Genomic DNA, 45,674 nt, shown 5'->3' on the forward strand with positions numbered 1-45,674 from the left:
CTGCGCGGGCGGGCAGTGCAGGCGGGCGGCTCCTGCGGCGCGGCAGTGCCGGCCGGCACGGCCCGGGAGGCCGCGTCCGGGCCGGTGCCCAGCGCAGCGCGGGCGCGGCCTGGCGCGGATGCGGCACCGTGCGGAAGGGTAGGAGCCGGGCGGCGGAGGTGCCGCCGGGAGCAGCGACCGCGGCGGCGCAGCCGCCGGACGAGAGCGAGGGACCATGGCCTGGACGTGGCGCTACGAGAGCGAGAGCGGCGAGGTCCTCAGCGTCGACACGCCTTCGGCCGAAGAGTTTCCGTCCCGCGGCGACGCCGAGAGCTGGCTCGGTGAGGAATGGCGGGCCCTGGCCGAGGCCGGGGTGGAGCGCGCCGCCCTCCTCGAGGACGGCCAGACCCAGTACACGATGCGCCTCGCCGAGGACGGCTGAGGGCCGGGCGGTGCACTGGCCGCTGCCGGCCCTGACCGAAAGGACGGCGCGCGGCACCGGGTGTCCGGTGCCGCGCGCCGTCTTCGTGCGGATTCGTGCGGATTCGGGTGGGGGAGGCGTGTCCCGACCGGTGCGGTGTGCGGCGGCCGAGCGGCCGCACACCGGGGGATCAGGCCGGCGGCGGGACGGGCTGGCCCGGCTTGAGCCGCGGCTTGGGCAGGCGCAGGCGGCGGATCTGCAGCTGCCGGGTCGCCGCGTACATCCCGATGCCGCGCAGGCGGTCGTCGTTCGGGAAGTGCTCGCGGGTGTACTTCTTCACCCGGCGCGCGACCAGGACGCCCTCGATGATGATGGTCGCCATCATCACCGGCCACCCGATGTAGGTGATGGCGGCCTGGACCTGCAGCGGCGCGGCGATCAGCAGCACGATGATGAGCAGCGAGAAGTACAGGAAGAACTCGCTGAGGCTGCGCCGGGAGTCGACCATGTCGCGCGCATAGGCGCGCGCGGGCCCGTAGTCCTGGGGGCGGAAGTAGCGCTCCTGGCCCTTCGGAGCGCCGGACTTGGACGCCGCGCGCTTCTGGTCGCGGTCGCGGCGCTCGCGGAACTCCCGGTAGGCCTCCTTGCGGCTCTGCGGCGCGTTCAGCGGCCGCCGCAGGTCGGCCTGGCTCTGGCTGCGCTTCGGGGTCGGAACGCCCTTCTTGGGGGTATATCCCTTGTCCTGAGGGGCTTCAGTATCGTTGCCGGCAGGGGCGGCTGCGGCCGTCCCTTCTGATGCGGATGCGGAGCGACGTCGGAACACATCCTTCAGACTAGCCGTTCTCCGCTTCATAGCGACCGCTCGCCAGAGCGCGTAGGGTTGGTTGACAGCGCCCGCCGGGAACAGCCGATGTACGGACCGAGAAGGGGACGGCCACGCCGATGAGCGTGTTTCAGCGACTTTCCATGTTGTTCAAATCCAAGGCGAACCGCGCCTTGGACTCGGTCGAGGATCCGCGCGAAACCCTCGACTACTCGTACCAGAAGCAGCTGGAGCTGCTGCAGAAAGTGCGGCGGGGCGTGGCCGACGTAGCCACCTCGCGCAAGCGGGTCGAACTGCAGATCCAGCAGCTCGAGCAGCAGTCCGGAAAGCTCGAGACGCAGAGCCGTGCGGCGCTGCAGCAGAACCGCGAGGACCTTGCGCGCGAGGCGCTGACCCGCCGGTCCGGCCTGCAGTCCCAGATCGACGGCCTCAAGCAGCAGCACGAGCAGCTCCAGGGCGAGGAGCAGAAGCTCACCCTCGCCGCGCAGCGGCTCCAGGCCAAGGTCGACTCCTTCCGCACGCGCAAGGAGACCATCAAGGCCACCTACACCGCCGCCCAGGCGCAGACGCAGATCAGCGAGGCGTTCTCCGGAATCTCCGAGGAGATGGGCGACGTCGGCATGGCCGTGCAGCGTGCCGAGGACAAGACCGCCGAGATGCAGGCGCGCGCCGGCGCGGTGGACGAGCTGCTCGCGTCCGGAGCCCTGGACGACGTCTCCGGCAGCTCCAAGGACGACATCCAGTCCGAGCTGGACCGGATGGCCTCCACCAGCGGTGTCGAGCTCGAACTGGAGCAGATGAAGCAGGAGCTCGGCCAGGGCTCCGGCAACTCCGCCCCGCAGATCGAAGGCGGGGCGCAGCCCCGCCCGCAGGGGGAGGGAGCATGATCGTGCGGATCATGGGCGAGGGGCAGATCGACCTGAGCGACGCCGACCTCGAACTGCTCAACTCCGCCGACCGCACGCTGGAGGAGGCCCTCGCCTCCGGCAGCGAGGACACGTTCCGCACGGCGCTGCACGAGCTGCTCGCCGCGGTCCGCGAGCACGGCCGGGCGCTCCCACTCGACTCGCTGGAGCCGTCGCAGTTCATCCTGCCGCACGAGGACGCCACGATGGAGGAGGTCCGGGCGATGCTCGGCGACGAGGGGCTGATCCCCGACGTCACCTGAGACTCCGCCCACCGCGCCGTTCCCGGTGGCGCGCCGGCCGCACGGCCGGCACCGGTGAGGCCGACCGCCCCCCGCAGCAGCGGGGGGCGGTCGACGCTTTTCCGGGGGTGCTGCGGCGGGTCCGCCGGAACGCCGGCGGGTGGCGCACCGTCCGACCACCGGTTTCGGTCCCTAGACTGGGGCCTGCGGGGAGCAAGCGGACAATTCCGCCTCCCCTGGCGGCGCCGGCCGCTCGGCCGCGCCAAGGCAGGACCTACCGACGCGAAGGCGGGGCGCTGTGGCTGGCTCGAAGTTCATCCCGGACCGCGGACTGACGCGGCGCATGGTGGTGACCATGGCGCTGCTGGCGCTCGTCTACGTGGTCTTCATCGCGGCCCTGATCGTGGTCGGCCTGCCCTGGCCGCTGGTCGTGCTGATCGTCGTGGGCTTCGCCCTCTTCCAGTGGTTCACCTCCGACAAGCTCGCCATGTACGCGATGGGCGCGCGCGAGGTCACCCCGGAGCAGGCCCCCGAGCTGCACGCGGTCGTCGACCGGCTGTGCGCCATGGCCGACATGCCCAAGCCGAAGGTGGCCATCGCCCAGACCGACGTGCCCAACGCCTTCGCCACCGGCCACAACGAGAAGAACGCCGTCGTGTGCGCCACCACCGGCATCCTCCGCCGGCTCTCCCCGGCCGAGCTGGAGGCGGTGCTCGCGCACGAGCTGTCGCACGTGGCCCACCGCGACGTCATGGTGATGACCATCGCCGGCTTCCTCGGCATCGTGGCCGGCTTCCTCACCCAGATGGGCCTGCGCTTCGCCGCGTTCGGCGGAGGCGGCAACCGCAACGGCAACGGCCCCTCGCCGGCCGTCGTCGCACTGCTCGTCGTCCTGGTCAGCGCCATCGTGTGGGCGCTGAGCTTCCTGCTGACCCGGGCCCTGTCGCGCTACCGCGAGCTGGCCGCCGACCGCGCCGCGGCCTACCTCACCGGCCGCCCCTCCGAGCTCAGCAGCGCGCTCACCAAGATCACCGGCGACATGGCCCGCATCCCCAGCCGCGACCTGCGCCAGGCCGAGCCGTTCAACGCCTTCTTCTTCACCCCGGCCTTCTCCAAGAGCGGCTTCAACATGGGCCAGCTGATCGCCACCCACCCTCCCGTCGAGCGCCGCCTGGAGCAGCTCTCCGACATCTCCCGCCAGCTCGGCAGCGGGGCGTGACCGCCGCCCGCCGGGGACTGCGCCCGCGGGGCGCCGGGAGAGCACCGACCGCCCCGCTTCCAGTGAAGGAGCCGCCCGCATGAGTTTCCTCCGCGCCCTGCTCGGCCGGTCCAAGCCGGTCCAGCCCGACCTCGACGCGCTGTTCGGCCTGCCCTCGGCCGCCGTCACGCTGGAGGCCACCGCCGGGTTCCGCCCGACCGGCACCGGCTCGGTGGCGTTCCGCGCCGCGGAGGGCCGCGCCTTCGCCGACCTGCAGCGGGAGACCACCGAGCTGCTCGACGCCGACGGTGGCCCCGCCACCGAGGCGGTCGCCGACGACTACGGCTACACCTGGCTGGTGGTGCGTGCGCCGGTGGCCGGCGGCCTCGGCGACCTGGTGACCGACATCCACGCCGTCAACTCCTCGCTGGAGAACGCCGGCTTCGGCCCGTCGCTGCTGTGCTCCCTGGCGGCGTTCACCGACGCCCCCGCCGGAGCGGAGGGCGGGGGCGGCGCCGGCGGCCGCACGGTGGCGCTGGTCTACCTGTACAAGCGCGGCACCTTCTACCCGTTCGCGCCGCTGGGCGGGCAGCGCCGGGACAACGCCCTGGAGCTGCAGCTGGCCGCGGCGGTCGGCAAGGACCTGCCGATCGAGCAGGACAAGGGCCGCTGGTTCCCCGTCTACGGGGCGCCGGGCCTGTGAGGGCGCGGCCGGTGCGCCCGCCGGGACCGGTGCGGCGCCGGACGATGGCGATAGTGCCGCGGGGGGCCTAACCTGGACGGAGCACCACGGCGTACCCCGCGCGTGGCGGGAGGGTGGGAATAGCCGTCCCGAGCCGGGGTGTTGTCCAACGCTGAGGAGCGTCAAGGCCGCCCGAGCGGCCGCGTTTGGAGGAGCGAGCAGATGACGGTTCAGACCGAAGAGACCACGGCGCAGGGCATCGTCCTCACTGAGGGGGCGTCGGGCAAGGTCAGGAACCTCCTTGACCAGGAGGGCCGCGACGACCTGCGGCTGCGCGTGGCGGTCCAGCCGGGCGGCTGCTCCGGCCTGCGGTACCAGCTGTTCTTCGACGAGCGCGAGCTCGACGGCGACCAGGTCACCGAGTTCAGCGGCGTCGAGGTTGTGACCGACCGGATGAGCGCGCCCTACCTCATGGGCGCCACGATCGACTTCGTCGACACCATCGAGAAGCAGGGCTTCACGATCGACAACCCCAACGCCACCGGCTCCTGCGCCTGCGGCGACTCGTTCAACTAGCGGACCCGGCGGGGCCCGCCGGCACGGCCGGGACCCGCTGCCCGCTCCCGCGGCCCGCGCGCTCCGGCGCGCGGGCCGCAGCCGTTCGCGGCGGACCGCATCGCGCACCGCCGCGCGCCCTGTGCAACGGTTCACTGCGGCGCCCGGTTTCGACCGATTCAGCGCGCATCCGCACCCGGGGCCCGGGAAGCCCGCGCCCACCTGCACCGACGATCAGTGCAGCGCAGGGGCCTGCCTGGGGGCGTCCGGCCTTATGTAGGGTTGGGCACCGTTCCGATCTCCCCGACCCAAGGAGCACTCCGAGTGCGCATCGCGGTATCCGGTTCGATCGCCACCGACCATCTGATGACCTTCCCCGGGAAGTTCGCCGAGCAGCTGATCGCGGAACAGCTCCAGCAGGTGTCCCTGTCGTTCCTGGTGGAGGAGCTGGACGTGCGGCGCGGTGGTGTCGCGGCCAACATCACCTACGGCATGGGCCGCCTCGGCCTCGCGCCGCTCCTCGTCGGCTCGGTCGGCGCGGACTTCGACGAGTACCGGACCTGGCTGGAGCGGCACGGGGTGGACACCTCCGGCGTCCGCACCTCCCAGCGCAAGCACACCGCCCGCTTCGTGTGCACCACCGACAGCGAGCAGAACCAGATCGCGTCCTTCTACGCCGGCGCCATGGGCGAGGCCCGCGAGATCGACCTCGGCGCGCTCGCCCGCGAGCGCGGCGTCGACCTGGCCCTCATCGGCGCCGACGACCCGCAGGCGATGCTCCGGCACAGCGACGCCTGCCGGGACAGCGGCCTGCCGTTCGCCGCAGACCCCTCCCAGCAGCTGGCGCTGATGGGCGGCGAGGACGTCCGCCGGCTCATCGACGGCGCCGCCTACCTGTTCACCAACGAGTACGAGAAGGCGCTCGCCGAGCAGAAGTCCGGCTGGTCCGACGAGGAGGTCCTGGACCGCGTCGGCATCCGGGTCACCACCCTCGGCGGCAAGGGCGTGCGCATCGACCGCAAGGGCGAGCCGCCGGTCACCGTCGGCGCCGCCGAGGTGACCGAGAAGGTCGATCCGACCGGTGTCGGCGACGCCTTCCGGGCCGGCTTCCTGGCCGCCGTCTCCTGGGAGCTGCCGCTGGAGCGGGCCGCCCAGGTCGGCAACGCCCTGGCCGTGCACAGCCTTGAGGTCAACGGCCCGCAGGAGTACGAGCTCACCCCGGCCGGCCTGCTGGCGCGCATCACCGCCAGCTACGGCGAGGCCGCGGCCGCCGACGTCCGCCCGCACCTGTAGGCGTCCGCCTCCGCTGTCCCGAGGGCCGCCCGGCCGCACCGCCGGGCGGCCCTCGCCGCGCCCCCTCCGGCCGCTGCGCTGCTCATCCGGCGCCCCCTGCGGGCCCGGGCACTGCGCGCACTGCCGTAGAGTGGATCCTCGACCCACGTGTGCGGAGCCGGCCCCGGCCGGAGTCCGCGCGTGTCATCGGCGAGGCCGCGCGCTGAAATGCGCGCCGGCCGCCAGTCGACGCCACCACCGCCGCGGCTGGGTCGGCCGCTGCGGTGCGGGAACGGAGCCGCCCCCCGGCAGGGCGGGCAGGGCGCAGTCTGCGCCTCCCAGAACTAGGCTGGCCTTACCTGGGATTCCCTCCACAAGCAATCCACTACGGAGGAACAATGCGCTACACCGGACCTAAGGTGCGGTTGTCCCGGCGCGCGGGTACCCCGCTGACCCGTAAGGCGGTCAGCTACTTCGAGAAGCGGCCCTACCCCCCGGGTGAGCACGGCCGCCGCGTCCGCCGCTCCACGAGCGACTACGCCGTCCGCCAGGCGGAGAAGCAGAAGCTCCGCTGGTACTACGACCTCTCCGAGAAGCAGCTGGCGCGCGTCTACGAGAACGCCAAGAAGCGCTCCGGCCGCACCGGCGAGGAGATGATCGCCGAGCTCGAGCTGCGCCTCGTCACCGTGGTGCTGCGCTCCGGCCTGGCCCCGTCGATCTACGCGGCGCGCCAGTTCGTCAACCACGGCCACATCACCGTGGACGGCAAGAAGGTCGACATCCCGTCGTACAAGCTCAAGCCGGGCCAGATCGTCAGCGTGCGGGAGAAGTCCCGCCAGATGGTCCCGTTCGTCGAGGCGTCCGAGGGCATCCACGCCGACGACCGCATCGCCGGCTTCCTGGCTGCCAGCCACAAGGACCTGCGCGTCGCGGTCGTCGACCGCCCCAAGCGCGACCAGGTCCCGGTGCCCTTCGACGAGCAGCTCGTCGTCGAGTACTACGCCCGCTGACACCGGGCCGGGCGCCCGCCGAGGCGCCGTGCGAGGGCCGCGTTCCGCATGCTGCGGGGCGCGGCCCTTCCGCGTCTCCGGTGCCGCGCCGCCGGGCGCCGACCGCCGCCCGGCGGCGCCCGGAGGACCGGAGCGCCCGGGCAGGAGGAACGTCACCATGGTCACGGATCGGTGACGCCGGCCGGCCGCCGCGCGCCCCGTCCGGACGCGGGCGGAGGCTGCCGCGGCGCCCGCTCAGTACATCCGGCGGATGTGGAAGGCGCTCCCGCGGTCCAGCGGAACCTCCGCGACGAACTCCTGCATCTTCATCCGGCACCACGCCGGGATGTCGGACGACGCAGCGGGATCGTCTGCGGTGACGGCGATCAGCGCGCCGATCGGCACGTCCCGCATCCGCTGGGCAAGCATGATCACCGGGATCGGGCACTTGCGGCCCACCGCTTCAACCGTGAGCTCCGGGCACTCGCTGCCGCCCGGCCTCCTGTGCCTTCCCGCCATCGCCTCCCGCGCCTCCCTCGTGCGGCACCGTATCCCAATCTTTACCCCCGCCCGCGGCAAAGGGGCACCCGGTTAAGGGTGCGGTAAATCCAGCGATACTCTCGCCTTAGTCCACGCCCTGCACGGCCGAGCAGGCCCGACCGGGCGGGACGGGGAGCGCAGTCGCAGCCGCGCCCGGCCCTCGGGGAGGTCCGACGGCGGCCGGAGGCAACACGCTGGACCGGTCTGTCCGTGACCGGTGGGACGGGCGGTGCGCGATAAAGTTCCCCCCGACACGCTTTGGATCAACGACCGTCCGCGCGCGAGCGCGCGGGCTTCACCGCTGGGAAGGCATTCCGTGAGTCCGACCCGCCATAGGAATCGGCGCGCCGCACTGCGCCGATGGGCACCACGTGGCGCCGCGCTCGCCGCGCTGGGACTGGCCGCGACCGGGTGCGCGTCGAACGAGTTCACTCGTTTGGGTGTGCCCGAGCCGATCACCGAGCAGGGGCAGCGCGTCCTCGCGCTGTGGCAGGGCTCGTGGGTGGCGGCGTTCGCGGTCGGCATCCTCGTGTGGGGGCTGATCATCTGGTCGATCATCTTCCACCGCAAGCGCTCTGAGCAGCTGCCGCCGCAGGTGCGGTACAACATGCCCATCGAGGCGCTCTACACCGCACTCCCGATCGTCGTGATCGCGGTGCTCTTCTACTTCACCGCGCGCGACCAGACCTACCTGCTGGAGACCGACGAGCCGGCCGATACCAATATCGAGGTCGTCGCCTTCCAGTGGAGCTGGGAGTTCAACTACCTCGACCAGTCCAAGGCCGAAGCGGCCGAGGCTGCGGGCGCCGATGAGCCCGCCCCCTACACCACGACCCCGGACGACGCTGCGCCCGAGACGGTCTTCTCCGAGGTCGGCACGCCCGACGAGATGCCCACGCTGGTTCTGCGCGAGGGCGACGTCGTGCACTTCGACCTGCACAGCCCGGACGTGATCCACTCCTTCTGGATCCCGGCCTTCGCGTTCAAGATGGACGTCGTCCCCGGGCACGACAACCAGTTCCAGGTCAAGGTCAACGAAGGCACCGCCGGCACCTACGCCGGCCGCTGCGCCGAGCTCTGCGGCGTCGACCACACGCGCATGCTGTTCGAGGTCGAGGTCATGGAGCCCGACGAGTACGACGCGTGGTACGCCGAGCGCCAGCAGCAGGCCGAGGCGGAGGACGCCGAGCAGGAGCAGCAGGCCCAGCAGGACGAGCAGGCCGGCGCCGGCGCGGCCGGTGCCGAGGGCACCGCCGAAGACGGTGCCGCTGCCGATGCGGACGCCGAGACTCAAGCGGATGAGGAGGCGGGCCGCTGATGGCTACCACCGAGGCTTCGAGCACGCAGGCCGGCGCCCCGCAGGCGCCGACCCGCAAGGGGTCGATCATCGTCAGCTGGCTGACGTCGACCGACCACAAGATCATCGGGTACATGTACCTGATCACCTCGTTCGGCTTCTTCATCTTCGGCGGCATCCTCGCGCTGCTGATGCGCGCCGAGCTCTTCTCGCCCGGCATGCAGATGATGTCGAACGAGTCGTTCAACCAGATGTTCACGATGCACGGCACGATCATGCTGCTCATGTTCGCGACGCCGCTGTTCATCGGCTTCTCGAACATCATCATGCCGCTGCAGATCGGCGCGCCCGACGTGGCGTTCCCGCGCATCAACCTGTTCGGCTACTACCTGTACCTGTTCGGCTCGCTCATCGCGGTCGGCGGGTTCCTCACCCCGGGCGGCGCCGCCAGCTTCGGCTGGTTCGCCTACACCCCGCTCTCCGACGCGGTCCGCTCGCCGGGCCTCGGCGGCGACCTGTGGATCCTCGGCCTGGCTGTCAGCGGCCTGGGCACGATCCTCGGTGCGGTCAACTTCATCACCACCGGCCTGTGCATGCGCGCGCCCGGTATGACGATGTTCCGCATGCCGATCTTCTGCTGGAACGCGATGCTCACCAGCGTGCTGGTCCTGATCGCCTTCCCGGTGCTGACGGCCGCGCTGATCGCGCTGGGGGCCGACCGCATCGTCGGCACCCACGTCTACGATCCGGCGCACGGCGGCGCCATCCTCTGGCAGCACCTCTTCTGGTTCTTCGGCCATCCCGAGGTGTACATCATCGCGCTGCCGTTCTTCGGTATCGCGACCGAGATCCTCCCGGTGTTCAGCCGCAAGCCGATCTTCGGCTACAAGAGCCTCGTCGGCGCCACCATCGCCATCGCGGGCCTGTCGGTCACCGTGTGGGCGCACCACATGTTCCCGACCGGAGCGGTCCTCCTACCGTTCTTCTCCTTCATGACGTTCCTGATCGCCGTACCCACCGGCGTGAAGTTCTTCAACTGGATCGGGACGATGTGGCGCGGCCAGATCGTCATGGCCAGCCCGATGCTGTTCACCGTCGGGTTCATGGTGACGTTCCTGTTCGGCGGCCTCACCGGCGTGCTGCTCGCCTCGCCCCCGATCGACTTCCACGTGACCGACTCCTACTTCGTGGTGGCCCACTTCCACTACGTCGTCTTCGGCACCGTGGTGTTCGCGATGTTCGCCGGCTTCTACTTCTGGTGGCCGAAGTTCACCGGCAAGATGCTCGACGAGAAGCTCGCCGTGGTCCACTTCTGGCTGCTGTTCCTCGGCTTCCACGCCACGTTCCTGGTGCAGCACTGGCTCGGCGCCGCGGGCTTCCCGCGCCGCTACGCCGACTACCTGCCCAGCGACGGCTTCACCGCGCTCAACCAGGTGTCCTCCATCGGCGCCTTCGTGCTCGGTGCGTCCACCCTGGTGTTCTTCTGGAACATGTGGATCACCCACCGCAAGGACGAGAAGGTCGAGGTGGACGACCCGTGGGGCTACGGCTGCTCGCTCGAGTGGGCGACGTCCTGCCCGCCGCCGCGGCACAACTTCACGTCGCTGCCGCGGATCCGCTCCGAGCGGCCGGCGTTCGACCTGAACCACCCGCACGCGGCGGCTCCGGGCGCGGTCCCGGCCGGCGCCGGAACCGAGAAGTAGGGGGGGCCGCAGTGAAGACGCAGGCTTACCTGTTCATGGGCGTCTCCAGCTTCTTCGGCGTCGTCGCGGCCGTCTACGCCTACTGGGCGTGGCTGGCCGAGGGGCACATCGAGTGGACGGGCTTCGTCGCCCTGGTCGTCTCGATCGGCTTCGGCTGGATGGTCGGCTTCTGGCTCTGGCAGGCGGCCCGCCGCAGCGAGCGCCACCACGGCCTGCCCGCTGAAGAGCGACTCGACGGCGACATCCAGGAGAACGCCGGCGAGTACGGGTTCTTCAGCCCGCACAGCTGGTGGCCGCTGTTCGTGGCGATGGCCGTGGCCTTCACCGCGGTCGGAGTCGCCATCGGCTGGTGGATGGTGCTGGTCGGCGGCTTCGCGATCATCCTGACCGCCATCGGCTGGGTGTTCGAGTACTACCGCAAGGAGTTCCAGCACTAGGCGCGCCGGGACTCTCGACAGACGCCCGTCCGCACCGGAACCGCGCGCACCCCCTCCCGGGGTGCAGCACGGACCGGCGCGGGCGGGCGTCTGCGTGCTGTGCGGAGGGGCCGGTGCGGACGGGCGGCCCGCCCCGCCGCCGGGCAGCGCCGGGACGGGGCCGGTGCCGGATCGCCCGCCCGCGGCACCGGCCAAAACCGAAGACTCGGGCGGTTGCCGACAAGAGGGTCGACACGCCCGAAAACGCCGTACCGGCCGGGGCCGCAACCCCCGTGCCGCAGGGGTACCGGTCAACCGCGGTATCCTTTTCGGGCGGTCGGTACGAGGGGTCTGCACACCCGGCCGCATCGGTGACCATCGCCCCGGCGCGAGCGTCCCGCCCCGGTGCGGGGCGGTGCTCCCGGGCCGCGGCGCAAGGCTGGAGGGCATGACCTGTGAAGCTCACTGCGAACCCGTCCGCGCTGGCCGCGGGTGCCGCCGGCGCGGTGCTGCTGCTGGCCACGGCGTGCTCCGGAGCGGACGGGGCCGACCCGGCGGCGGGCGGCGACGGCGCCGAGGTGAAGATCGCCATCAGCCCGGAGGACGGTTCCTCCGGCATCCGGCCGGATGTGCCGCTGACCGTTGACGCCGAAGGCGGCACCGTCACCGACGTCGCCGTCGAGCAGGCGGTCACCGAGCCGGCCGAGGACCAGGACAGCGAGCTCACCGAGGCCGACGAGATGACCGGCAGCCTCAACGAGGACGAGACCTCCTGGACCAGCGACTGGACCCTGCTGCCGGGCGCCGACGTCACCGTCACCGCGGTCGCCGCCGCCGAGGACGGCGCGGAGACCGAGGTCAGCGCCCAGTTCAGCACCGCGCCCGCCGAGGAGGGCGAGCGGCTCCAGCTGGAGTCGAACTTCCCCACCAGCGGCGACACCGTCGGTGTGGGCATGCCGGTCATCGTGGCCTTCGACCACCCGGTGGAGAACAAGACCCGGGTGGAGAACGCCATGGAGGTCGTCTCGGAGAAGCCCAACGAGGGCTCCTGGACCTGGATGGACGACAAGAACGCCGTCTTCCGGCCGAAGGAGTACTGGGAGCCCGGGCAGAAGGTGCGCGTCAACATGCGCCTGGCCGGCGTGGACGCCGGCGGCGGCGTGCACGGCGTGGAGAACCACCAGCTCAACTTCGAGGTGGGCCGCGAGCAGATCACCACGATCGACGCCCAGGACCACCGGATGACGGTGGAGCGCGACGGCGAGGAGATCAAGGACTTCCCGGTCAGCGTCGGCCGCGGCGACACCCGCGCCTACACCACCACCAGCGGCACCCACCTGACCATGGAGAAGTACGCCGAGCTGGTGATGGACTCCTCCACGGTGGGCGTTCCGGTGGACAGCGCCGAAGGCTACAAGCTCGACGTCGACTACGCGGTCCGCTTCTCCAACTCGGGCGAGTTCACCCATGCGGCGCCGTGGAACGGCTCGCTCGGCGAGGCCAACCTCTCGCACGGCTGCCCGAACATGTCCACCGCCGACGCCAAGTGGTTCTACGAGAACTCCTACATGGGCGACCCGCTCGTCGTGGAGGGCACCGACCGCCAGGTCGAGTGGGACAACGGCTGGAGCTTCTGGGAGCTGTCCTGGGAGGACTGGCTGGAGAAGAGCGAGACCGGCGAGCCGGACGCCACCGACGACACCGGCACCCCGGGCGAGGTGCACGGCGAGCCGCAGAAGCAGGAGTAGCCGGCGGGGCGCCGCGGGCCCGGCCCGGCGGGCGCCGCTGCCGCCCGGGCCGCACCGGCCCCGCCAGCGGCTGCTGAGCCGCTCCGGCTGCCGGCCCGGCATTCCTGTCCGGCAGCCGCCTGAGAGCGCCGCAGAGGCCCTCCCACCCCCGGGTGGGAGGGCCTCTCGCATGCCCGGCGGGATGCGGCCGCGCGGCCCGAGCGCCCGCAGCGGCGTCGGGAGGCTCCCGCCGCTCCATCCCCCGGCCCGGCGGCGACGTGCGCCGCACAGCGGCTCTCAGGGCGCCCGGGAGCGGCGCCCGTGCCCTCCGTGCGGCACAGGCGGGGCTGCGGAGCGGGCAGGGAGCCCCGGAAACAGGGAGAGGCCCTGCCCCGTGCGGGGCAGGGCCTCTCGGCACTGCGCGGACTCCGGACACCCGGAGGGCGGTCAGCGCTCCCGGACCGCGCCTGCGTGGTCCTCGGCGCCGTGGGCGCCGTGGTGCAGGTGGTGGCCGGTGTGCGCCTCCACGCCGGAGAAGGAGACGTTGTCCTTCGTGTACCAGCGGGCGAGCGCGGTCCGCATGCGGCCGAGCTTCTTGCGCTTGGCGGGCGCCTCCACACCGTTGCCGTCGGCCGGCTCTTCGACCGAGGCGATGATGTCGGCGTTGATCCGCTCCACCTGCTCCTTGCTCTCCAGCACGTGCACGGTGCCCTCCGAGGACTCCTTGTGGACCTCGATGAACTCACCGCTGGGCAGCTGCTGGATGGTGCCGGACTCGTAGCCGTGCTCGAGCGTCTCCAGGTCCCGGCGCTGCAGGCCGAGGCAGATGCGCTTGGCGATGATGAAGCCGATGACCGGCCCCACGATGACCGCCACCCGGAAGAAGTACGTCGTCCAGTACAGGCTGATGGAGAAGGTGTGCGACAGGATGTCGTTCGACCCCGCCAGCCAGAGCAGGCCGTAGAACACGATGCCGGCGACGCCGAGGCCCGTGCGGACCGGGGCGTTGCGCGGGCGGTCGGCGACGTTGTGCGCGCGCTTGTCGCCGGTGATCCACTGCTCGATGAACGGGTACACGATGATGCCCATGAAGACGAGCCCCATCACCCCCAGGCCCGGGATCAGCACCGCCGTCGGGACGGCGTAGCCGGCGATCTGGAAGTCGAACCAGTCCGGGAAGATGCGCAGCGCGCCTTCGAGGAAGCCCATGTACCAGTCGGGCTGCAGGCCCGCCGTGATGGACGTGGGCTTGAACGGCCCGAACAGGTGGATCGGGTTGATCTGCACGAAGGCGCTCAGCCCCACGATCACCGCGAAGACGAAGAAGAAGAACCCGCCCGCCTTGACGGCGAATCCGGGGAACATCGGCGTGCCGACGACCTTCTTCTCCGAGCGCCCGGTGCCCGGGTACTGGGTGTGCTTCTGGTGCCACAGGATCATGAAGTGCGCCACGATGAGCGCCAGCAGGATGCCCGGGATCAGCAGGATGTGCAGCATGTACAGGCGCGGAATGATCTCCTCGCCCGGGAACTCCCCGCCGAACAGGAACATCGCGACGTAGGTGCCCACGATGGGCAGCGACATCATCACGCCCTGCAGGATCCGCACGCCCATGCCCGAGGGCAGGTCGTCCGGGAGCGAGTAGCCGAAGAGGCCCTCGATCACGGCGAGCATGAAGATCGTGCCGCCGATGACCCAGTTGATCTCGCGCGGCTTGCGGAACGCGCCGGTGAAGAACACCCGCAGCATGTGGATGACCATCGAGGCGACGAAGATCAGCGCCGCCCAGTGGTGGATCTGGCGGACCAGCAGCCCGCCGCGCACGTCGAAGGTGATGTGCAGGGTCGAGGCGTAGGCCTCGCTCATCCACACGCCCTGCAGGCGCTCGTACGACCCGTCGTACTGGATCTCGGTCATGCTCGGGTTGAACCACAGGGTCAGGAAGACGCCCGTGAGGAGCAGGATGATGAACGAGTACAGCGCGATCTCGCCCAGCATGAACGACCAGTGGTTCGGGAAGACCTTGCGCAGGTTCTTCTCACCGGTCTTCGCCAGGTGGAAGCGGTCGTCGATGTAGTTGCCGACGTTGCGCAGGCCCTTCGGCGACTGCGTCTGCGTACTCATCGGCTAGGCCCCTTTCTCCGCGTCCCAGAACGTCGGACCGACCGCACTGGAGAAGTCGCCCTTCGCGATGAGGTAGCCCTCGCCGTCGACGCCGACCGGCAGCTGCGGCAGCGGCCGGTGGGCCGGGCCGAAGACCACCTTGGCGCCGTCGGCGGCGTCGAACGTCGACTGGTGGCACGGGCACAGGATGCGGTGCGACTCCCGCTCGTACAGCGCCGCGGGGCAGCCCACGTGCGTGCAGATCTTGGAGTAGGCCACGATCCCGTCGTGCGTCCAGTTGAGCTGCTCCTTGCTCATCCCGGGCTTGTAGTCGCCCTCGGGGATCTTGATGAGCAGCACGACGGTCTTCGCCTGGTCGTTCAGGCTCAGGTGCGGGTGCGCCGGGTCGTCGCTGTGGTACTCGGGGAAGGCCGAGATCATCGACCCCTCCTCGGCGAGGTCCTCGGCCTTGATCAGCTGGCCGGTGCCCTCGACGACCATGCGGGTGCCGTCCTCCCACATCGTCTTGTGCAGGCGGTCGCCGGGCAGGGGCCCGGTGTCGCGCAGCAGGACGACGGGGGCCAGCCCCAGCGGGACCATGGAGAGCAGCAGCGTGCGCCGCAGCAGCGGGCGCTTGGTGAAGCCGCTCTCGTCGGCGCTCTTCATGAAGAACTCGTTGAACGAGCCCTTCTCCTGGGGGGCCGACGGCAGGTCGTCATAGGGCGAGGAGACCTCGTAGTGCGGCATGATGCGCCGCGCCCACACGGTCATGCCCGCCCCGATGCCGAACAGGGCCAGGGCGAGCGTTCCGCCCAGCGCCATGTTGGAGTACTGGGCGATCTGCGGGTTGCCGATGCCGCCGTCCGCGCCGGGCTTCCACACGAAGTAGGCGACGAAGAACGCCACTCCGGCCAGGAACGCGATGACGAACCAGACCGCCGCGGCCTTCTCGGCGCGGCGCTGGTCCTCCTCGCTGTGGGTGTGGGTCTCCTCGGCGGGATAGGGGCCGCTGTGGCCGCGCGGGTCGGCGCCGCCGCCGGTGACCACGGTGTCGCCCTGCCCGGAGGCCGGCGTACCGATGACCCGGTCGGGCCCGGCGCCCGCCCCGCTGTCGTTGGTGTCGTTGTTATCAGTCATGGGCTCGCTGCTTCGCGGTGATCCAGATGGCGCAGGCCAAGATCAGGCTGATGCCGACCGTCCATCCGATGAAGCCCTCGGCCACCTGGCCGACGCGGTTGAGCGCGAACACGCCCCCGGCGTTGGGCTCGGCCTGCAGGTCCTTCACGTAGGCGATGAGTTCCTGCTTCTGCTCCGGGATGACGGTCGCGTCGTTGAACACGGGCATCTCGCCGGGGCCGGTCACCATGGCCTCGTAGATCTGGCGCGGGGTCGCGTCGTGGATCTCCGGGGCGTAGTGGCCGTCGGTGAGTGCGCCGCCGGCGCCGGACCAGGAGTGGCAGTGGGCGCAGTTGGCGAGGTACAGCGTCATGCCGGCCTCGACGTCGGCGGCCTCGCCGGTGTAGCTCTGCAGCGCCTTGTCGTACTCGGCCTGGGCCTCTTCGTAGGCCTCTTCGCTGTCGTAGTCCCCGCGGGCCGGCGCGTCGCCGGGCACGCCCTCGGGGACCGCCGGGCCGCCCTGCCCGATCTCCTGCTCGTAGTAGGCGATCAGGTTGTCGGTCTCGGAGCGGTCGAACGCAGCGTCCTTGCGGGGCATCTGCGTGTCGGGGTCGGTGGAGGGCATGCGCCCGGTGCTCACCTGGAAATCGACCGAGGCACCGCCGGCGCCGGTGATGTCCGGCGCCATGCCGGACCCGCCGCCGGTGAGACCGTGGCAGCTCGCGCAGCTGCGGTTCCAGATCTCCCGGCCTTCCGAGATGTCGACCTTGTCGTCAGCCGTGTCCTGGGCGGCCATCACGTCGGCCTGGGCCCGGTCGGCATCGGGCGCCACGGCGGCGTAGCCCACGCCGAACACGGCGAGCGCGAGTAGGACGACGACATACCCCGCAAGGGGATGCCGTCGCCGCGCGGTAATCCATTTCACGGTTTCCCCGTTTCGGGTTACTGGATGAAGTAGATGGTTGCGAACAAAGCGATCCAGACCACGTCGACGAAGTGCCAGTAGTAAGACACAACGATTGCGCTCGTGGCCTGCTGGTGGGTGAAGCGCTTCGCGGCGTACGTGCGTCCCAGCATGATGAGGAACGCGATCAGACCACCGATCACGTGGAGGCCGTGGAAGCCCGTGGTCAGGTAGAACATCGATCCGTAGGCGCTGGACTGCAGCGTCAGGCCCTCGTGGACGATGAGCTCGTAGTACTCATACGCCTGGCCGAGAACGAAGACCAGGCCCATGAAGAACGAGGTGAAGAACCAGAACCGGAGCTTCCGGACGTCGCCGCGCTCGGCGGCCCAGACGCCTGCCTGCGCGGTGAAGCTGGAGGCCACCAGGATGATGGTGATGCCAAGGGCCCACGGCACGTTGAGGTGCGCGGCCGGCCACTCCCCGAGGTCGGGGTTGCCGATGGTCACCGATCGGATGGTGTAGTACATCGCGAACAGCGCTGCGAAGAACATGAGTTCGTTGGCCAACCACACGATGGTGCCAACACTCACCAGGTCAGGACGCTTAGCCGCACCATGGTCTGGTGTCGGTGCTGTTTCTGGGTTCGCGGTTGCTGTCGCCACGCCTGCATTATTGCGGCATCTGGCGGGGGTTGGTGCACGACCCCCCGTAACGCGCCGCTTCGGCGCCGGGACTGCCCTCGGACGGGGCCTGCGGCTCGCCCGCACGCGTGACCTCCCTGTGACCTGCGGGGGTGCGCTGACGGCCCGGAAAGCCCGGCGTGGGCGCCAACGCCCTTATGCGGATCACATCTGAGCATCGGCGGTGCAGCTGCGGGACCTCCGGGCGTGGCCCGGCCCCCGTCGAGGGTGGCATCCTGTCGTGTCGAAGGTCTCAGAGCGACACGCGATTGAGGGGCGGTTCGACATGGGCGACACGGCGGGCGGGGCCTCCGGGGCACCCGCGATGCGGGTCATGGTCTACAGCGACAAGGCCGCAGCGCGGGACGGCGTGCGCGCCGCGGTCGGCCGCCGGCCGGCGGCCGATGTGCCCGAGGTCCTCTTCGAGGAGTTCGCGACGTCGGCGGCTGCGCTGCGCCGGCTCGACGACGGCGGCATCGACGTGTGCATCTTCGACGGCGAAGCCGCGCCCGTCGGCGGCATGGGCCTGTGCCGCCAGGCCAAGGACGAGATCTACCAGTGCCCGCCGGTACTGCTGCTGATCGGCCGCCCCGACGACGCCTGGCTGGGCAGCTGGTCGCGGGCCGACTCGGTGGTCAGCCACCCGCTGGACCCCGTTGCGCTGGCCGAGGCCCTGGCCGGGCTGATGCGCAGCCGCAGCGCTGAGCTGGCCGCCGGTTAGCGCTGCGGATAGGCTCGCGAGGGGGCGGCTACTCCGGCCGGCCCCTCCGTCCGCTCCCCGCCGCCTCCGCGGCCGGGCGCGGCCGCTGGCACCGGATGACCGAGAAAGACCGATGCACCGACCCGATCCGCTTCTGCTCCGTGCTCCTGCCCCCGCCGCGCCGCTGGGCAGCGGCTGCCGCTGCCCCGCCCGATGGCGATGGCGCACCGGCACTGGGCGCTGACCGCGCCGCACGGCACACCGCCCGCACCCGCCCGCCGCCCGGCGCGGCCGGGCCGCCGCGGGGGATCCAGCAGCAGAAGGACGACAGGGAGCGCATCGTGAGCACGCAGCCGACCACGTGGCCGTCGCTGATCGACCGCCTTTTGAACGGCGTGTCGCTGGCCGAGGAGCAGACCTCCTGGGCCATGAACGAGATCATGCAGGGTGCCGCCACCGACGCCCAGATCGCCGGCTTCGCCATCGCCCTGCGCGCCAAGGGCGCCTCGGTGGCCGAGGTCACCGGCCTGGCCGAGGGCATGCTGGACAACGCGGTGCGCATCGAGGTGCCGGGCCGCACCGTCGACATCGTCGGGACCGGCGGCGACCAGGCGCACACCGTGAACGTGTCGACGATGGCCGCCATCGTCACCGCCGCGGCCGGCGCCACCGTCGTCAAGCACGGCAACCGCGCGGCCTCCTCGTCCTGCGGCACGGCCGACGTGCTGGAGCGGCTCGGCGTCGTCATCGACCTGGCGCCCTCCGCCGGCGCCGCGGTCGCCGCCGAGGCCGGGATCACCTTCTGCTTCGCGCCGCGGTTCCACCCGGCGCTGCGGCACACCGCCAAGACCCGCCGCGAGCTGGGCGTGCCCACGGTCTTCAACTTCCTGGGCCCGCTCACCAACCCGGCCTCGCCCCAGGCCGGCGCGGTCGGCGTCTTCGACGCGGGGATGTGCGCCACGGTCGCCGGGGTCTTCGCCCGGCGCGGCGCCTCGGCGCTGGTGTTCCGCGGCGACGACGGGCTGGACGAGCTGACCACCACCACCACGTCCCGGCTCTGGATCGCGCGCGGCGGCGGTGTCACCGAGCACGTCCTCGACCCGGCCGACCTGGGGATCGCTCGGGCCCGGCCGGAGGACCTGCGCGGCGGCGGCGTGGACGAGAACGCCGCCGTGGTGCACGAGCTCGTCGACGGCAGGCGCGGCCCGGTCCGCGACGCCGTCCTGCTCAACGCGGGTGCGGCCATCGCCGCGGTGGAGGAGCTGCCCGGCGCGCCGGAGGAGATGCTGGCCGCCGGCATGGAGCGTGCGGCGGCGGCGGTGGACTCCGGCGCCGCTCGGGACACCCTGGACCGCTGGATCGCGGCGGGCAAGGCGCACGCGGAGGCCGCCCGCAGCTGAGCGGCTCGGCGGGGCCGGCCCCGGGCAGAGCAGGCAGCAGAGCGGTGCGCGCCGCCGGGCCGCAGGAGGCACTGCACCGGGGGCGCGCACCGCTCCCGCTGTGTTCGCGGCCGGGTTTCGCGGCCGGGCGGGCTGCTGCCGGCGCCCCCGGGCCGGGCAGCCGTGTTCAGACGCCGATGGAGAAGGCCGTCTCCAGGTCGTGCTGGGAGTAGGCGTTGAACGCGATGTGCGTGTCGGACGTCTGCACCCCGTCGATCTTGTTGATCCGGCCGGGGATGACGTCGGCCAGTTCGTCGTGGCGGCGGACCCGCACCAGCGCGATGAGGTCCACTCCGCCGGTGACCGAGTAGACCTCGCTGACCCCCTCGACCGCGGCGATGGCCTCGGCGACTTCCGGGATCCGGTCGACGTCGGTCTTGATCATGACGATCGCGGTGATCACTTCTGGGCCCTCCTGGTCAGGTGTGCGGCCGGCCGGCGGCGCCGCACTCGGGTGTGCGGCGGGGCAGCGCCGGCGGTTGCGGTGCTCCGGCGGCGGTGCTGCGCCGGCTGCGCGGCGGTCAGTGGACGTCCGACAGGCGCGCGCCGGCGCGCCAGCGGATGCGGTGCATCAGCAGGCCGCCGATGACACCGGCGATGAACCCGTAGACGTGCGCGGCGTAGGCGACGCTCGCCTGGCCCGCGGGGTCCAGCGACATCGTCAGGTACAGAACATACTGGAGGACGAAGTAGGTGCCGATGACGGCCCAGCCCGGCAGCCGTACCGGGAACACCAGCAGCAGCGTGATCACGCGGCTGCGGCGCTGCACTACGAGGTAGGCGCCGAGCACCCCGGCGATCGCGCCGGAGGCGCCGACCAGCGGCACCGCCGATGCGGGATCGCTCAGTGCGTGCGCGAACGTGGCGGCCAACCCGGTGACCAGGTAGAGCGCCAGGTAGCGGAGCCGGCCGAGGCGGTCTTCCACCACCGGGCCGAAGACGAACAGGTAGACCATGTTGCCCAGCAGGTGGAACGCGTCGCCGTGCAGGAACATCGCGGTCAGCGCGGTCAGCCACGGTGCGGTGCCGGCCCCGGCATCCGGGCAGGGGCCGCGGTAGTCGGCGGGCACGCCGGAGAGCAGCTCGGACGGAACGGCGCCCCAGCGGAAGGCGTAGTGCTCGACGGCGCAGAGCCGCTCGCCGGGGTCGGCGCCGTACCAGACCGCCATCAGCGACATCGGCGACGCCAGGTAGACGGCGACGTTCGCCGCGATCAGCAGGTACGTCACGGCGGGGATGCGCCGCACCGGGTAGTCATCGCTGAGCGGGATGGTCGCCATCTGCTGCCGGTGCCCTTCTGGTCGCGCCGCGGTCGCCGCCCAGTCTGTCAGCCCCCGGCGGCGGGCAGCCCCGGCCGTGTCCGGGGGCGGCGTGTCGCCGCCGCGCGGCCGCCCGCCGCGCGCCCGGGCATACGGAGGCGGATCGCGCCCGGTCAGCCGGCCGCGTGCTCGGTGAGGCCCCGGTGGCGCTCGGCGCCGTCGGCCGGGCAGGTCCACGGATGCTCGGCCTCGATCAGCCGCACCCCCGGAAGGTCGAGCCAGCGCAGTACGCACTCCGACTCCGCCGGCACCGCCCGCGGCGCCGGCCCGGGGCCCGGCGGCACCGTCTCGGCCGTTGCGGTGAGCGCGTCGACGAACCCCTGCGGATCGCTGCCGGGCCGCATCAGCCCGGACCCCGCGAGGCGCCCGTGCCGCACCACGTGCACCTCCCACGCGCCGGGCCGCCCCTCGGCCGGGCGGGCCGCCACCAGCTGCCCCACCTCCGCCAGCGCGCGCAGCCGCTGGGCCCGGGCCGCGGCGCGCAGGAACGCGGCGAGCCGGTCGCGGCGGACCGCCGCCTCCTCGTAGCGCTGGTCGGCGGCGAGCGCCGCGATGTCGGCCCGCACCGCGTCGATCACCGCGCCGGGGTCGCCCTCCATCGCCCGCCGCGCACCCGCGGCGAGCGCGCCGTACTCCTCGCGCGACTGGCGCCCCTCGCAGGGTGCGCCGCAGCGGCCCATCTGCGCCAGCACGCAGGCCGCGCCCTGCTGCGGCGCGGTGATGCGCGGGGTGCAGGTGCGCAGCGGCACCGCGTCGAGCACCGCCTGGCGGGCCAGCTCGGCGGTGCGGGCCGAGCGGAACGGGCCGATGTAGGGGGCTCCGTCGTCGCGCACCGTGCTGACCTTCGACAGCCGCGGGAACGCGTCGGCGGTCAGCTTCAGCCAGGTGGACCGCTCGGCGTTGCGGGAGCGCCGGTTGTAGGGCGGCTTGCGCTCGGAGATCAGCCGGATCTCGCGCACCTCGGCCTCCAGGCCGGTCTGGCACACGATCGGGGTGACGCCCTCGACCAGCCCGATCATCTCGCGGACCCGGCCGCGGGTCTCCGCCGCGGTGAAGTAGGAGCGCACCCGGCGCCGCAGGTCGCCGCTCTTGCCGACATAGAGCGTGTCGCCGCGGGCGTCGGTGAACACGTAGACGCCCGGCGCGGACGGGACCCCGTCGGCGAGGGAGCGCTTGCGGCGCTGCACCGCGGTGGGCGCGGTCCGGAACGACAGCAGTTCCTGGACGGTGTCCACACCCATCGGGCCGAGCCGCTCGAACAGGCCGTGCAGCAGCCCGGCGGTGGCGCGCGCGTCGTCCAGCGCCCGGTGGGTGGGCGCGTCGGGCACGCCGAAGTGGGCGGCCAGAGTGGCGAGCTTGTGGTTGCGCACCTCGTCCCGCGGCACCAGCCGCCGGGCGAGGACGAGGGTGTCCAGGACCCGCGGGTTGGGCCAGGGCCGGTCCTGCTCGGCGCAGGCGGCTTTGAGGAAGCCCACGTCGAAGGGGGCGTTGTGGGCCACCAGCACGGTGTCGCGGGCGCCGCGCTCCAGGCCGGCGAACTCGAGGAAGGCGGGCAGCGCCGCGTCGATGGCGGGTGCGGTCGCGACCATCGCCTGGGTGATGCCGGTGAGCAGTGTCACGAACGGGGGGATCGGCACGAACGGGTTGACCAGCGAGGAGAACTCGCCGGTGATCTCGCCGCCGCGCACCTTGACCGCGCCGATCTCGGTGATCCCGCCGTCGGCGGCCCGGCCGCCGGTGGTTTCCAGGTCGACGATGACGAACGTGCCCTCCGCGAGCGGCGTGCCGAGGTCGTCGAAGGCGATCTGCCCGGGGGAGGGATCGGTCGTGCTCACCCGGACAGCCTACGACCCGCACCGACGTGCGCGGCGGTCGGGGAGGGGGCGGGCGGCGCGGTCCCCGCGCCCGCGGACGTGGAAAGATGTCCCGGATCGGCACTCGCGGGTCCCGGCGCCGGCGGCCCCCGTGTCGGCGGGACCGGCGCCCGCAGAGTGCTTAGGGTCGAGGGAGAAGGAGGACGTGTGGAGACGATCGAGGTACCGGCCGGCGACAGCAGGTGGCGCTGCGCCCAGTGCGGCAACCTGACGCGCTTCGACGTGGTGCGCACCGTGCGCACGCGCGACTACCTGCACTTCGACCTCTCCGGCGAGAGCCGGGTCGAGGAGCGCGAAGTGCTGGAGGAGTCCGTCGAGCAGGTGCGCTGCCGCTGGTGCGACGCGACCGGCTCGGTCGAGGCGGTGGACCGGCCCGACGCGCCGGAGGCGTGATGGAGGCCGGGGCGGCGGAGGTGGCGCCACTCCCGGAGGCGGTGCGCACCCGGGTGGTCGAGTACGGCGCCGACGTGCTCGGCGGGATGCCCGCGGACCAGATCCCCGCATCGCTGCGCCGCGTGGCCAAGTTCGAGCCGCGCCGCCGCGCCCGGCTGGCCGGGCCGCAGATCGCTGCCCGGCTGGAGAGCGATTCCGAGTTCCGCGCCCGCGTCGGCGAGCGCGTCGAGCGGGCCTGGCCCGAGCTCGCCGACGGGCTGCGCCGGGGCCTGCTGCCGCCGGCTGCCGACCCGGTGGCCGTCGGCGCCGCCGCCTACCTGCTGCGCCCCGAGGGGTGGGTGGAGATCGTCGAGCGCGTCAGCGGCGAGCTGGAGCGCACCGAGGCCGTCCGGGAGGCCGACGACGCCGCGGACGCCGCCGAGGAGGCGCGCGTCCGGCTGGACGAGGAGCGCGCCGCCCACCGCAGCGAGGCCGCCCGGCTCCGCTCCGAGCTGAAGGAGCACCGCAGTACCGTCGCGGACCTGCGCCGCGCCCTGCACGCCGAGCGCAAGCGGGCGCGCGACGCCGAGGAGCGGGCTGGCGAGTCCGCCGCCCGGGCCGACCGCGAGGCCGCCGGACACGCCGGCCGTGCCGCGGCGGCCGAGGCGGAGAACCGGCGGCTGCGCAGCCGGCTCGCCGCCGCAGAGGCCCAGGTGGAAGGGGCCCGCCGGGCGGCGCGCGCCGGGCGCAGCGCCGATGAGGCGCGGCTGGCGGTGCTGCTCGACGTGCTGGTCGACTCCGCGCACGGGCTCCGCCGCGAACTGGCGCTGCCCAGCGCCATCGAGACCCCGGCCGACCTGGTCGCCCGCGAGCGGGACGGCGGCGGCCAGCGCAGCGCCGTCTACGACCTGGGACTGGCCGCCGACGACCCCGCGCTGGTCGACCGGGTGCTCGCGCTGCCGCGGGTGCACGTCCTCATCGACGGCTACAACGTCACCAAGACCGGCTACCCGTCGCTGCCGCTGGCCGACCAGCGCACCCGGCTCGTCGGATCGCTGGACGGCCTGGCCGGGCCTGCGCGCGCCGAGGTCACCTGCGTGTTCGACGGCGCCGACGTCGACGCGCCGAGCGTGCACGGGCGCCACGTCCGGGTGGTGTTCAGCGCACCGGGGGAGACCGCCGACGAGCTGATCGTCCGCATGGTCCGCGCCGAGCCGCCGGGCCGCCCGCTCTGCGTGGTGACCGAGGACAAGGAGATCGTTTCGGCGGTGCGCGCGGCGGGCGCGCGGCCGCTGCCCTCGCGGCTGCTGCTGGAGCGCATCGCCCGCTCCGGCTGACGGCGGCGGTGCCGCGCGGTGCCGGGCCCGCGGTCCCGGCACCGGCAGAAAAGGCAACGCAGGGTGATGTTCCGGGTGTGCAGGGTGGCGCCCGGGGCGGCGTGTCCGCTGTGTGGCTGATCTGTAATGGTGCCGCCCCTGTGCCGGAATCGCCTGGTTGGTGCGGGCGTGCGGCGCCGCGGCGGCTGTGCGCGCCGTTATTCGTTCGTTGCTGTGGTTGAGGCGGGTTGGCCGGTCCGCTAGTTTTTCCCAGGAGCTAGATTGCCCCGCGCGCACGGGCGCCGCGGCCGTGCCGCGGCCGGCCCCGTGCGGGGCTCCCGACACCAGGCGGGATCGGGCGGTCGTGCTGCCGCGTCGACCGGACCCCGCGCGACGCACCAGGGCCGCGGTCCCCGCTCCCCGGCTGGTGCGCGCCGCGGTCCCGGCGCCGTCCCCTGTCCCCCGTAGCAGCCCGACCAGGGCTCGACCAGCAAGGAGCGTGGACCGCCATGGCGAACAACGGTGGTCGGCGCACGGCCCGCCGGGTTGCGACCGGCCTCGGGGCCGTAGCCGCCGGCAGCCTTATCGCAGCAACCGCCCCCGGGGTTGCCGCCGCCGATCCGGAGCCGACCCGCGAGGACGTCGAGGCGGAGCTCGACGAGCTGAACGAGAAGGCCGGCAAGGTCGTCGACGACTACAACGCCGCCAATGAGGACTACAAGGCGGCCAAGGCCAAGGCCGACGAGCTCGAGGACGAGGTCGGCGGCGAACAGGAGCGCTACGACGGGCTCCGGGAGAAGGTGTCCGGCTTCGCCAGCGCTGCTTACCAGGGCAACGACCTGGACGCGACCTCGGTGGTGCTGAGCGTCGACGACCCGTCCGACGTCATGCAGCACTCCACGGACGTGGACAAGCTGTCCGACGACCAGAAGATCCAGCTGGACGAGTTCAGCGACTCCTCCGAGCGCCTCTTCAAGCTCAAGGACGAGGCCGACGAGTCCCTGGACGAGGCCAAGGAGAAGAAGGACGAGGCCGAGGAGAAGAAGGACGAGGTCGAGGAGAAGATCGCCGAGCAGGAGGACCTGCTGGCGGAGTTCCCCGACGCCGACGGCTCCCCGGCCGGCTCCTCGGGCGGATCGGCCGAAGGCGCCTCCGGCAACGCCCGCGTCGCGCTCGACTTCGCCCTCGGCGAGGTCGGCAAGCCCTACGTGTACGGCGCCGCCGGCCCGGACGGCTACGACTGCTCCGGCCTGGTCATGCGCGCCTGGGGTGCGGCCGGCGTGAGCCTGCCGCGCACCACCTACGGCCAGGCCGAGGCCGGCGCCCAGGTGGGCCGCGGCGAGCTGCAGCCCGGCGACATCCTGTTCTTCAGCGGCCTGGGCCACGACGGCCTCTACCTCGGCGACGGCCAGATGGTGCACGCGCCGCGCACCGGCAAGAACATCGAGGTCGTCCCGCTGGCCGGCTACTGGGACGGGCAGTTCATGTACGGCGTCCGCGTCTGACCCGCAGGGCGGGTGACCGGGATCACCGGACGCCCGCTCAACCGCGCTGCGCCGCCCCGCCGGACCGTGTCCGGCGGGGCGGCGCAGCCGTTTCCGTGGTTTCGGGCCTGGCACAATCCGGGCGCTTAGGTAACGAAACGGTTGAGAGAGGGTCGGGAATGGGCTAATGTTCCGGCGAGCCGGATCGTTGACGCGCCGCCAGCAGGCGGCGGCGATCCGCCGCCGCCGAACTCCGCCGCGCAGGCCCCCGCCGCGGCAGGGAGACCGGACGGCCGCGCGCACGGGCACCCCCCGCCCGCGGGCCCTGCGGGGTCCGCATGCGCCGGCCTCCCCGCGCAACCGGCCGGGAGCACCCGCGCCGGCGGCCGCTGGATGACCGCGGGCCGCTGCGCCCCCTCCGGTAGGCGGTACACGCGAGAAAGGTGGGCCACCACCGTGGACCAACGACGCGAGAACGGCGCCCCCCGCCGCCGCATCGCGGTCGCCGGAGCCCTGGCCGCCGGCACGCTGCTGGCCTCGACCACGGCCACGGGTACCGCGTTCGCCGACCCCACGGCCGATGAGGTCCGGGACAAGATCGAGAAGCTCCAAGAGGAGTACTCCGACCTGGCGGACGCCTACAACCAGGCGAAGCAGGACTACGACGCGGCCCAGAGCAAGCTCGAGGACATCGAGGACGACCAGGCCGGCGTCGAGGAGCAGCTGGAGGAGATGAAGTCGGGCGTGCGCGAGCTCGCCACCGCCGCCTACTCCGGCGCCGACTACACCTCGGTGCCCTACCTGATCAGCGACTCCGGCCCCGAGGACGCGCTGCAGCAGGCGTCCGACCTCGGCTACCTCTCGCAGAACCAGCAGGACCGCCTCGGCAACTATGTCGAGGAGAAGGACAAGCTCGACAAGCTGGTCGCCGAGGCCGACGACACCGCGACCGACGCCGAGGACAAGCTGGCCGAGTCCAAGGAGGCCAAGGAGGACGCCGAGGACAAGATCGCCGAGCAGGAGGAGATCCTGGACGGCCTCACCGAGGACGAGGCCGCCGCGGCCAACTCCGGCGTGGACGGCGGCGGTTCGGGCGGCGGCTCCTACAGCGGCTCCGCCACCGGCGACGCCCGCACCGCGATCGACTTCGCCTACGCCCAGATCGGCGACTCCTACAGCCTGGGCGCCAACGGCCCCGACGTGTGGGACTGCTCCAGCCTGGTCCAGGCGGCCTGGCGGGAGGCCGGCGTGAGCCTGCCGCGCACCACCTACGACCAGATCAACGCGGGCACCCCGGTCTCCTACGACGCCCTGCAGCCCGGTGACCTGGTGTTCTTCTACGACGGCCCGTCCCACGTCGGCCTCTACGTGGGCGGCGGCAAGATGGTGCACGCCTCCAACCCGTCCAAGCCGGTCATGGAGGTGAACATGGCGGACTACTGGTCCGCGGAGTTCAGCGGCGCCATCCGTCCCTAGGGCGTTCGGGGGCGGCCTCCGCAGCGAGAGTGCCGCCGGGTACCCCCGTCGCACGTCCGGCGGAGGAGCCGGGGCGGGGCTCTTCCTTCTCGGGTGAGGAGAACGCGGCGAGGGGCGTGCCAGGGCGCCGCGCAGCAGGGTAGTTGTCCACCCGGTACGCCCGGGGCGTGTTGGGTGGGTGGCGTTCGTCGCGAGCGGTGTCCTGGTGCACCCGTCGCAAGGCCGACGAATGAGTCAGGGCGGGTTTTCCCTGTCGATTGAGGAGAACGCCGCGAGGGGCGTGCCAGGGCGCCGCGCAGCAGGGCAGGTGTCCACCCAATACGCCCTAACTCCTCCTGCCATCACCGGTCCGGCCGCGGCCCCTGTCCAGGCGCCGCGGCCGGACCGTTTCTGCGGTCCGCCGCGCCGGACCGCTGCGCCCGCTGCGCCGCCCCGGCGCTACCGCCGCTCCTCCGGGAGCGCGAGCCCTGCCTGCTCCGGCCCGTCCCACCGGGCGTGCACGGTGCTGCGACCGGACCGGGGAGGTCGGGTCCGCAGCGTCGCGGGGTGCGCGGTCCGAGCCGCCGTCCCTGCCCGGCCCGCGGCGCTGCCGGGGGCATGCCGCGCTGCGCGGCGCCGCCGGCCGGGCGCGCCCTAGACTCGGCGGGATGGGGCGCACGCTGATCATCACCAACGACTTTCCGCCCAAGGCCGGCGGGATCCAGTCCTTCGTGCACGCGCTGGCGCTGCGCCGGCCGCCGGGGTCGGTGGTGGTCTACTGCTCTGATCCGGCGGCGCGGATCGCCGGTGCACCCGGCCCCGGCGCCGTGGACCGGTCGGCTGTGGAGGAGTTCGACCTCGCCCAGCCGTTTCCGATCGTGCGCGAAGCCGCGCCCGTCCTGCTGCCCACGCCGGGGGCCACCCGGCGGGCGGCGCGGATCGCGGCGCTGGAGGGCTGCGACACCGCTCTGTTCGGCGCCGCGGCGCCGCTGGGTCTGATGGCGCCCGCGCTGCGGCGGGCGGGCGTCCGGCGCGCCGTGGGCCTCACCCACGGCCATGAGGCGGGCTGGGCGGCCCTGCCGGGGCCGCGCGCGGCGCTGCGCCGCATCGGTGAATCCGTCGACGTCCTGACCTATCTGGGCGACTACACGCGGCGGCGGATCGCCGGTGCGCTGTCCGCCGGCGCCGCCGCGCGGATGCGGCGGCTCGCGCCGGGCGTCGACAGCCAGCGCTTCCACCCCGGTGCTGACGGCGCGGCCGTCCGCAAGAGGTACGGGCTCGAGGGGGCGCCGGTCGCCGTGTGCGTCTCCCGCCTCGTCCGCCGCAAGGGCCAGGACATGCTCATCCGCGGCTGGCCGCGGGTCCGCGCCGACGTGCCCGGCGCGCGGCTGCTCCTCGTCGGTGGCGGCCCCGACCGGGCGCGGCTGGAGCGGCTGGCCCGCGACCGCGGGGTCGCCGGCTCCGTCGTCTTCGCCGGCGACGTCACCGCCGGGGAGCTGCCCGCGCACTACGCCGCGGGCGATGTCTTCGCCATGCCCTGCCGCACCCGCGGCGGCGGGCTGGACGCCGAAGGGCTCGGAATGGTCTTCCTGGAGGCGTCGGCGACCGGGCTGCCGGTCGTCGCCGGCGACTCCGGCGGCGCCCCCGACGCGGTCCTGGACGGCCGCACCGGCACGGTCGCCGACGGCACCCGGCCGGGGCCGCCCGCGCGCGCCGTTGCGGCGCTCCTGGCCGATCCGGCCCGCGCCGCAGCGCTCGGCGCGGCCGGCCGCGCATGGACCCGCGCGGAATGGGACTGGGACCGCGTCTCCGGCGACCTGGCCGCGCTGCTCGACGGCTGAACGCCCGGTGTGCCTGGTCGGCCGGCGCCGGCCGAGGGCGGAGGCTGGCAGGGGCAGGCAGAGCAGTGCGGCGGAGGCACCCGTCCTTGCCTCCGCCGCACGATGCCGATGCACGGGCGCTGTACCGCGCATCCGGCGGAGGGGCTGCGGCGCTGGCCGCGGCCCCGAAGACCCGCTGCGGGCGCTCGCGGCGCCCGGGCCGGTCAGTCCTGCGCGTAGAGCGCGTCGATCTCGGCGCTGAACTGCTTGGCCACCACGTGCCGCTTCACCTTGAGCGACGCGGTCATCGAGCCGTCGGCCTCGCTGAAGTCGACCGGCAGGATGGTGAACTTGCGGATGGACTCCGCGCGCGAGACCGCGCTGTTCGCCGTGTCCACCGCCTCCTGGATCGCCGCGCGCAGGTCGGCGTCGCCGAGCAGTTCGGTGAGACTGCCCGTCTTGCCGTTCTGCTCCTTCCAGAACTCCAGCGCCTCCGGGTCCAGGGTGATCAGAGCGGAGATGAACTTCTGGTTGTCGCCGACGACCATGCACTGGCTGACCAGGGCGTGGCCGCGGAGCCGGTCCTCGATGACGGCCGGGGCGACGTTCTTGCCGCCGGCGGTCACGATGATCTCCTTCTTGCGGCCGGTGATGCTGAGGTAGCCGTCGTCGTCCAGGGCGCCGAGGTCGCCGGTGCGGTACCAGCCGTCCCCGTCGAAGGCGTCCTCGGTGGCCCTGGCGTTGTTCCAGTAGCCGCGCATGATGTGGTCGCCCTTGCAGAGGATCTCGCCGTCCTCGCCGATCCGGATCGACACGCCCGGGAACGGCGCCCCCACGGTGCCGATCTTGTTGAGCGTCGGCGTGTTGACCGCGGTCGGGGCGGAGGTCTCGGTGAGCCCGTAGCCCTCGATGATGGTGAGGCCCACGCCGCGGAAGAAGTGGCCGAGCCGGCTGCCCAGTGCGGAGCCGCCGGAGACCGCGTGGGTGGCCTGGCCGCCCACCGCGGCGAGGATCTTGCCGTAGACGAGCTTGGCGAACAGCGCGTGCTTCATGCGCAGGCCGAGCGGCACCCGGCCGGTGCTGAGCGCGGTGCTGTAGGCGATGGCGGTGTCGGCGGCGGCGCCGAAGATCTTGCCGCGCCCCTCCGAGACGGCCTTCTGCTCGGCCTTGTTGTAGACCTTCTCGAACACCCGCGGCACGGCCAGCAGGAAGGTCGGCTTGTACACCGCGAGCGTGTCGATGAGCTCCGGGCCGGTCGTGGGGAAGTGGCCCAGGACCGTCTTGGACTCGATGCAGCCGATCTGGATGATCCGCGCGAACGAGTGTGCCAGCGGCAGGAAGAGCAGCGTGGAGCGGCCCTCGAGGGTGAAGACCTCCTCGAGCGGGCCCCGGACGATGTTGAGGATGGTGAAGAGCAGGTTGCGGTGGGTGAGCTCGCAGCCCTTCGGGCGGCCGGTGGTGCCCGAGGTGTAGATGAGCGTGGCGAGCTCGTCGACGCCGCCCGCGGTGCGCCGCTCCTCGACGGCGGCGGCGTCCACGTCGGCGCCGGTCGCGGTGAAGGCGTCCAGGCCGCCGTCGATCTGCCACACGTGCGCCAGGTCCGGCAGGTCGGCGCGGACCTCCTCGACCCGGGCGGTGTGCTCGTCGGCCTCGACGAAGACGGCGGTGGCGCCGGAGTCGCCCAGGATCCACTGCACCTGCTCGGCGGAGGAGGTCTCATAGATCGGCACGGTGACGCCGCCGACCGACCAGATGGCGTAGTCGATGACGGTCCACTCGTACCGGGTGCGGGCCATCAGGGCGACGCGGTCGCCGTGCGCGATGCCGGCGGCGATCAGGGCCTTGGCGACGGATACGACGTCGTCGCGGAACTCCGCGCAGGTGACGTCCCTCCACTGGCCGGACTCCTGCCGGCGCAGCGCCACGGACTGCGGCTCGTCGGCCGCGCGGGCGAAGAGGGTGTCGGGGAGGCGCTGCTCCGCCGAGATCTCGACCTTGACGGGGCGGCTGAATTCGCGCACGTGGTGCTCCTGGACGTACGGGGGCGGCGAGGGACGTGACGACGGTAACAACCATCGGCTACCCGCGGGTAGAACGGGTTCTCGTTCGGTATCCAATGGTGACCGAATGCGGCCGGTCCGGCATGCGCGGCGGCCCGCGCGCCGGGGGAGCGGGCGTGCGGAGCGCCCGGCTGCCGGGCGTGCCCCGCTGCCGGGAGGCGCAGCGCGGGGGCGCCGGGCACCCGCGGAGCCGGTCCGTCGTTACCGTGGCAGAGGCACGGCCGCAGCGGCGCGCGCCGAACCGACGCCCGCGCCTGTCCGGCGCGGCCACGATCAGCAGGGGGCACACCAGGATGGCTGAGCCGAACCAGGGCGGACGCGGTACCGGGGGCGAGCGCGCGAACGACCCCTCCGCCGACCTCATCGACGACGCGCTGCGGCTCGTGGACGACCTGCAGCGGCGGCTGGTCGTGGCCGGCGTGCGGCGCGGGGTCAAGACCGCGACGGCGCCGCCGGCGCGCACCGGCGACGTCTGGGAGGAGGCGATCCGCGCAGAGCAGCCCGAGCCGGAGCCGCCGCTCGACCGGCTCGCCGGAGTGGTCCGCACCGCCGCACCGGAGATCGCCGGCCACCTGGGCCGCGCCGGCGCCGCCCTCTTCGGCGCACTCGGCGACACCTGGCGCATCGTCGAGGGCGAGCTCGAGCAGCAGCGGAGCCGGTCGGCGGAGTCCCGTGGCGCGGAGCCCGGCGGGGCGGAGTCCCGGGGGGAGAGCGGCGCGGCCCCCGGCGCCGGAGGTGCCGGCCGCTGACGCCCCCGTCCACCGGGGCTCCGGGGCGGACCGCACGGCGTCCCGCCCCGGCGGGGTGCGCGCGCCGGGCGCGGCTGAGACGGGGCGGCGGAGGGAGCGCGTCAGCCGGCGAGCAGCTCCGGCGCAGTGAACACGGCCGCCGCCACCCCCGCGGCCACGGCCAGGACGGCCACCGCGAACGCCCGCCTGAGCGGTGCGGGCGGGATGCGGCCGGCCAGCCGGCCGGCGAGCAGCGAGGCGACCGCGGCGGCGCCGACGAAGGCGCCGATCGCGCCGTAGTCCAGCCCCGGAAGCGCGCCGGCGTGCGCCGCGAGCCCGGACACGGCGTTCAGTGCGATCACCACCAGCGAGGTGGCCACCGCCTCGGTGGCGGTCAGCCCGAGTGCCAGGGTGAGCGCCGGAACGATCAGGAAGCCGCCGCCGACGCCGAACACCCCGGTGAGGGCGCCGACCGCTGCTCCGGCCCCCGCGGAGGCGGGCAGGCAGCGGCGCCAGTCGACGCCGTTGTCCGGGGTCCGGCAGGCGCCGCCCGCTTCGGGGGTGCCGCGGAGCATCCGGACGGCGACCACCACCATCAGGGCGGCGAACGCCAGCATCAGCCAGCGCTCCGGTACGAGCCGGCCGAGCGCTGCGCCGGCGAAGGCCGCGGGCAGCCCGACACCGCCGAAGATGAGCGCCACCCGCCAGCGCACGGCGCCCTCGCGCAGCCGCGGCGCCAGTGCCGCCAGGGACGACGCCCCGACCACGATCAGCGAGGCCGGCACTGCGGCCGCCATCGGCAGGCCGACGCCGAAGACCAGCGCCGGCACGGCGACGATGGAGCCGCCCGCGCCGAGGAGCCCGAGCACCGCACCGATGAGCAGGCCGAAGACGATCTCCAGCGTCATCGCGCACACTCCTTCCGGGCCGGTCGCGGCAGCGGGCCGAGCGTGCGGTGCTCCGCCGTGCGGTGCGCGGGCGGGTGCTCCGGGGAAGGCGGCGGGGCGGTGTCGGCGGGCATGTCGGCCTCCAGGGGTCAGACGGGTGCGGCGAGGGGGAGGCTGCACCGGACGGGTGCCGCGTGCCCCGGGCGGTGCGGGGGCCGGCGCGGCGGGGCGGGGAGCGGGCAGCGGGGGACAAGCCCGTCCCGGCGGCGGGACCGCCGCCGGGACGGGCGGCCGGTCAGCCGGCCGGCTGCGTGATCCGGTTCACCGCGGCGTCGATGTCGCCTGCCTCGGCGGGCCGGTTGTAAGGCAGCAGGGAGAGCACCTTGGCCATGGCGCAGCTGTTGCTCAGCGCGGCGAAGGCGAGCCCGCCGCCGATCGCGGCGGCGACGTACTTGGCCGGCTCCCAGGCGATGCTGGCGAGGACCGAGGCCAGCACGATCCCGCCGGCGACCAGGCGGACCTGGCGCTCCATGGCCCAGCGCTCGGTGCCGCGCAGCACCGGCCCGTCGCCGGCGGTCCATGCGGCCATCCCGCCGGAGAGCACCCGGGCGCCGGTCAGGCCGGCACCGGCGAGGGCGGTCCGGCACTGCTCGGCGCGTGCACCGGACTGGCAGACGAGCACCAGCTCGGCACCTGCGGCCTCGGCGATCCGGCCCAGGTGCGGGCCGATCCTGTCCAGCGGCAGGTTGACCGCGCCGTCGATATGCGCGGTCTCGAACTCGCCCGGGGTGCGGACGTCGAGGAACAGGGCACCCCCGGCGGTGTGCAGTGCGCGGGCGGCGGTCGGGTCGATGGTGGTTGCGGGCATGCGGGTCTCCTTGATGCTGGTGGTGGGGTGCCGCGCGGGTGCGCCGCCCCGGCCCGGAAGCTCCGGGGCACGCGGGTGCGCCGGTGGGCCGGGGCGGCCGGGCGGGCCCGGGTACTCCGGGGAGTATCCAGACGGCGCGGGTCCGCGCGGCGCGCCGCCGCTGCGCGGCGGGCTGTCCGGTAAGGTCAGACAGGTCGGGCGGGTCGTGCGGATGGCCGGCGGCGGGCCGCCGGGTGCGCGCCGCCCCAGCCGGGCGGCGCAGTCAGGCCGCCGCGAGCCGGTAGGCCGCGTAGCCGCCGACCAGGTCGGTCACCTCGGCGCGGCCTTGGGCCCGCAGGTAGCTGGCCGCGACGCTGGACCGGTAGCCGCCGGCGCAGTGCACGACGACCGGGCGGTCCGCCGGGAGTTCGCCGATGCGGTCCGGCAGCGCCGCCAGCGGGATGTGAACCGAGCCGTCGATCGCGCCCCCGGCGCGCTCGCCCGATCCGCGGACGTCGAGTACCACCGGTGCGCCCGGCTCGGCCAGACTGCGGGCCAGGTCGGCGGCGCTGGTGCGCGGGGCGCGGGCGGTCTCGGCCGGCGCGGCGGCCATGGCGGCCTCCGGAGCGGCCAGCACGCCGGCGACGGTGTCCAGGCCGACACGGGCCAGCCGGACCACGGTCTCCCGCTCGCGGCCCTCGGGCGCCACCACGAGGATGGGCTGGCCGGGCGTGACCATCATGCCGGCGGTCTCGGCGAACCGGCCGTCGGAGCCGATGTTGATGCTGCCCGCGAAGTGGCCGGCCGCGAAGGCCAGCTGGTCGCGGGAGTCGACCACGACCGCGCCGTCGGCGCGCCGGGCCAGGAACTCCTCGGCGGTGATCGGGCGGGCCAGCGCGTCGATGTCGGCGACCGGGCGGTCCTGGCGGTTCTTCGCCGCGTCGAAGGGGAAGTAGGCGGGGATCGCCTCCTGGCCGTCGGCGACCAGCGCGACGAACTCCTCCATCGGCATCGGCTGCACGGCGTAGTTGGTCAGCCGCTGCTCGCCGATGGTGGAGGTCTTCTCCGAGGAGAGGTTCTTGCCGCAGGCCGACCCTGCGCCGTGCCCGGGGAACAGTCCGGTGGAGTCGGGCAGCGCCATCAGCTTGGTGTGCACCGAGTCGTAGAGCATCGGGGCCAGCTTCTCGGCGGAGTGGCCGAAGGAGGCTGCCAGGTCGGGTCGGCCGACGTCGCCGATGAACAGGGCGTCGCCGGTGAGCACGCCGTAGGGGACGGTGTCGCCGGGGTTCTCGTACACCACCACGCTGACCGACTCCGGGGTGTGGCCGGGGGTGTGCAGGATCTCCAGGGTGACCCCGCCGAGCGGGATCCGCTCGCCGTCGGCCAGGCCGCGGAAGTCGAACTGGGCCTCGGCACCGGAGCCGTAGCCGATCCAGGCGCCGGTGCGCTCGGCGATCTCGAAGTGGCCGGAGATGAAGTCGGCGTGCAGGTGGGTGTTGATCACGCCGACCACGGTGAAGCCGCGCTCGGCGGCGTCGTCCAGGTACTCGTCGACGTCGATGCGCGGGTCGACGACCACGGCTTCGCCGGTGGACTCGTCGGCGATCATGTACGACGCCTGGGAGAGGCAGTCGAGGTAGTACTGGGCGAAGAACACGGGTGGTCCCTTCTTTCCGTCGGGTACTCCGGGGGGTATCCGGAAGGCCTGGTTCGCCCCTGGTTTCCGGCGGGGCGGCCTCCGCGGGCTTCGATACTCCGGGGAGTATCACCGGGCGATGGGTGCGCCGCAGTGCGGCGCGGCGGGCGTCAGGCCAGCGCCAGGAAGAGCTTCTCCAGGTCGGCCTCTGTCATCTCCGGATCCTCACCGCGCTCGCGCGCGCTGTTGCAGTGCCGGAGTCCGCTGGAGACGATCTTGAAGCCCGCGCGGTCCAGGGCGCGGGAGACCGCGGCGAGCTGCTGGAGGGTCTCCGCGCAGTCCTCGCCGTTCTCGATCATCGAGATCACTCCGGCCAGCTGGCCCTGGGCCCGCTTCAACCGGGTCAGGGCGTCACCGACCAGCTCTGGCTTGAGCTCCATCCTCATCACCTCATCCCGCTCCAACATACCCCCCGGTGTACCCATTCCCCGCCGCGGCTGTGGTCCCCGCCACGCGGCGCGGGTCCGGGCTGGGAGCCGCACCCGCACGGGGCGCTGGTCGGACCGGTCTGGACCTTTGGTTTACTCCTGGTGGGCGCGGGCGGCGCGCCCGCACCGAGAGGCACTAGGAGAGGCCATGCCCCCCAGCAGCGCACCGCGCACGTCCCGCGCCCCGGCGATCGGCGTCGACATCGGGGGCACCAAGATCGCGGCCGGAGCCGTCGACGCGGAGGGCACCGTCCTCGCCTCCACCCGGCGGCCCACCCCCTTCGGCGACGCCGCGGCGCTGGCCGAGGCGGTCGCCGCCGCAGTGGCCGAGCTGCGGGCCGAAGTGCCCGGCGCCGCCGCCGTCGGGATCGGCACCGCCGGCTTCGTGGATGAGGAGCGGGCCCGCATCATCCTCGCCGGGAACCTGGGGCTGCGCGGTGAGCCGGTGCGCGACCGTATCGCGGCACTGGTCGGCCTGCCCGTCGTCGTGGAGAACGACGCCAACGCCGCCGCCTGGGCCGAGGCGCGGTTCGGCGCGGGCCGCGGCGCCCGCAACACCGTGGTGGTGACGCTGGGTACCGGCGTCGGCGGTGCGGTCGTCATCGACGGCGAGCTGCGCCGCGGCGGCTTCGGCGCGGCCGGCGAGGTCGGGCACTACCGGATGGTGCCCTACGGCCGCCGCTGCCCGTGCGGCAACCAGGGCTGCTGGGAGCAGTACGCCAGCGGCAGCGCCCTGGCCGCCGAGGCCCGGGACCTGGCGGCCGCCGATCCGGAGCGCGGTGCCCGGCTGCTCGCCGACGCCGGCGGCGACCCCGCGGCCGTGACCGGGCCGGCCGTGACCCGGGCCGCCCGCGACGGAGACCCGGGGGCGCTGGAGTGCTTCGCCCGCGTCGGCGCGTGGGTGGGTGCGGGGCTCGCCGACCTCGCCGCGATCCTCGACCCGGAGCTGTTCGTCATCGGCGGCGGCGTCGCCGAGGCGGGCGACATCGTCCTCGACCCGGCGCGCGCTGCCTACGCCGACGGCGTCACCGGCCGCCGCACCCGCCGCCTCGCCGACATCCGCCCGGCCGTCCTCGGATCCGCCGCCGGCGTCATCGGCGCCGCCGACCTGGCCCTGCGCTGACCCCGCGGAGCAGCCGGGGCGGGCCCGGGGGCGCCGGGCGGACACACGGCGGGCGGGCCGCCTGTCCGCGGCGGCCCGCCCGCCGTGTGCGGAGGCGGGGTCAGGCGGCGGGGGCGCCCGTCCCGGATTCGTCCTGCTTCCCCCTGCGGCGGAGGCGCCAGCGCTTGCGGGGCTCCTGCTCGCGGGCGGTGCGGCGCTCGGCCCGCTCGTCCTTGCGGCGCTGCCGGGCGTCGGCGTGCTGCTCGCGGCGCTCCTCCTTGGCTGCCTGGTCGAGCTCGCGCTTCACCGCCTGCGCGTACCGGTCGACGTACTCCTGCCCGGAGAGCGCCATCAGGGCGTACATGATCTCGTCGGTGACGGCCCGCAGCACCCGCGGGTCCTTCTCCATGCCGTAGTAGCGGGAGAAGTCCAGCGGCTCGCCGAACACCACCTTCGGGCGGATTCCGAGCTTGGGCACCGTGCGCCCGGGAGGCATGATCTTCTCCAGGTTGATCATGGCCATCGGCACCACCGGCGCCCGCGACTCCAGTGCAAGCCGCGCCACTCCGGTCCGGCCGCGGTACAGGCGGCCGTCGGGTGAGCGGGTCCCCTCCGGGTAGATGCCGAGCAGCCGCCCCTGCTTGAGGACCCGCAGGCCGGTGCGGAGCGCGCCCTCGCTGGCCTTGCCGCCCGAGCGGTCGATCGGGATCTGCCCGACGCCGCTGAAGAACCACCGGCTGAACAGGCCTTTCACGCCCGGCCCGGTGAAGTACTCCGACTTGGCGAGGAAGGTGATCTTCCGCGGCAGCGGCAGCGGACCGAAGAAGTGGTCGGAGAAGGACAGGTGGTTGCTCACCATGATCGCCGGCCCCTGGCGCGGCACGTTCTCGACGCCGTAGGCCCGCGGCTGCCAGAGCACCGCCAGCACCGGGCCCAGAATCGCCTTCACAACCCAGTAGAACACCGAGACTCACCCCCGCCCGTGCGGGTGGTATCCGGACATGTGCGTCGGTCCGCCTTCCCCGCTGCCAACAATCGTGCTTATCTTCGCATCGCCGGGGGCCGACCACCAATTGCGCGGCCCGGCCCCGGGGGTGCCGCGGCGCCCGCCGCCGGGTTAGGTTCGAACCCCGCACCGGCGCCGGTGCGGGGCCCGGAGACCGGCACCTGAACCAGGAGGGCCTGATGACACGCGTGCCCGGGGCCGAACCTTACCGCCGGTCTGCCGGACCGGGCGGCACCGGCCCGTGCCGCCGGCCGGCGGCCGCCGCCCCGCGGGCCGCGACACACCCGGCCCTGCGGCGCCCGCGGGTGCCAGCGGCCCTTGCCGTGCGGGCGTTCTCGGCGCAGAGAAGTCGGGAAGATCATGCCATCGGGCACCGAACACTGCGTATCCTCACGAGAGAGGCGTGCGGCACCCCGCGCGGCACCGCTGCTGGCAGCCGCCGCGGTGCCCGCGCGGCACCGGCCGCGGACGGCGAGCGCCTCGGGCGCGCGTGCGGCGGCAACGCGCGCGGGAACGGCGCGCGCAAACGCGGCCGAAGCGGGGAAGGAAGCCAGCGATGACGAACCGCCGCGGAAACGGCCTGCTCGCGGAATCCTACGTCCCGCTCATCCTGCTCCCGCCGGCCTCGGCCGACCGCATGCTCGAAGCACTCGGCGCGCACGGCATCGCCGCGTACGCGGTGCGGCTCGACGCCGACACCCTCGGCGCCGAAGCCGCCGCCGGCGGTGCGCCCGCCGGTGAAGGAGCGCGCGACCACCTCTACGTGGACGAGGGCGCACGCGACGCCGCCGAGCTCGTCCTCCGCTCCGAGCTGCCCGACCTCGCCGGGGGCGCGACCGCCACCGCCGAGCGCGACGACGCCGCCCCCGCCCGGCCGGAGGCCGACGGACCGGGCCGCGCTGCGGGCGGGGCGGCCGGAGCCGGAGCGGCGGAGAGCGGCGCCGCGGGGCCCGAGTCGGCGGACACCGGCACCGATGCCGTCTGGGACGACCTCGTCGCCCGCTTCTACAGCACCGACTCCGACGCTGCCGCGCCCGCCTGGCCGGACGCCGAGAACGTCGGCCCCGGCTCCGGCGACCGGGCCGGCGATCCGGCCGAGGAGCCGGCGGACGACTCCGGCCCCGGCCCCGGCCCGCGCACGGTCCGCCCGGCCGCCGACGGCGACTCCGCGGACGACGGCGGCCACTTCGTGCCGCCGCCCCCGCCGCCGCTTCCCCGCGGCGACCTGACCAGCCGGCTCGCCTGGGGCGGCCTGTTCGGCGGGCCGCTGTTCCTGCTCGGGTCCATGCTGCTCGACGTAGCACCCGGCTGGCCGGCCTTCCTCGCCGTCGCCGCGTTCATCGCCGGCTTCGTGGTGCTCGTGGTGCGGATGGGCGACCGCGCCTCCGGTGACAACGGGCCCGACGACGGCGCTGTCGTCTGAGGCGGCGCCGGCCCGGCTGCCCTGGCGTGCCGGCGCCGCCCCCCGCTTCCGCAGACCGCGGGTGCCCCGCGCGCCCGCGCCGGGAACGCGCTCTGCCCCTGCCCTGCCCGGCGCCCCCGGCCGTGCAGCGGCCCCAGGCGACCCGGGGGAGGAGGACCGCATGGGCTTCGCTGCCCCGCTGTGGCGCGCCATCACCGCCTTCCGGGTGGCGTCCCTGGCCTATGCCGCCTATCTGGCGGCCACCACGCACGCGCTCATCGCCTCGGTACCCGTCGCCATCGCGGTCCTGGCCGTGATGGCCGCCTGGACGGCGGGCAGCTCCTACGCCTATGGCCGGCTGGGCGGCTCCGCTGCCGGTCGCAGCGCCGGCCTGCGGCTCGCGGCCGCGGACGCCGCGGTGGCCCTGGCCTGCCTCGCCGCCACCGCGGCCGCCGTCGAGCCCGGCTACCTCAAGCTCTCCCCGCCGCTGACGACCACGTGGTTCGCCGGTGCGGTGCTGGCGGTGGCGGTCGTCGCGGGCCGGCGGTGGGCGCTCACCCTGGCGCTGGCGCACGGAGTCGTCGACATCGCCGTCCGCGCCGGACTGGGGCTGGAGATCACGGCCGCGGTGCCCCGCGGAGTGGTCCTGCTGCTGCTGGCCGGCTACTGCATGGGCCACCTCGCCCACTCCGCGGCCGAGGCCGAGCGGCGGCTGGCCCAGGCCGTGGCCGCCGAGGCGCGGACCGCCGAGCGGGAGCGGCTGGCCCGCTCCATCCACGACTCGGTGCTGCAGGTGCTCGCGATGGTCCGCCGCCGCGGTGCGGAGGCCGGCGGCGCAGCGGCCGACCTGGGACGGCTCGCCGGCGAGCAGGAGGAGCGGCTCCGCGCCCTCATCGCCACCGGACCAAACCACCGCCCCGCCCCGGCCGGGCTGCTGGCGGCCACCGCACCGCAGCCGGCCGGGAAGGCCGCACCGGGAGGGGGCAGGGCCGCCGGAGCCGATCCTGGCGAGGCCGACCTGAAGGTGCTGATCATGGCGCACGCCGCTGACCGGGTGACCGTGTCCGCGCCGGCCGGACCGGTGCTGCTGCCGGGGCCGGCCGCCGGGGAGGCGGCCGCCGCGGTCGCCGCCGCTCTGGACAACGTGCGCGCCCACTGCCCGCCCCAGACCCGCACCTGGATCCTCATCGAGGACGAGGGCAGCGCGGTGGTGGTCACTGTCCGCGACGACGGACCGGGTATGGATCCGGAGCGCCCGCACCGCGCCGCAGCAGAGGGCCGCCTGGGCCTCGCCCAGTCGGTGCGCGGCCGCCTCCGCGACCTCGGCGGTACGGCCGCCGTCGACACCGCTCCCGGAGCCGGGACCGAGATCGAGATGCGCATCCCGCGGCCGCCGGGCCGCCCCTGACAGGGGCCTTCCCGGGCCGGGCGGCGCATTCCCGGGTGACGGGGCGGCGGCGTGCGCGCCGTACGGGCGGCGCTGCGGAGGGCGGACCCGCATGCCCCGGGAGCACACCGGTGCGGGCGCCCGGACGGCGGTCGCGGGATTCTCTGGCGGACCCCCTGAGCAGCGGAGGGCCGGCACCCGGCCCGGAGCGGCCGGACGGCGGGTGTTCCGGCTCCGGGCCGGTGCGCTGGCGGACGAGCGGGAGGCGCTGCAGCCTGCGCTGGTCCGCTCGCCCTGCCCCGCCCCCGGCATCCGGGGCCCTGCCCGATCCCCGGGCCGGCGGAGTACCGGGACTCTGCAGGCAGCGCGGACGTCCCCGTGCCTGCGGCGGTCCTGCGGCGGCCCGGCGGCGGTGCTGACTCTGACGGGCGCACCCAGGGCCGGTTGGACCGGTGGCGGGGTGCGCGGAAGTGCCTCGGCGGCGGTGCGCCCGGCGGCGAGCTCCTCGCGGAACCCGCTGACGGCGGCGCGAGCGCCGCCCCCACGCCACCGGAGAGCACCACCGGCAGCACCGGTACCGAGATCAGCGGGCGGGCCCGGACGCGTTCCCGGCGCCCCGGGCCGGCGGCCGGACTGCCGCTCGGGCCAAGCGCTCCCGAGCAGGGCGGCCCCGCCGTCGCCCGCGGTGCTCCGCGCGGTGGCAGGGCCCGCGGCAGCGGGGGCCGGCCGCGCTGCCCGGTGCTGTCGAAGGCGCTGCGGTCGTGCACCGCCGCGGTGGACTCCGGCGCAGTCCGGTGTGCGCCGGCCGGCCGGCGCGGGCCCCGCGGCGCTTCCCCGGCTCCCGGTTCCCGGCGCCGGTCGCGCACCGGCGGCGGCAGGGGGCGGCCGCGCGGGCGGGGCCGGCCCGGGGGTACCGCCCGCCGTCCGCGGTCAGTTGAGCGGCGGGCCTTCGCCGGGGGACTCCTGGTAGGAGTAGCGCTGCTCCGACCACGGGTCGGCGAGGTTGTGGTAGCCGCGCTCCTCCCAGAAGCCGCGGCGGTCGGCGGTGAGGTACTCGACCGCGCGCAGCCACTTCACGCTCTTCCAGCCGTACCGGTGCGGTACGACGAGGCGCAGCGGGTGGCCGTGCTCGGGTGCCAGCGGGGCGCCGTGCCGGTGGGTCGCCAGCAGCACGCCGTCGCGGAGGAAGTCGTCCAGCCGGAGGTTGGCGCTGTAGCCGTACTCGCCCCACGCCATCACGTGGGTGGCGTCCGGTCCGGGCGGTGCCAGCTGGACCAGGTCGGCGGTGTGCAGGCCGCCCCAGCGGATGGCCGGGAGGGTGAAGCGCGTCACGCAGTGGAAGTCGGCGACCGACTCGCTGAACGGCAGGTCCTGGAACTCCTCCCAGGTCCAGCGGTGCCCGCCGGGGTCGGCGGTTGCGCCGTAGACGCGCAGGTCCCAGCGGTGCGGGCGGAACCGGGGGACGCGGCCGTAGTGGACGGCCGCCGTCTCGCGCGGGACGTGCTGGCCCGGCGGCAGAGCCGGCCGGTCCTCCGGGCGCGCCGCGGCGGGCCCTGCCCGCGGCTGGTCCTGTGCCACGCCAAACCCCCTCTCCGGCGCCCCCGCGCACTGCCCTCCGGGCAGTTCCGTCGGCACCGCCCCGGCCGCCCATCCTGCCAGCTGGAGACGGCGCGCGCGGCAGCACCCCCGCGGCGGCCGGCGCGCGTGCACCCGGTCGGCGCGCCCGCCGGCCGCGCCCCGTGCGCGACGGCCGCCGGCACGTTTGCTTCCGTGCGGCCCGCACCGGGCCGCGGGCCCGGGAGCGCCCGCACAGCGCGGGATCCGGCCGCGGCGCGTACCCGGCGCCGGGAGCGGGGGCGCGGCGGATGGCCGGCACGCTGGTCGGCGTGCGCTATAGTCGCAGCCATGCAGCAGAGCTTTTGGCGTTTTTATGGCTACCGGCCCCAGGCATGGACGGTCGCCCGCCGAGCGCTGCTCTAACGGACGAACGCGAAAAGCCCCGGGCCGGTCGGCCCGGGGCTTTTTCCGTGCTCCGGGGCCGCCGGCCCGCACCCGGACTCGGAAAGCAGGACCGAACATGGTCATCGTCATGGCGCCCGGCGCCACCTCCGCCGACATCGACGCCGTTGTCGACCTGGTCGCGACCGCTGGCGGCGACGCCTACGTGACCCGCGGCGTCAGCCGCACCATCGTCGGCCTCGTCGGCGACGTCCGCCAGTTCGAGAGCCTCGACCTGCGCGCCATGCGGGGCGTCAGCGACGTCCTCCGCATCTCCGCCCCCTACAAGCTGGTGAGCAGGGAGAACCAGGAGGCCGGGTCGCAGGTGCGCGTGGCCGGAGTGCCGATCGGCGGCGGAGCCACCACGGTCATCGCCGGACCGTGCGCCGTGGAGACCCCCGAGCAGACCCTCGAAGCCGCGCTGATGGCGCGCGCCGCCGGCGCGGCGCTGCTCCGCGGCGGCGCCTACAAGCCCCGCACCTCGCCCTACGCCTTCCAGGGCCTCGGCGAGGACGGCCTGAAGATCCTCTCCGACGTGCGCGACGAGACCCGGATGCCGATCGTCACCGAGGTCGTCGACGCCGCCGACGTGGAGCTGGTCGCCAGCCACGCCGACATGCTCCAGGTCGGCACCCGCAACATGCAGAACTTCGCGCTGCTCCAGGCGGTCGGCGAAGCCGGCAAGCCGGTGCTGCTCAAGCGCGGCATGAACGCCACCATCGAGGAATGGCTGATGGCCGCCGAGTACATCGCCCAGCGCGGCAACCTCGACATCGTGCTCTGCGAGCGCGGCATCCGCACCTTCGAGAAGGCGACCCGCAACACCCTCGACATCAGCGCGGTCCCGGTGGCGCAGAGCCTCTCGCACCTGCCGGTGATCGTCGACCCGTCGCACTCCGGCGGCAAGCGCGAGCTGGTGCTGCCGCTGTCCCGCGCGGCGCTCGCCGTGGGCGCCGACGGCGTGATCGTCGACGTGCACCCCCGCCCGGAGACCGCGCTCTGCGACGGCCCGCAGGCCCTCGCCGACGACGCCGAACTGGCCGAGCTCCGCTCCACCGCCGAGTCCATGGCGGCGCTGCTCGGCCGCACCCTCACCCCGGCCGCGGAGCCGGCCGTCGCCTGAGCTGCGGCGGCCCGGCCGCTCCAGCGCGGCCCGGGAACCGGGCGAGCGCGGGGCCGGGGGAGCAGCAGAGGGCCCTTCGGCTCCTGCCTGGAGCGCAGGCAGGAGCCGAAGGGCCCGCTCGGTAAGACAGCCGGACCGCTGCGGGCCCGCGGGGCGGGCGGGCGCCGGGGGCCGCGCGGCCCCCGGCCGCTCAGAGGCGGCCCGGAGCCGCGTCGCCGCGGAAGCTGGGCTTGTGCAGCTGGGCCGAGCCGCGCAGGTGCTCGGCGAGCTCCTCGGCGTCCAGCCGGCGCTCGATCTGGCGCAGGTCGCCGACCTTCGCCGCCGTCTCCACCTGGCGCGGCGTGAGCAGCGTGCAGCAGTCCTCGTCGGGCAGCTCGGAGATCCGCAGCGTGCGGATCCGGCGCGCCTGGTCCATGATCTCGGTCTTGTCCATGCCGATCAGCGGCCGCAGGATCGGCAGGTCCACCGCGTCGTCGAGCGCGGTCAGGTTCGCCATCGTCTGGCTGGACACCTGGCCCAGTGCGTCGCCGGTGATGAGCGCCTCGGCCCCCAGGTCGTCGGCGAGCGCCTCGGCGGTCTTCAGCATCAGCCGGCGCTGGGCGACGATCTGCAGCCGCTCGGTGCCCGAGCTCTTGAGCTGCTGCTGCGCCTTGCCGAACGGCACCACGAACAGCCGCGAGCCGACCTGGAACCGGTCGAGCTCGCGCACCAGGCTGTACGCCTTGTAGATCGACTCCGGGCCGGTGAACGGCATGCCGGAGAAGTGCAGGAAGTCGACCTTGAGCCCGCGCCGCATCATCCGGTGCGCCGCGACCGGGGAGTCGATGCCGCCGGACATGAGCACCAAGCCGCGCCCGCTCATGCCCACCGGAAGGCCGCCCTGGCCGGGCGTGCCGTCGGTGAAGACGAACGCCTCGTCCTTGTCGACCTCGATGAAGACCGTGTTGTCGGGGTTCTTCAGCCGCACCGGCAGGCCGAACTGCTCCTTGATCCGCGCGCCGATGTGCACGGCCATCTCGGAGGAGTTCAGCGGGAACCGCTTGTCGCGGCGGCGGGCGCGCACCGCGAAGCTGCCGGAGGCGCCGGCGAGGCTGCGCAGCGCGATGTCGGTGATGGCGTCGATGTCCTTGGCGACGCGCCGCACCTGGTGCACCCACACCACGCCCATCACGTCGTGCATGCGCTCGGCGATCGCCGCGACCTCGAGGTCGGACGCGCCGGGCAGGCGCACGATGATGACGCCGGAGCCGCGCTGGCTGACCCGGACCTCGCCCAGGTCGCGCACCGCGTTGCGGATGTTGTTGTGCAGGCGGCGCTCGAAGAGCTTGCGGTTGCTGCCCTTGAGCACGATCTCGCCGAGCTTCATGAGCACGCAGAGCTCGCCCAGTCCGGAGCCGGACGGCGCCGGTTCGGCGGCCGTCCCCGCGGACACGGGCGCTGTGTCGACGGAGTCGGACGTGACTGCCATGGCGGCATCTCCAAGGAGCGTGAGAGGTGGTCGGAGCGGGCCGGTGCGCACGTGCGGCACCGGAACACCGCATCACTCCAGTATCCGGCACACAGGGCACCGGTCGGTACCTCTGCCGGGTCGGATCGGCCGGCGCGCGCGTGGCGCGCGGCACGCCGCCGAGGGGCGCCGGGCGGGCGGCGGGCCGGCCCGGACGCGGGGCAGCGGC

Annotated in this window: 41 protein-coding genes; 24 read left to right on the forward strand and 17 right to left on the reverse strand. The window is 73.8% G+C overall.

All coding sequences use genetic code 11. The features are described 5' to 3' along the window. Positions 1-214 precede the first annotated feature (214 nt). A complete protein-coding gene (locus tag ACYVGT_RS23635; RefSeq protein WP_460862415.1) occupies positions 215-421 on the forward strand; it encodes a hypothetical protein in 207 nt (68 codons plus the stop codon). Positions 422-590: 169 nt separating this feature from the next. On the opposite strand, the gene ACYVGT_RS23640 is transcribed toward ACYVGT_RS23635, so the two are convergent. Then, the gene (locus tag ACYVGT_RS23640; protein WP_460862417.1) at positions 591-1,223 is read right to left on the reverse strand and encodes a DUF3043 domain-containing protein; all 633 of its coding nucleotides are present in this window, start codon (positions 1,221-1,223) and stop codon (positions 591-593) included. A 119-nt stretch (positions 1,224-1,342) separates the two neighbouring features. Between ACYVGT_RS23640 and ACYVGT_RS23645 the strand changes: the two genes are divergently transcribed. The 7 genes from ACYVGT_RS23645 (at position 1,343) to rpsD (ending at position 7,087) form a co-directional block, all read left to right on the forward strand. After that, on the forward strand, positions 1,343-2,110 hold the full coding sequence (locus ACYVGT_RS23645; RefSeq protein ID WP_460862419.1) for a PspA/IM30 family protein: 768 nt from the start codon (positions 1,343-1,345) through the stop codon (positions 2,108-2,110). Beyond that, on the forward strand, positions 2,107-2,391 hold the full coding sequence (pspAA, locus tag ACYVGT_RS23650) for a PspA-associated protein PspAA (RefSeq protein ID WP_460862422.1): 285 nt from the start codon (positions 2,107-2,109) through the stop codon (positions 2,389-2,391). The genes ACYVGT_RS23645 and pspAA overlap by 4 nt, the downstream gene beginning before the upstream one ends. Before the next feature lie 277 nt (positions 2,392-2,668). Then, entirely contained in the window at positions 2,669-3,589 is a 921-nt protein-coding gene (htpX, locus tag ACYVGT_RS23655; RefSeq protein ID WP_460862427.1) for a zinc metalloprotease HtpX, read from the forward strand. A 79-nt stretch (positions 3,590-3,668) separates the two neighbouring features. Continuing rightward, complete coding sequence (gene pspAB / locus ACYVGT_RS23660) at positions 3,669-4,271, forward strand: PspA-associated protein PspAB (protein WP_460862430.1); 603 nt, start codon at positions 3,669-3,671, stop codon at positions 4,269-4,271. A gap of 201 nt (positions 4,272-4,472) precedes the next feature. Continuing rightward, complete coding sequence (locus ACYVGT_RS23665; protein WP_460862434.1) at positions 4,473-4,826, forward strand: HesB/IscA family protein; 354 nt, start codon at positions 4,473-4,475, stop codon at positions 4,824-4,826. Between the two features lie 303 nt (positions 4,827-5,129). After that, positions 5,130-6,098, forward strand: coding sequence for a carbohydrate kinase family protein (locus ACYVGT_RS23670; protein WP_460862436.1), 969 nt, complete (start codon positions 5,130-5,132; stop codon positions 6,096-6,098). A 377-nt stretch (positions 6,099-6,475) separates the two neighbouring features. Continuing rightward, positions 6,476-7,087, forward strand: a complete 612-nt coding sequence (gene rpsD, locus ACYVGT_RS23675; protein WP_460862439.1) for a 30S ribosomal protein S4 — start codon at positions 6,476-6,478, stop codon at positions 7,085-7,087. A gap of 234 nt (positions 7,088-7,321) precedes the next feature. Here the strand turns inward: rpsD and ACYVGT_RS23680 are convergent, their stop codons facing one another. Further along, on the reverse strand, positions 7,322-7,585 hold the full coding sequence (locus ACYVGT_RS23680) for a sulfurtransferase TusA family protein (protein WP_460862441.1): 264 nt from the start codon (positions 7,583-7,585) through the stop codon (positions 7,322-7,324). Between the two features lie 337 nt (positions 7,586-7,922). Here ACYVGT_RS23680 and ctaC point away from each other — a divergent pair, with 337 nt between their 5' ends. The 4 genes from ctaC (at position 7,923) to ACYVGT_RS23700 (ending at position 12,770) form a co-directional block, all read left to right on the forward strand. After that, entirely contained in the window at positions 7,923-8,924 is a 1,002-nt protein-coding gene (ctaC, locus tag ACYVGT_RS23685; RefSeq protein ID WP_460862443.1) for an aa3-type cytochrome oxidase subunit II, read from the forward strand. Continuing rightward, positions 8,924-10,606, forward strand: coding sequence for an aa3-type cytochrome oxidase subunit I (gene ctaD / locus ACYVGT_RS23690; RefSeq protein ID WP_460862445.1), 1,683 nt, complete (start codon positions 8,924-8,926; stop codon positions 10,604-10,606). Before ctaC ends, ctaD begins: the two co-directional genes overlap by 1 nt. A gap of 11 nt (positions 10,607-10,617) precedes the next feature. Further along, entirely contained in the window at positions 10,618-11,043 is a 426-nt protein-coding gene (locus ACYVGT_RS23695) for a cytochrome c oxidase subunit 4 (protein WP_460862450.1), read from the forward strand. Between the two features lie 434 nt (positions 11,044-11,477). After that, positions 11,478-12,770, forward strand: a complete 1,293-nt coding sequence (locus ACYVGT_RS23700) for a L,D-transpeptidase (RefSeq protein WP_460862453.1) — start codon at positions 11,478-11,480, stop codon at positions 12,768-12,770. A gap of 426 nt (positions 12,771-13,196) precedes the next feature. Here ACYVGT_RS23700 and qcrB read toward each other — a convergent pair whose 3' ends face one another. From qcrB to ctaE, 4 genes are read right to left on the reverse strand one after another with little or no spacing between them, the layout of a single operon-like run. Then, entirely contained in the window at positions 13,197-14,873 is a 1,677-nt protein-coding gene (gene qcrB / locus ACYVGT_RS23705; protein WP_460862456.1) for a cytochrome bc1 complex cytochrome b subunit, read from the reverse strand. Between the two features lie 3 nt (positions 14,874-14,876). Next, entirely contained in the window at positions 14,877-15,989 is a 1,113-nt protein-coding gene (qcrA, locus tag ACYVGT_RS23710; RefSeq protein WP_460862459.1) for a cytochrome bc1 complex Rieske iron-sulfur subunit, read from the reverse strand. Continuing rightward, a complete protein-coding gene (qcrC, locus tag ACYVGT_RS23715; protein WP_460862464.1) occupies positions 15,982-16,893 on the reverse strand; it encodes a cytochrome bc1 complex diheme cytochrome c subunit in 912 nt (303 codons plus the stop codon). The genes qcrA and qcrC overlap by 8 nt, the downstream gene beginning before the upstream one ends. A gap of 17 nt (positions 16,894-16,910) precedes the next feature. Then, positions 16,911-17,537: an aa3-type cytochrome oxidase subunit III gene (gene ctaE / locus ACYVGT_RS23720; protein ID WP_460862467.1), complete on the reverse strand. Its 627-nt coding sequence runs from the start codon at positions 17,535-17,537 to the stop codon at positions 16,911-16,913. Between the two features lie 304 nt (positions 17,538-17,841). On the opposite strand from ctaE, the gene ACYVGT_RS23725 reads away from it, so the two are divergent. Then, entirely contained in the window at positions 17,842-18,276 is a 435-nt protein-coding gene (locus ACYVGT_RS23725) for a hypothetical protein (protein WP_460862519.1), read from the forward strand. Positions 18,277-18,593: 317 nt separating this feature from the next. Next, positions 18,594-19,655, forward strand: a complete 1,062-nt coding sequence (trpD, locus tag ACYVGT_RS23730) for an anthranilate phosphoribosyltransferase (protein ID WP_460862521.1) — start codon at positions 18,594-18,596, stop codon at positions 19,653-19,655. Between the two features lie 166 nt (positions 19,656-19,821). Here trpD and ACYVGT_RS23735 read toward each other — a convergent pair whose 3' ends face one another. From ACYVGT_RS23735 to ACYVGT_RS23745, 3 genes are all read right to left on the reverse strand, one after another. Further along, positions 19,822-20,097 carry an Lrp/AsnC family transcriptional regulator gene (locus ACYVGT_RS23735; RefSeq protein WP_460862471.1) on the reverse strand — a complete coding sequence of 92 codons (276 nt, stop codon included), beginning with the start codon at positions 20,095-20,097 and terminating at the stop codon, positions 19,822-19,824. 118 nt (positions 20,098-20,215) lie between these two features. Next, a complete protein-coding gene (locus ACYVGT_RS23740) occupies positions 20,216-20,974 on the reverse strand; it encodes a rhomboid family intramembrane serine protease (protein ID WP_460862473.1) in 759 nt (252 codons plus the stop codon). 152 nt (positions 20,975-21,126) lie between these two features. Next, positions 21,127-22,848, reverse strand: coding sequence for a DEDD exonuclease domain-containing protein (locus ACYVGT_RS23745; RefSeq protein WP_460862477.1), 1,722 nt, complete (start codon positions 22,846-22,848; stop codon positions 21,127-21,129). A 186-nt stretch (positions 22,849-23,034) separates the two neighbouring features. Here ACYVGT_RS23745 and ACYVGT_RS23750 point away from each other — a divergent pair, with 186 nt between their 5' ends. The 5 genes from ACYVGT_RS23750 to ACYVGT_RS23770 all read left to right on the forward strand — a co-directional run bounded on the left by ACYVGT_RS23750 (position 23,035) and on the right by ACYVGT_RS23770 (position 29,355). After that, positions 23,035-23,280, forward strand: a complete 246-nt coding sequence (locus ACYVGT_RS23750; protein ID WP_460862479.1) for a hypothetical protein — start codon at positions 23,035-23,037, stop codon at positions 23,278-23,280. Continuing rightward, entirely contained in the window at positions 23,280-24,596 is a 1,317-nt protein-coding gene (locus ACYVGT_RS23755; protein ID WP_460862481.1) for an NYN domain-containing protein, read from the forward strand. Before ACYVGT_RS23750 ends, ACYVGT_RS23755 begins: the two co-directional genes overlap by 1 nt. 488 nt (positions 24,597-25,084) lie before the next feature. Further along, positions 25,085-26,080: a C40 family peptidase gene (locus tag ACYVGT_RS23760; RefSeq protein WP_460862483.1), complete on the forward strand. Its 996-nt coding sequence runs from the start codon at positions 25,085-25,087 to the stop codon at positions 26,078-26,080. 435 nt (positions 26,081-26,515) lie between these two features. Then, positions 26,516-27,535 carry a C40 family peptidase gene (locus ACYVGT_RS23765; RefSeq protein ID WP_460862485.1) on the forward strand — a complete coding sequence of 340 codons (1,020 nt, stop codon included), beginning with the start codon at positions 26,516-26,518 and terminating at the stop codon, positions 27,533-27,535. A 647-nt stretch (positions 27,536-28,182) separates the two neighbouring features. Next, complete coding sequence (locus tag ACYVGT_RS23770) at positions 28,183-29,355, forward strand: glycosyltransferase family 4 protein (RefSeq protein ID WP_460862487.1); 1,173 nt, start codon at positions 28,183-28,185, stop codon at positions 29,353-29,355. A gap of 203 nt (positions 29,356-29,558) precedes the next feature. Here the strand turns inward: ACYVGT_RS23770 and ACYVGT_RS23775 are convergent, their stop codons facing one another. After that, positions 29,559-31,355: an AMP-dependent synthetase/ligase gene (locus ACYVGT_RS23775; RefSeq protein WP_460862490.1), complete on the reverse strand. Its 1,797-nt coding sequence runs from the start codon at positions 31,353-31,355 to the stop codon at positions 29,559-29,561. Between the two features lie 332 nt (positions 31,356-31,687). Between ACYVGT_RS23775 and ACYVGT_RS23780 the strand changes: the two genes are divergently transcribed. Continuing rightward, the gene (locus ACYVGT_RS23780; RefSeq protein ID WP_460862494.1) at positions 31,688-32,143 is read left to right on the forward strand and encodes a hypothetical protein; all 456 of its coding nucleotides are present in this window, start codon (positions 31,688-31,690) and stop codon (positions 32,141-32,143) included. A 101-nt stretch (positions 32,144-32,244) separates the two neighbouring features. On the opposite strand, the gene ACYVGT_RS23785 is transcribed toward ACYVGT_RS23780, so the two are convergent. The 4 genes from ACYVGT_RS23785 to ACYVGT_RS23800 form a co-directional block, all read right to left on the reverse strand. Next, entirely contained in the window at positions 32,245-33,030 is a 786-nt protein-coding gene (locus tag ACYVGT_RS23785) for a sulfite exporter TauE/SafE family protein (RefSeq protein WP_460862496.1), read from the reverse strand. Positions 33,031-33,304: 274 nt separating this feature from the next. Next, positions 33,305-33,877, reverse strand: a complete 573-nt coding sequence (locus ACYVGT_RS23790; RefSeq protein ID WP_460862498.1) for a rhodanese-like domain-containing protein — start codon at positions 33,875-33,877, stop codon at positions 33,305-33,307. Positions 33,878-34,139: 262 nt separating this feature from the next. Beyond that, positions 34,140-35,513, reverse strand: coding sequence for an MBL fold metallo-hydrolase (locus tag ACYVGT_RS23795; RefSeq protein WP_460862501.1), 1,374 nt, complete (start codon positions 35,511-35,513; stop codon positions 34,140-34,142). Between the two features lie 149 nt (positions 35,514-35,662). After that, positions 35,663-35,932 carry a metal-sensitive transcriptional regulator gene (locus ACYVGT_RS23800; RefSeq protein ID WP_460862503.1) on the reverse strand — a complete coding sequence of 90 codons (270 nt, stop codon included), beginning with the start codon at positions 35,930-35,932 and terminating at the stop codon, positions 35,663-35,665. Positions 35,933-36,128: 196 nt separating this feature from the next. Between ACYVGT_RS23800 and ACYVGT_RS23805 the strand changes: the two genes are divergently transcribed. Then, positions 36,129-37,103: an ROK family glucokinase gene (locus ACYVGT_RS23805; protein WP_460862505.1), complete on the forward strand. Its 975-nt coding sequence runs from the start codon at positions 36,129-36,131 to the stop codon at positions 37,101-37,103. Positions 37,104-37,203: 100 nt separating this feature from the next. On the opposite strand, the gene ACYVGT_RS23810 is transcribed toward ACYVGT_RS23805, so the two are convergent. Next, positions 37,204-38,046: a lysophospholipid acyltransferase family protein gene (locus ACYVGT_RS23810; RefSeq protein ID WP_460862507.1), complete on the reverse strand. Its 843-nt coding sequence runs from the start codon at positions 38,044-38,046 to the stop codon at positions 37,204-37,206. A 598-nt stretch (positions 38,047-38,644) separates the two neighbouring features. Between ACYVGT_RS23810 and ACYVGT_RS23815 the strand changes: the two genes are divergently transcribed. Both ACYVGT_RS23815 and macS read left to right on the forward strand, forming a co-directional pair. Continuing rightward, complete coding sequence (locus ACYVGT_RS23815; protein WP_460862510.1) at positions 38,645-39,511, forward strand: hypothetical protein; 867 nt, start codon at positions 38,645-38,647, stop codon at positions 39,509-39,511. A gap of 160 nt (positions 39,512-39,671) precedes the next feature. After that, entirely contained in the window at positions 39,672-40,898 is a 1,227-nt protein-coding gene (gene macS, locus ACYVGT_RS23820) for a MacS family sensor histidine kinase (protein WP_460862512.1), read from the forward strand. Positions 40,899-41,807: 909 nt separating this feature from the next. On the opposite strand, the gene ACYVGT_RS23825 is transcribed toward macS, so the two are convergent. Further along, a complete protein-coding gene (locus ACYVGT_RS23825) occupies positions 41,808-42,455 on the reverse strand; it encodes a molybdopterin-dependent oxidoreductase (protein WP_460862514.1) in 648 nt (215 codons plus the stop codon). A gap of 499 nt (positions 42,456-42,954) precedes the next feature. Between ACYVGT_RS23825 and aroF the strand changes: the two genes are divergently transcribed. Further along, the gene (gene aroF, locus ACYVGT_RS23830) at positions 42,955-43,998 is read left to right on the forward strand and encodes a 3-deoxy-7-phosphoheptulonate synthase (protein WP_460862516.1); all 1,044 of its coding nucleotides are present in this window, start codon (positions 42,955-42,957) and stop codon (positions 43,996-43,998) included. A 190-nt stretch (positions 43,999-44,188) separates the two neighbouring features. On the opposite strand, the gene thiI is transcribed toward aroF, so the two are convergent. Beyond that, positions 44,189-45,466: a tRNA uracil 4-sulfurtransferase ThiI gene (thiI, locus tag ACYVGT_RS23835; protein ID WP_460862517.1), complete on the reverse strand. Its 1,278-nt coding sequence runs from the start codon at positions 45,464-45,466 to the stop codon at positions 44,189-44,191. Positions 45,467-45,674: the final 208 nt, after the last annotated feature.

This window comes from Nocardiopsis coralliicola, assembly GCF_054779695.1.

Bases quoted from the DNA above. Each gene is read 5' to 3' on its own strand.
- qcrA (WP_460862459.1), bottom strand. From the start codon at position 15,989: ATGACTGATAACAACGACACCAACGACAGCGGGGCGGGCGCCGGGCCC.
- rpsD (WP_460862439.1), top strand. From the start codon at position 6,476: ATGCGCTACACCGGACCTAAGGTGCGGTTGTCCCGGCGCGCGGGTACC.
- ACYVGT_RS23805 (WP_460862505.1), top strand. From the start codon at position 36,129: ATGCCCCCCAGCAGCGCACCGCGCACGTCCCGCGCCCCGGCGATCGGC.
- macS (WP_460862512.1), top strand. From the start codon at position 39,672: ATGGGCTTCGCTGCCCCGCTGTGGCGCGCCATCACCGCCTTCCGGGTG.
- ACYVGT_RS23680 (WP_460862441.1), bottom strand. From the start codon at position 7,585: ATGGCGGGAAGGCACAGGAGGCCGGGCGGCAGCGAGTGCCCGGAGCTC.
- thiI (WP_460862517.1), bottom strand. From the start codon at position 45,466: ATGGCAGTCACGTCCGACTCCGTCGACACAGCGCCCGTGTCCGCGGGG.
- aroF (WP_460862516.1), top strand. From the start codon at position 42,955: ATGGTCATCGTCATGGCGCCCGGCGCCACCTCCGCCGACATCGACGCC.
- ACYVGT_RS23665 (WP_460862434.1), top strand. From the start codon at position 4,473: ATGACGGTTCAGACCGAAGAGACCACGGCGCAGGGCATCGTCCTCACT.
- ACYVGT_RS23790 (WP_460862498.1), bottom strand. From the start codon at position 33,877: ATGCCCGCAACCACCATCGACCCGACCGCCGCCCGCGCACTGCACACC.
- ACYVGT_RS23780 (WP_460862494.1), top strand. From the start codon at position 31,688: ATGGCTGAGCCGAACCAGGGCGGACGCGGTACCGGGGGCGAGCGCGCG.
- ACYVGT_RS23760 (WP_460862483.1), top strand. From the start codon at position 25,085: ATGGCGAACAACGGTGGTCGGCGCACGGCCCGCCGGGTTGCGACCGGC.
- ACYVGT_RS23725 (WP_460862519.1), top strand. From the start codon at position 17,842: ATGGGCGACACGGCGGGCGGGGCCTCCGGGGCACCCGCGATGCGGGTC.
- ACYVGT_RS23815 (WP_460862510.1), top strand. From the start codon at position 38,645: ATGACGAACCGCCGCGGAAACGGCCTGCTCGCGGAATCCTACGTCCCG.
- pspAB (WP_460862430.1), top strand. From the start codon at position 3,669: ATGAGTTTCCTCCGCGCCCTGCTCGGCCGGTCCAAGCCGGTCCAGCCC.
- pspAA (WP_460862422.1), top strand. From the start codon at position 2,107: ATGATCGTGCGGATCATGGGCGAGGGGCAGATCGACCTGAGCGACGCC.
- ACYVGT_RS23770 (WP_460862487.1), top strand. From the start codon at position 28,183: ATGGGGCGCACGCTGATCATCACCAACGACTTTCCGCCCAAGGCCGGC.
- ACYVGT_RS23800 (WP_460862503.1), bottom strand. From the start codon at position 35,932: ATGGAGCTCAAGCCAGAGCTGGTCGGTGACGCCCTGACCCGGTTGAAG.
- ACYVGT_RS23635 (WP_460862415.1), top strand. From the start codon at position 215: ATGGCCTGGACGTGGCGCTACGAGAGCGAGAGCGGCGAGGTCCTCAGC.
- ACYVGT_RS23785 (WP_460862496.1), bottom strand. From the start codon at position 33,030: ATGACGCTGGAGATCGTCTTCGGCCTGCTCATCGGTGCGGTGCTCGGG.
- ctaD (WP_460862445.1), top strand. From the start codon at position 8,924: ATGGCTACCACCGAGGCTTCGAGCACGCAGGCCGGCGCCCCGCAGGCG.
- qcrB (WP_460862456.1), bottom strand. From the start codon at position 14,873: ATGAGTACGCAGACGCAGTCGCCGAAGGGCCTGCGCAACGTCGGCAAC.
- ACYVGT_RS23645 (WP_460862419.1), top strand. From the start codon at position 1,343: ATGAGCGTGTTTCAGCGACTTTCCATGTTGTTCAAATCCAAGGCGAAC.
- ACYVGT_RS23755 (WP_460862481.1), top strand. From the start codon at position 23,280: ATGGAGGCCGGGGCGGCGGAGGTGGCGCCACTCCCGGAGGCGGTGCGC.
- ACYVGT_RS23740 (WP_460862473.1), bottom strand. From the start codon at position 20,974: ATGGCGACCATCCCGCTCAGCGATGACTACCCGGTGCGGCGCATCCCC.